The organism is Nocardia camponoti, from assembly GCF_014646135.1.
Lineage (GTDB): Bacteria > Actinomycetota > Actinomycetes > Mycobacteriales > Mycobacteriaceae > Nocardia > Nocardia camponoti.
Window position 1 is genome coordinate 170,473 of record NZ_BMMW01000004.1, and the last position, 57,671, is coordinate 228,143.

Annotated in this window: 57 protein-coding genes (2 of these 57 only partly in view); 32 read left to right on the forward strand and 25 right to left on the reverse strand. The window is 64.2% G+C overall.

The genetic code is table 11. From position 1 onward, the window contains the following. A protein-coding gene (locus IEX78_RS19350) for an MFS transporter (protein WP_188830442.1) crosses the window boundary here: on the forward strand, positions 1–151 show its end. 1,250 nt of this gene lie to the left of the window's left edge; only the last 151 of its 1,401 coding nucleotides appear in the window; the start codon falls outside the window, past its left edge; the stop codon is at positions 149–151. 1 nt (position 152) lies between these two features. Continuing rightward, positions 153–830, forward strand: coding sequence for an SGNH/GDSL hydrolase family protein (locus tag IEX78_RS19355; RefSeq protein WP_188830443.1), 678 nt, complete (start codon positions 153–155; stop codon positions 828–830). Here the strand turns inward: IEX78_RS19355 and IEX78_RS19360 are convergent. The 10 genes from IEX78_RS19360 to IEX78_RS19400 form a co-directional block, all read right to left on the reverse strand. Next, positions 827–1,615, reverse strand: coding sequence for an HAD family hydrolase (locus IEX78_RS19360; RefSeq protein WP_229684109.1), 789 nt, complete (start codon positions 1,613–1,615; stop codon positions 827–829). The genes IEX78_RS19355 and IEX78_RS19360 overlap by 4 nt on opposite strands. A 1,167-nt stretch (positions 1,616–2,782) precedes the next feature. Next, a complete protein-coding gene (locus tag IEX78_RS24555) occupies positions 2,783–5,101 on the reverse strand; it encodes an Hsp70 family protein (RefSeq protein ID WP_188830445.1) in 2,319 nt (772 codons plus the stop codon). Between the two features lie 532 nt (positions 5,102–5,633). Further along, entirely contained in the window at positions 5,634–7,223 is a 1,590-nt protein-coding gene (locus IEX78_RS19370; protein WP_188830446.1) for an FAD-dependent oxidoreductase, read from the reverse strand. A gap of 12 nt (positions 7,224–7,235) precedes the next feature. Further along, on the reverse strand, positions 7,236–8,249 hold the full coding sequence (locus IEX78_RS19375) for an AurF N-oxygenase family protein (RefSeq protein WP_373291628.1): 1,014 nt from the start codon (positions 8,247–8,249) through the stop codon (positions 7,236–7,238). Positions 8,250–8,495: 246 nt separating this feature from the next. After that, the gene (locus tag IEX78_RS19380; protein WP_188830447.1) at positions 8,496–9,491 is read right to left on the reverse strand and encodes a sulfate/molybdate ABC transporter ATP-binding protein; all 996 of its coding nucleotides are present in this window, start codon (positions 9,489–9,491) and stop codon (positions 8,496–8,498) included. Further along, positions 9,488–10,294 (reverse strand): sulfate ABC transporter permease subunit CysW, encoded by an 807-nt coding sequence (gene cysW, locus IEX78_RS19385; protein ID WP_188830448.1) that lies wholly within the window; start codon positions 10,292–10,294, stop codon positions 9,488–9,490. Before cysW ends, IEX78_RS19380 begins: the two co-directional genes overlap by 4 nt. Then, positions 10,291–11,091 carry a sulfate ABC transporter permease subunit CysT gene (gene cysT, locus IEX78_RS19390; RefSeq protein ID WP_229684174.1) on the reverse strand — a complete coding sequence of 267 codons (801 nt, stop codon included), beginning with the start codon at positions 11,089–11,091 and terminating at the stop codon, positions 10,291–10,293. Before cysT ends, cysW begins: the two co-directional genes overlap by 4 nt. 122 nt (positions 11,092–11,213) lie before the next feature. Further along, entirely contained in the window at positions 11,214–12,266 is a 1,053-nt protein-coding gene (locus IEX78_RS19395) for a sulfate ABC transporter substrate-binding protein (protein ID WP_188830450.1), read from the reverse strand. Positions 12,267–12,452: 186 nt separating this feature from the next. Continuing rightward, positions 12,453–12,542 carry an Ms4533A family Cys-rich leader peptide gene (locus tag IEX78_RS24795; protein ID WP_373291629.1) on the reverse strand — a complete coding sequence of 30 codons (90 nt, stop codon included), beginning with the start codon at positions 12,540–12,542 and terminating at the stop codon, positions 12,453–12,455. Between the two features lie 153 nt (positions 12,543–12,695). Next, a complete protein-coding gene (locus tag IEX78_RS19400) occupies positions 12,696–12,944 on the reverse strand; it encodes a hypothetical protein (protein ID WP_188830451.1) in 249 nt (82 codons plus the stop codon). 76 nt (positions 12,945–13,020) lie between these two features. Here IEX78_RS19400 and IEX78_RS19405 point away from each other — a divergent pair, with 76 nt between their 5' ends. Continuing rightward, the gene (locus tag IEX78_RS19405; RefSeq protein ID WP_188830452.1) at positions 13,021–14,982 is read left to right on the forward strand and encodes a glycoside hydrolase family 15 protein; all 1,962 of its coding nucleotides are present in this window, start codon (positions 13,021–13,023) and stop codon (positions 14,980–14,982) included. A 7-nt stretch (positions 14,983–14,989) separates the two neighbouring features. On the opposite strand, the gene IEX78_RS19410 is transcribed toward IEX78_RS19405, so the two are convergent. Both IEX78_RS19410 and IEX78_RS19415 read right to left on the reverse strand, forming a co-directional pair. Further along, the gene (locus IEX78_RS19410; protein ID WP_229684110.1) at positions 14,990–16,795 is read right to left on the reverse strand and encodes a dynamin family protein; all 1,806 of its coding nucleotides are present in this window, start codon (positions 16,793–16,795) and stop codon (positions 14,990–14,992) included. 30 nt (positions 16,796–16,825) lie between these two features. Next, positions 16,826–18,730, reverse strand: coding sequence for a hypothetical protein (locus IEX78_RS19415; RefSeq protein ID WP_188830453.1), 1,905 nt, complete (start codon positions 18,728–18,730; stop codon positions 16,826–16,828). Between the two features lie 200 nt (positions 18,731–18,930). Between IEX78_RS19415 and IEX78_RS19420 the strand changes: the two genes are divergently transcribed. Genes IEX78_RS19420 through IEX78_RS19430 form a run of 3 tightly spaced genes read left to right on the forward strand, consistent with a single transcriptional unit; the run spans position 18,931 to position 21,433 of the window. After that, entirely contained in the window at positions 18,931–19,338 is a 408-nt protein-coding gene (locus tag IEX78_RS19420) for a hypothetical protein (protein ID WP_188830454.1), read from the forward strand. A gap of 35 nt (positions 19,339–19,373) precedes the next feature. Beyond that, positions 19,374–20,066: a response regulator transcription factor gene (locus tag IEX78_RS19425; protein WP_188830455.1), complete on the forward strand. Its 693-nt coding sequence runs from the start codon at positions 19,374–19,376 to the stop codon at positions 20,064–20,066. Then, a complete protein-coding gene (locus IEX78_RS19430) occupies positions 20,063–21,433 on the forward strand; it encodes a sensor histidine kinase (RefSeq protein ID WP_188830456.1) in 1,371 nt (456 codons plus the stop codon). The genes IEX78_RS19425 and IEX78_RS19430 overlap by 4 nt, the downstream gene beginning before the upstream one ends. A gap of 8 nt (positions 21,434–21,441) precedes the next feature. Here IEX78_RS19430 and lepA read toward each other — a convergent pair whose 3' ends face one another. The 5 genes from lepA to IEX78_RS19455 all read right to left on the reverse strand — a co-directional run bounded on the left by lepA (position 21,442) and on the right by IEX78_RS19455 (position 25,862). Beyond that, positions 21,442–23,292 carry a translation elongation factor 4 gene (gene lepA, locus IEX78_RS19435; protein WP_373291630.1) on the reverse strand — a complete coding sequence of 617 codons (1,851 nt, stop codon included), beginning with the start codon at positions 23,290–23,292 and terminating at the stop codon, positions 21,442–21,444. A gap of 35 nt (positions 23,293–23,327) precedes the next feature. After that, positions 23,328–24,545, reverse strand: coding sequence for a tyrosine-type recombinase/integrase (locus IEX78_RS19440; protein ID WP_188830458.1), 1,218 nt, complete (start codon positions 24,543–24,545; stop codon positions 23,328–23,330). A gap of 205 nt (positions 24,546–24,750) precedes the next feature. After that, complete coding sequence (locus tag IEX78_RS19445; protein ID WP_308426568.1) at positions 24,751–24,987, reverse strand: helix-turn-helix domain-containing protein; 237 nt, start codon at positions 24,985–24,987, stop codon at positions 24,751–24,753. Beyond that, positions 24,951–25,325 carry a hypothetical protein gene (locus IEX78_RS19450; protein WP_188830460.1) on the reverse strand — a complete coding sequence of 125 codons (375 nt, stop codon included), beginning with the start codon at positions 25,323–25,325 and terminating at the stop codon, positions 24,951–24,953. The genes IEX78_RS19445 and IEX78_RS19450 overlap by 37 nt, the downstream gene beginning before the upstream one ends. Positions 25,326–25,625: 300 nt before the next feature. Further along, positions 25,626–25,862 (reverse strand): helix-turn-helix transcriptional regulator, encoded by a 237-nt coding sequence (locus IEX78_RS19455; protein ID WP_188830461.1) that lies wholly within the window; start codon positions 25,860–25,862, stop codon positions 25,626–25,628. A 332-nt stretch (positions 25,863–26,194) separates the two neighbouring features. Here IEX78_RS19455 and IEX78_RS19460 point away from each other — a divergent pair, with 332 nt between their 5' ends. Continuing rightward, the gene (locus tag IEX78_RS19460; protein WP_229684111.1) at positions 26,195–26,866 is read left to right on the forward strand and encodes a helix-turn-helix domain-containing protein; all 672 of its coding nucleotides are present in this window, start codon (positions 26,195–26,197) and stop codon (positions 26,864–26,866) included. A gap of 41 nt (positions 26,867–26,907) precedes the next feature. Beyond that, entirely contained in the window at positions 26,908–27,267 is a 360-nt protein-coding gene (locus tag IEX78_RS19465; RefSeq protein ID WP_229684112.1) for a hypothetical protein, read from the forward strand. Between the two features lie 17 nt (positions 27,268–27,284). On the opposite strand, the gene IEX78_RS19470 is transcribed toward IEX78_RS19465, so the two are convergent. From IEX78_RS19470 to IEX78_RS19480, 3 genes are read right to left on the reverse strand one after another with little or no spacing between them, the layout of a single operon-like run. Then, positions 27,285–28,643 (reverse strand): cytochrome P450, encoded by a 1,359-nt coding sequence (locus IEX78_RS19470; RefSeq protein ID WP_188830464.1) that lies wholly within the window; start codon positions 28,641–28,643, stop codon positions 27,285–27,287. A 2-nt stretch (positions 28,644–28,645) separates the two neighbouring features. After that, positions 28,646–29,806 carry a DUF6545 domain-containing protein gene (locus tag IEX78_RS19475; protein ID WP_308426575.1) on the reverse strand — a complete coding sequence of 387 codons (1,161 nt, stop codon included), beginning with the start codon at positions 29,804–29,806 and terminating at the stop codon, positions 28,646–28,648. After that, positions 29,803–30,159: an ImmA/IrrE family metallo-endopeptidase gene (locus IEX78_RS19480; protein WP_188830466.1), complete on the reverse strand. Its 357-nt coding sequence runs from the start codon at positions 30,157–30,159 to the stop codon at positions 29,803–29,805. The genes IEX78_RS19475 and IEX78_RS19480 overlap by 4 nt, the downstream gene beginning before the upstream one ends. 865 nt (positions 30,160–31,024) lie before the next feature. Between IEX78_RS19480 and IEX78_RS19485 the strand changes: the two genes are divergently transcribed. The 16 genes from IEX78_RS19485 (at position 31,025) to IEX78_RS19560 (ending at position 46,489) form a co-directional block, all read left to right on the forward strand. After that, positions 31,025–31,195 carry a hypothetical protein gene (locus IEX78_RS19485; RefSeq protein WP_188830467.1) on the forward strand — a complete coding sequence of 57 codons (171 nt, stop codon included), beginning with the start codon at positions 31,025–31,027 and terminating at the stop codon, positions 31,193–31,195. After that, positions 31,192–32,598 (forward strand): hypothetical protein, encoded by a 1,407-nt coding sequence (locus tag IEX78_RS19490; protein WP_188830468.1) that lies wholly within the window; start codon positions 31,192–31,194, stop codon positions 32,596–32,598. Before IEX78_RS19485 ends, IEX78_RS19490 begins: the two co-directional genes overlap by 4 nt. A gap of 53 nt (positions 32,599–32,651) precedes the next feature. Further along, positions 32,652–33,872 carry a cutinase family protein gene (locus IEX78_RS19495; RefSeq protein ID WP_229684113.1) on the forward strand — a complete coding sequence of 407 codons (1,221 nt, stop codon included), beginning with the start codon at positions 32,652–32,654 and terminating at the stop codon, positions 33,870–33,872. 167 nt (positions 33,873–34,039) lie between these two features. Next, positions 34,040–35,113 carry a C40 family peptidase gene (locus tag IEX78_RS19500; RefSeq protein ID WP_188830470.1) on the forward strand — a complete coding sequence of 358 codons (1,074 nt, stop codon included), beginning with the start codon at positions 34,040–34,042 and terminating at the stop codon, positions 35,111–35,113. Next, positions 35,113–35,745, forward strand: coding sequence for a hypothetical protein (locus tag IEX78_RS19505; protein WP_229684114.1), 633 nt, complete (start codon positions 35,113–35,115; stop codon positions 35,743–35,745). The genes IEX78_RS19500 and IEX78_RS19505 overlap by 1 nt, the downstream gene beginning before the upstream one ends. Then, positions 35,742–36,281 (forward strand): hypothetical protein, encoded by a 540-nt coding sequence (locus tag IEX78_RS19510; RefSeq protein ID WP_188830472.1) that lies wholly within the window; start codon positions 35,742–35,744, stop codon positions 36,279–36,281. The genes IEX78_RS19505 and IEX78_RS19510 overlap by 4 nt, the downstream gene beginning before the upstream one ends. A 23-nt stretch (positions 36,282–36,304) precedes the next feature. Beyond that, positions 36,305–36,592, forward strand: coding sequence for a hypothetical protein (locus IEX78_RS19515; protein WP_188830473.1), 288 nt, complete (start codon positions 36,305–36,307; stop codon positions 36,590–36,592). Continuing rightward, complete coding sequence (locus IEX78_RS19520; RefSeq protein ID WP_188830474.1) at positions 36,589–37,035, forward strand: hypothetical protein; 447 nt, start codon at positions 36,589–36,591, stop codon at positions 37,033–37,035. The genes IEX78_RS19515 and IEX78_RS19520 overlap by 4 nt, the downstream gene beginning before the upstream one ends. 16 nt (positions 37,036–37,051) lie before the next feature. Next, a complete protein-coding gene (locus IEX78_RS19525) occupies positions 37,052–37,804 on the forward strand; it encodes a DUF8175 domain-containg protein (protein ID WP_188830475.1) in 753 nt (250 codons plus the stop codon). An 80-nt stretch (positions 37,805–37,884) separates the two neighbouring features. Beyond that, the gene (locus IEX78_RS19530) at positions 37,885–38,508 is read left to right on the forward strand and encodes a DUF8175 domain-containg protein (protein WP_229684177.1); all 624 of its coding nucleotides are present in this window, start codon (positions 37,885–37,887) and stop codon (positions 38,506–38,508) included. Continuing rightward, positions 38,505–40,163: a hypothetical protein gene (locus tag IEX78_RS19535; RefSeq protein WP_188830477.1), complete on the forward strand. Its 1,659-nt coding sequence runs from the start codon at positions 38,505–38,507 to the stop codon at positions 40,161–40,163. The genes IEX78_RS19530 and IEX78_RS19535 overlap by 4 nt, the downstream gene beginning before the upstream one ends. A 73-nt stretch (positions 40,164–40,236) precedes the next feature. Beyond that, entirely contained in the window at positions 40,237–41,730 is a 1,494-nt protein-coding gene (locus tag IEX78_RS19540; protein ID WP_188830478.1) for an SCO6880 family protein, read from the forward strand. After that, positions 41,727–43,358 (forward strand): hypothetical protein, encoded by a 1,632-nt coding sequence (locus IEX78_RS19545; protein ID WP_229684115.1) that lies wholly within the window; start codon positions 41,727–41,729, stop codon positions 43,356–43,358. The genes IEX78_RS19540 and IEX78_RS19545 overlap by 4 nt, the downstream gene beginning before the upstream one ends. A 25-nt stretch (positions 43,359–43,383) precedes the next feature. Continuing rightward, positions 43,384–44,121 carry a hypothetical protein gene (locus tag IEX78_RS19550; RefSeq protein ID WP_229684116.1) on the forward strand — a complete coding sequence of 246 codons (738 nt, stop codon included), beginning with the start codon at positions 43,384–43,386 and terminating at the stop codon, positions 44,119–44,121. Next, the gene (locus IEX78_RS19555; RefSeq protein WP_229684117.1) at positions 44,121–45,845 is read left to right on the forward strand and encodes a type IV secretory system conjugative DNA transfer family protein; all 1,725 of its coding nucleotides are present in this window, start codon (positions 44,121–44,123) and stop codon (positions 45,843–45,845) included. The genes IEX78_RS19550 and IEX78_RS19555 overlap by 1 nt, the downstream gene beginning before the upstream one ends. Continuing rightward, a complete protein-coding gene (locus IEX78_RS19560; protein ID WP_188830480.1) occupies positions 45,842–46,489 on the forward strand; it encodes a DUF4913 domain-containing protein in 648 nt (215 codons plus the stop codon). The genes IEX78_RS19555 and IEX78_RS19560 overlap by 4 nt, the downstream gene beginning before the upstream one ends. A gap of 249 nt (positions 46,490–46,738) precedes the next feature. On the opposite strand, the gene IEX78_RS19565 is transcribed toward IEX78_RS19560, so the two are convergent. Then, complete coding sequence (locus tag IEX78_RS19565) at positions 46,739–48,196, reverse strand: hypothetical protein (RefSeq protein WP_188830481.1); 1,458 nt, start codon at positions 48,194–48,196, stop codon at positions 46,739–46,741. Between the two features lie 132 nt (positions 48,197–48,328). Here IEX78_RS19565 and IEX78_RS19570 point away from each other — a divergent pair, with 132 nt between their 5' ends. After that, positions 48,329–48,640 carry a hypothetical protein gene (locus tag IEX78_RS19570; RefSeq protein ID WP_188830482.1) on the forward strand — a complete coding sequence of 104 codons (312 nt, stop codon included), beginning with the start codon at positions 48,329–48,331 and terminating at the stop codon, positions 48,638–48,640. A gap of 249 nt (positions 48,641–48,889) precedes the next feature. Here the strand turns inward: IEX78_RS19570 and IEX78_RS19575 are convergent, their stop codons facing one another. Continuing rightward, positions 48,890–49,507: a hypothetical protein gene (locus IEX78_RS19575; protein ID WP_188830483.1), complete on the reverse strand. Its 618-nt coding sequence runs from the start codon at positions 49,505–49,507 to the stop codon at positions 48,890–48,892. A 121-nt stretch (positions 49,508–49,628) separates the two neighbouring features. Between IEX78_RS19575 and IEX78_RS19580 the strand changes: the two genes are divergently transcribed. From IEX78_RS19580 to IEX78_RS19610, 7 genes are all read left to right on the forward strand, one after another. Beyond that, complete coding sequence (locus IEX78_RS19580) at positions 49,629–49,934, forward strand: hypothetical protein (protein ID WP_188830484.1); 306 nt, start codon at positions 49,629–49,631, stop codon at positions 49,932–49,934. Beyond that, on the forward strand, positions 49,931–51,799 hold the full coding sequence (locus tag IEX78_RS19585; protein WP_188830485.1) for an alpha/beta hydrolase: 1,869 nt from the start codon (positions 49,931–49,933) through the stop codon (positions 51,797–51,799). Before IEX78_RS19580 ends, IEX78_RS19585 begins: the two co-directional genes overlap by 4 nt. Before the next feature lie 87 nt (positions 51,800–51,886). Continuing rightward, positions 51,887–52,279 (forward strand): hypothetical protein, encoded by a 393-nt coding sequence (locus IEX78_RS19590; RefSeq protein WP_188830486.1) that lies wholly within the window; start codon positions 51,887–51,889, stop codon positions 52,277–52,279. A 65-nt stretch (positions 52,280–52,344) separates the two neighbouring features. Beyond that, positions 52,345–52,905: a DUF3558 family protein gene (locus IEX78_RS24800; protein WP_373291635.1), complete on the forward strand. Its 561-nt coding sequence runs from the start codon at positions 52,345–52,347 to the stop codon at positions 52,903–52,905. Then, positions 52,906–53,319 carry a hypothetical protein gene (locus IEX78_RS19600; RefSeq protein WP_188830488.1) on the forward strand — a complete coding sequence of 138 codons (414 nt, stop codon included), beginning with the start codon at positions 52,906–52,908 and terminating at the stop codon, positions 53,317–53,319. Next, complete coding sequence (locus IEX78_RS19605; RefSeq protein WP_188830489.1) at positions 53,316–54,494, forward strand: hypothetical protein; 1,179 nt, start codon at positions 53,316–53,318, stop codon at positions 54,492–54,494. Before IEX78_RS19600 ends, IEX78_RS19605 begins: the two co-directional genes overlap by 4 nt. Continuing rightward, complete coding sequence (locus tag IEX78_RS19610; protein WP_188830490.1) at positions 54,491–55,264, forward strand: ESX secretion-associated protein EspG; 774 nt, start codon at positions 54,491–54,493, stop codon at positions 55,262–55,264. The genes IEX78_RS19605 and IEX78_RS19610 overlap by 4 nt, the downstream gene beginning before the upstream one ends. Before the next feature lie 86 nt (positions 55,265–55,350). On the opposite strand, the gene IEX78_RS19615 is transcribed toward IEX78_RS19610, so the two are convergent. From IEX78_RS19615 to IEX78_RS19625, 3 genes are all read right to left on the reverse strand, one after another. Further along, a complete protein-coding gene (locus IEX78_RS19615) occupies positions 55,351–55,884 on the reverse strand; it encodes a hypothetical protein (protein WP_188830491.1) in 534 nt (177 codons plus the stop codon). Positions 55,885–55,997: 113 nt separating this feature from the next. Next, a complete protein-coding gene (locus IEX78_RS19620) occupies positions 55,998–57,509 on the reverse strand; it encodes a hypothetical protein (protein WP_188830492.1) in 1,512 nt (503 codons plus the stop codon). 138 nt (positions 57,510–57,647) lie between these two features. Then, positions 57,648–57,671, reverse strand: the final stretch of a protein-coding gene (locus IEX78_RS19625) for a hypothetical protein (protein WP_188830493.1). 228 nt of this gene lie beyond the right edge of the window; 24 of the gene's 252 nt are visible here — the last part of the coding sequence; its start codon lies off the right edge, out of view; it ends in the stop codon at positions 57,648–57,650.

Consider the following 57,671-nt stretch of genomic DNA (forward strand, 5'->3'; position numbering starts at 1 on the left):
GCTCGGCATTGCCATCGTCGCGGCGACCTTGGCCGCTTATCCCGGCGAACCGTTGCGTGCCTTCCACCTCCTTTTCGCCATCGGGGCGGTGATCGGCATCGCTGTCGCGGTTGTCGTCGCGCTGCCCACTCGCTCAGCTGAGGAGAACTGAGATGACTGCCACGCACGAAGTTCATGAACTGTCGGACCCGCTTGTATTGCCGGACACGGAAATTCGCTCGCTGCTGTTTGGGGCACCGTGGCGGCGTTTCGCGGTGATGGGCGACTCCATCGCGCTCGGAACCGGCGACCCAAGTCCCGGCTACGCGCACAAGGGGTGGGCGGATCGCGTCGCGGACGCGCTGGGTGAAGCGAATCCTGGTGTCGCGTACCTGAATACCGGGCGGGTTGGGGCGACGAGCGGACAGGTGATCGAAGAACAACTGTCGCGTGTCATCGCGTTTCAACCCGACTTAGTGCATGTGAATTGCGGGGCGAACGACCTGTTCACGGCCGGGGGCAACCCCGACGAAGTACGCCGCAACCTCACCGCCTTGTTCACCGCGCTGACCGACGCGGGCGCGACTATTTCCTGCTTCGCGCTCGCCGACGTGTGGGAAATCGATCGGATGGCACCAATGCGACCGATGCGAGCTCGCATGGCTGAACTCAACACCATTGTGAAAGATGTTGCGCTTCAACATGATGCGGTCTTTGGCGACTTCTGGACGCATCCGGTGCGATTGCGACCGGAAACGATGAGCGCGGATCTCATCCATTTCACCGCGAGTGGGCACGCGGTGGTGGCAAGCGAGATCGTGCGACTGCTCGGTGCGCGGATCGTGCGCTAGAACCAGCGTTCGAGGACGGTCGCGACGCCGTCCTCGGTGACGCCGCCGGTTACCTCGTCGGCCAAACTGAGGATTTCCGACGGTGACGTTGCCATCGCGACGGAATGTGCTGCCCAGCGCAACATTTCGCGGTCGTTGTAGCCGTCGCCTATCGCTAGCGTCGCTGAGGGGTCAATCGCCAGCGACCGGCGCAGCTGCTCCAACGCCCAGCCCTTCGAAACGCCGCGCGGGTGCACGGTGAGCCACGGCCCAAACTCGCCGTGCACCCACGACGCGTCCGGCACGTTGAGTGCTTTGAGCCTGGCGATCAACTGCTCGGTTGTCCCCTCGGGCCACCAACCGTTGAGTCGCGGGGTTGGGGCGCTCGTGAGGATGTGATGGTCGACCAGTTCGAAGTCGCCGACGGAGAACTCGCCTGGGCCGTGGCCGGTCGCCCAGGTGCCGATGCCGACGCGTTCCGCCGCGAAAATCATGCCGGGGAACAGGGTAGTTAGCGCGGAAACGGCTGGTCCCGGGTCGAATTCGTGGATGGTGACGGGTTCGCCGCGCGCGACGTCGATGTGGACGGCACCGTTCGAGCAGAGGGCATGGCCGTCTTTGAGGCCCAGTTCGGCGAGGACGGGGCGGGTGGTGAGGACGGTGCGGCCGGTGGTGATGACGACGTGAGCGCCAGCTTTGATGGCGGCGCGGACGGCGGCGGTGACGCGGGCGGTGATGGGGGTGCCGGAGTTGAGCAGGGTGCCGTCGATGTCTAGCGCGATTAGCTTTGGTTGTTCCCCGCTCACGTGTTGATTATGCGCTGGGGGTGGGAGGGGTTGTGGGGGAAAGGGTTTGGATTTTTGTGCTGGCTTGGTGGGAGTTGCGCCGTGTTGTGGTTGTTGTGGTGTCGTGGTCGGGTGTTGGGCGGCGAAGGGGTGAGCCTTCGGATCGTTGGGGCGTCGTGGTCGGATGGTGGGCGGCGAAGGGGCGAGCTTTCGGATTGTCGGGGTGCCTGGTGGGCTCGTTGGGAGACAGGGCCCGCCGACATCCGTTTGGATTTGCGCGGGAGTTTGTTGGGTGGTTGGGTCTCTCATCAGGGCACCAGTTAGAAGAAAGCGCACGTCAACTGTGTTTTTGGCGCGCTGGCGCGCGCGTGTCGCGGCCCTGAGGTCCGTCCGTTCAGGCACCGTTGCTTGCTCCTTCGTCGCCTACGCAACGGCACCTGAACGGACGGACGGCCGCGACCGGCCCCTGCGGGGCCGCCGCTCCTCAAGGTCGCGGGTGCGTGGCTGAGTTTCCGCGAACGTGTCGATTGCAGGAGCGCTTCCCTCGCTTCGCATCGGGAACTGCGCGCAACCGTCAAGATTCGAATGCTCGACCGTGCACATTCGAATGCCGCAGACCTTCGTGCTGCCGCATTTTCGCGAAGGCGTCGTGGCGGTGTCGTTGGGAGAAAGGCCCGCCGACATCCGTCTTGGAGTTATACGCCGGATTGGTAAGTGGCGGGGTCTCTCATCAGGGCACCAGTTAGAAGAAAGCGCACGTCGACTGTGTTTTTGGCGCGCTGGCGCGCGCGTGTCGCGGCCCTGAGGTCCGTCCGTTCAGGCACCGTTGCTTGCTCCTTCGTCGCCTACGCAACGGCACCTGAACGGACGGACGGCCGCGACCGGCCCCCGCGGGGCCGCCGCTCCTCAAGGTCGCGGGTGGTTGGCTGAGTTTCCGCGAACGTGTCGATTGCAGGGGCGCGTCCCTCGCTACGCATCGGGAACCGCGCGCAACCGCCAAGATTCGAATGCTCGACCATGCACATTCCAATGCCGCAAACGTTCGTGCTGGGCGCGTTCCCGCAAACGTATCGATCGCAGGGCACGTCCCTCGCTGCGCATCGGGCCTGCGCGCAGCGTCCAAGTCCGATACTGGCATGGGTGCGCTTGGTCGCAGCGCGGCCTTACTGTCGCCCAGCACCTTCGCGGTTAGCGGCGTGAACCGCCGCCACCACCTCCGCCCGCTCCCCCTCCGCCGCCAGCGCCGCTCTTGCCGCCGCCTGCGCTGCTACTGCTCTTTCCCCCGCCGCTCGACGCTCCTCCGCCTCCCGTCGATGCGCCGCCGCCTGAAGTGCCGCCGGTTGATGTGCTGCCGCCTCCGCTCGGGGCTCCGCCGGTGTTGGCGTCTGAGCGGCCGCCGCCTGCGGTTTCTGTTGCGCTGTTTCCGCTTCCGCCAGCGGAGGCACCTCCGCCCTGCGAGCCGCCTATCGCTCCGCTCGTGTCGCTGTCGGACGCGCCCGGACCTGCGAGAGCGCCGCCGTTGGCTGCGGATTCCCCGGTCGCGCCCGTATCGCGGCCACCGCCCGCTCCCCCGCCGCTGTCGTGGCCACCGCTCGCACCGCCGTCATGACCGCCACTCGCGCCACTGTCGTGGCCGCCGCCTGCGCCGCTGTCCGATCCGCCGCCGCCGGGCGCACCAGCGGAATCGCCTGTGCCGCCGTCTGTTCCGCTACCACCTGCCCCACCGGGCGCGGGCGCGCCCACTCCACCGCCAGCCGGGGTGCCGCCTCCACCAACCGGCGACGTGCCGCCGCCAGCGGGCGCACTTCCAACGCCGCCTGGGTCAGCCGGGGCGGGAGCGGTTCCGCCTGGCGCTGGTTGGCTAGCGGGAACGCCCGACGTCGCGTCCGGGCCCGGCGCACTCGTACCAGGAGCGGGCGCGGGCGCACCCGGCTGACCTGCTGCGGGGGCTCCCTCTGGCGGCTGACCTGCCGTTGGCTGCCCAGCGGTCGGGGTGTCGCCCGGTGCAGGCTGAGGAACGCTTCCCGGTGTACCAGGGACGGCAGGTGCGCCCGGCACCGTCGGGTTCGTTCCCGGCACAGACGTTCCCGGCACAGGCAACGTTCCCGGCGCGGCGATCGGACCAGCACTCGGGACTCCACCTGGTACCGCGGGAATGGCCGGCGACACGTCCAACGTGAACGGCAACGGGTTGACGAAACGCGCCGGGTCGCCATACAAACTCCGCGCGAACTGCGCGACGTCCATGCAATCGCTGCCCGTCCCGCGCGAGGCTCCCCGCTCGCCGCCGACGAAGCCCTTCGACGCCACATTGGCCCCAACTGGCGTAATAAACTTCTCGTAAGCACTCCCCGCCGCCGCACGCACCGCACGCAATTGCGCTTGCACGACGTCGATTTCGCGCCCAAATCCTTCCGCGCGCGCGGAAACAAGGTCGGTGCCAACGTCGTACAGCAGCGCGTCACCGGGCACACCGAAGGCCGGGAACTGGCCGAGTGCGGGGATGACCCCCGCGTGAAACGGCCCGCCGCCAAACACCGTCATCGCCGACATCGCCAATGCGGAAACGACTGCGGCGCTGGAGAATACCGCCACGTGCGGCGACGCACCCGACTTCACTTCCTCCGGCGCGAACGTACGCGCGGCCAGTCCGGCCGCACCCGCAGCGACAACCTGGGCCGGATCAGCCGACGTCTCCAACGGCACCCCGAGTTCGGCGAGCGTTCGCATGACCTCAGGCGCGCGAGAAGCGCCACCAATCACCAGCATTCGAGACAGATCGGCCAAGCGCAGTCCCGCCGCCGCGACCGTGCGACTCACCAGCGGGAACGTGTCCCGAATGTGTTCGGCGCGAAGCGCTTCGGTGTCGACAAGCGACGTGAGCAGCGACTTACCGCCGCCAGCGCCCGCATACTTCGCGACCATCTCGCCCAGCGGCCGACCACCGAAATCGGTTGACCGCACCGGGGTGCCGATCATCGGGTGATGCGGCCAGTCCGGGCCGACGCGGAGAACCGTGAGGTCGAGGCTGTTCGCACCTAGGTCGTAAACCAACACGAAACCCGGTGTGAGCGGACCCTTTTCGATCTCCAACCACTCGGCGGCGACCACGGGTTCGGGTGCGAGAAGCACCTGCCCCGCACCCGCGAGGTGCAGCGACTGACCGAGCAGCGCCACCTGCCTATCGGTATAAACCGCTGGGTAGGCGAGCACAACGCCCGCCGCCGGATCGGCGAGCTCGACGAGCCCGGTGACCACCTCGGCAATGAGATTGGCAGGCGAGTAGAACCGACCGCCGATCACCATCGGTTCGGGATCGCGGCTCAGGTCCGCGAATCCCGTTATCGCCGAAGCGAACTCGTTGATTGCTCCGATACGGGCGCGACCCGCTTCGTCGAATGTCAATGCGGTACGTCGCGTACGTACCGCCGGTTTGGCCGGATCGTCGGCGACTACCGCCGAAATCGCATTGACCGCACCGATGCTTAAACCCAGACCTCTGGTCATGTATTTGCTATCCCGTCAACGCACCGTGACCACGTCCAGCACGCGAGCGCACCATGTGGCCGCGGTCGTTTTCCAAACAGCTCGCTCAGACTATCTACGGGGTAAGACGAATTGCTACGCGATTGATGCGAAAAGGCAACGCGAAACGTGCTTTTAGGGGATTTCCGCTGGCAGATGGGATTTCGATCGAATGTCCAGTCCCCTGAACGGTGCGAATGAGCCTCGCAGACTGCGAGATACAGCTACTGCCGAGTAATTACCTGACAGATCGGGAATTAACCTTCACAAGGTTGGTAATGTCCGAATTATCGAATACCTACCGTCTAGTAATTCAGTTAATTCCACGGAGCGAATGGGTTAATCGCCCATTATTTGCTCATTGGTTGCTCGCGTGAATTGAGTACACCGCAAAAAGGGTGACACGTCAATACTTTCGACTTAATTAGCCTAAAAACTACCCTAGAAAATAGAAAAGGACCGCGACATCTTCTGAAAGATGTCGCGGTCCTTGTCTAAATGCAGTGTGCGGAAACTACCCGCGCGAAAGCAGCTGACGGAACCCGCCGCGCGTGCGTGGCGCGGCAGCACCAACCGCATGCACCTGCGGACGACGCAGTCGAACAAGCTGGTCGAACTCAGCCGCGGTACGCACCGGCTTGCGCAGCACACCGTTATTGAAATCGTCAGCGAGCTGCTGCACCGTCTCCTGCGCGCACGACTTGTTCGTACCGATGAAGCCGTTCGGCCCACGCTTGATCCAGCCGGTCACGTACGTGCCGGGGAAAACAGCGCCACCGGCGGACTCAAGCACGCGGCCCTTGTCGTTGGGGATCACGCCACGCGTGTCATCGAACGGCAGGCCCGGCGTCGGGACGCCACGGTAACCAACAGAAGCCAGCACAACGCCGGTTTCCAGCAGTTCGGTTTCGCCCGTCGCGACCGCGCTGGTGTTGCCATCAGCATCGGTAACCAGCTCGTTGCGCTCGACACGCACCCCGGTGACCGCGTCGCTGCCGACGATCTCGACCGGCGACGAAAGGTAACGGAACACGATGCGCTTGCGCTCACCGAACGGGCGCGAAGCGACGCTGTGCAGCAAGCGCAGCTTCTGCTCGACCTTGAACGGCAGCTCCGGTGTGACCGCCGGCAGTTCGCCTTCGATCGCGATGTCGATATCGGAAGCGAGCAGACCAACGAATTCCGGCACGGTGAAAGCGGATTCGGCGGGACCACGGCGACCGAGGATGACAACTTCCTCAATCTTGCTCTCGCGCAACGCCTTCAACGCGTACGGCGCGATATCGGTGGCCGACAGCGTTGCCGGGTCGATGGTGAGGATGCGCGCCACGTCGAGCGCGACGTTGCCGTTGCCGACGATGACGACGCGCTTCTGGTTCAGATCGAACGTGTCGTCGGCGTGGTCGGGGTGGCCGTTGTACCAGGCGACGAAGTCGGTTGCCGACACGCTGCCCGGGGTGCCTTCGCCCGGAATCCCGAGCTTGCGGTCTGACGACGCGCCGACGGCGTAGATGACGCCATCGAAGTGGTCGAGCAGCTCGGAGTGGCTGACGTGCTTGCCAACTTCGATGTCGAGGTAGCTACCGAAGTCGTCCTGCGACGACATGACGTCGAACAGGTTCGCGACCTTGCGGGTGTGGGTGTGGTCGGGCGCGACGCCCAACCGAGCCAAACCGTAAGCCTGCGGCAGCTTTTCGAGCATCGTCACAGTGACGCCAGGCTGGGTAAGCAGCTCATCGGCGGCGTACATGGCCGACGGGCCCGAACCGACAACAGCAACGCGCAGCGGCGCGACCTTGGTGTCGATCGCGGGCGGCATCACCGGGCGAGCGAGAGTGGGTCGGTCGCGCTGGACGCGGTAGAAGTCGGCGTTGATCTCGATGAAGGGCAACTGCTCTTCGGTGAGCTTCTTCGACGACGTGATCGCGTCGACCGGGCAGGCGGTGGCACAGGCACCGCAATCCACACAGGCCGACGGGTCGACGTAAAGCATTTCCGCGGTGCGGAAGTCAGGCTCGTCGGGCGTGGGGTGAATACAGTTCACCGGGCATGCGTAGACGCACGAGGCGTCACTACAGCATGACTGGGTAACGACGTATGGCATTTGGCTATCGTCTCAGGCGGCGCGCTTGGCCGAGCGCTTGGGCTCGGAACGGAATCGGCTCGACGGGCCGTCGATGCCAAGGAGTTTCCACACCTTGCGGGCGACCGGGTTCATGAGCCCGATCTCCTCGGCGAGGGCACGAACGTCGATGTAGTAGTCGGCGAAGACTTGCTTGGCTTCCTTCGACCCGTAGAACAGTTCCTTGCGTACCTCGGCGGGCACGTTGAACTGCTTGAAGAAGCTCTTCGGCGGGGTCGCGATCGAGCGGCCGAGCACGAACATGATGATCGGCATCGCGATCGACAGCACAGCCTTGTTGAGCGCGGGCTGCGCGGGCACGTTCTTCTTGAGGAACTCGTGCGCGAACGAGATGTGGCGCGCTTCCTCGGCGACGTGAATCGACATCACACCACGCATGATGGGGTGAATGTCGTCAGTCGAACGGAGGATGTCCTTCTGGATGTGGTCGATGGGCTCTTCGCCAGCGAGCACGGCCATGAAGAAGAAGTTCGGCAGGAACGCACCGGCCGGGCTGGCAAGGTGGCGCAACTGGCGAACCAGCGGGCCCATGCCCGGCACGTCGGCGACCCGGTTGACCATCTCCTGGAACATCAGGGTGTGGTTGTGCTCTTCGATCATCTCGTGCGAGCAGTACCGGAACTCAGGATCGTTGTTCTTGAGGTTGAAGATGTGCTGCATCATCCCGACGATCAGGATGGCCTCGAACTGCAGACCGACCTTGGCGACGTTGGCCTGACGGACCTTGCCGATCTCGATCTTGGTCTCCAGCGGCAGCGCCTGGTACCACGGGTGGCGACCAATCGGGTCAGCCGAGGTGACGAGCACCCACCGCTCAGGCTTGTAGTTCGGGTCGAACTCTGGGTTATCCCAGTCAATGTCCTCGAACGGATCGAAGTGACGGTCGACCGACGCCTGCGACAGCATCAGCAACTTCTCGGCGTATGCCTGAGCCTCCGCGACTACCGGATCGACGTCAGGGGTGGTGGGCGCAGACATCGTCGTCACTGCCTCTCCTCAAAGGACGTTTACTGTTTCCAATAGTTACACCTACACGGCGTTACGTCAACTCTGCTGACGTCATTATTTCGAACTTACGGTCGCGAAAATCTACCGAAAACAAGCTACTCACCAGTAGAAATGCGACTACCTGCGACACTGCGTCATGCACAGTCCGCCGCCGCCCGCGGTGAGGTCGGGAAAAGAGTTTGGGCCCCGCGATCGAGATGATCGCGGGGCCCGTCCGTGCGGTGCTTACGCTTCCGGCAACTCCGGGATTCGGGTCGCGCGGGCGTACACGGTTTCGCCCTCGGTTAGCCGCAACGCCGCCGCATCGCCACGAGTGACCTGCGCGGCGAACTGGTCGCCAGTCGCCGCGTTGCGCAATTCCAAGCGAACCTCGAAGCCGAGGCGGACAATGCGCTCGACCGTCGCGCGGGTGACGCCAGCCGACTCCGCGGTGCCCTCGTGTTCAGCCAGCGCCATGCTCGGATCGCGCCCGACGCGGATGTCGTGCGGCCGGACGAGATGCCCGTTAAGCCGCGCGACCGCGCCGAGGAACGACATCACGAATTCGTTCGCGGGCCGGTCGTAGACGTCTTCCGGCGAGCCGACCTGTTCGATGCGGCCCTTGTTCATCACCGCGATCCGGTCGGCGACGTCGAGCGCCTCCTCCTGGTCGTGCGTGACGAGCACGGTGGTGACGTGCACTTCCTCGTGGAGTCGACGCAGCCACGTGCGCAGATCGGTGCGCACCTTGGCGTCGAGCGCGCCAAACGGCTCGTCAAGCAGCAACACCTGCGGGTCGACGGCGAGCGCGCGCGCCAACGCCATGCGCTGACGCTGACCGCCCGACAGCTGCGCCGGGTAGCGATGCTGGAAACCGTCGAGGCCAACAATGCCGAGCAGTTCGTCGACACGCTTGTTGATCTCGTTCTTCGGCCGCTTGCGAATCGTGAGACCGAAGGCGACGTTGTCGCGCACGGTCATGTGCTTGAACGCCGCGTAATGCTGGAAAACGAAGCCGATGTCGCGCTTCTGCGGCGACACATGCGTCACGTCGTTGCCCGCGATCGACACGATGCCCGAGTCAAGCGACTCAAGCCCCGCGATCGAGCGCAGCAGCGTCGACTTGCCTGAGCCCGACGGCCCGAGCAGCGCGGTGAGCTGGCCCGCCGGGATTTCGATGGAGACATCGTCTAGCGCGGCGAAGGAACCGTAGTTCTTTCGCGCGTTGGTCACGGTGATCATTCGGAGCCCCGCTTGCGTTCGAGAAGAGTCATAAGGAGGAGGACGACAAGGGCCATCCCCATGAGCAGGGTCGCCGCACAGTACGCACCAAAGGTGTTGTGGTCGTTGATATAGCGACCGTGCACCAACAGGGTGAGCGTCTGCGACTTGCCGGGCAGCGCGGTCGACACCATGATGACCGCGCCGAATTCGCCGAGCGCGCGAGCGACGGTGAGCACGATGCCGTAGGTGAGACCCCAGCGAATCGCGGGCAGCGTGATGCGCCAGAACGTCTGCCACCGTGACGCGCCAAGGGTCGCCGCAGCCTGTTCCTGATCGTCGCCGATTTCGTGAAGCACCGGTTCGACTTCACGAACGACGAACGGCAACGTCACGAAAATCGTCGCGATCACCATGCCGGGCAGCGCGAAGATCACCTTGAATCCGGTGTCTTCTATCGCGCCGAACCAGCCGCCAGCGCCCCACAGCAGAATCAGCGAAACACCGACAACAACCGGCGAGACCGCGAACGGCAGGTCGACGATGCCCTGGACAAAATTGCGGCCAGGGAACTTACTGCGCACGAGCGCCAGCGCCGTGATCACGCCGAAAACCACATTCAGCGGCACCACGATGGCCACGATGATCATCGAAAGTTGGAACGCCGAAATCGCGGCGGGCGTCGTGATTGACGTGAAAAACGCGCCGATTCCCCGCTCGAACGTTCGATACAGAATCACGACGAGCGGCAGGACAAGCAGAATAAGCAGGTAGCCGAGCGCGACTGTGCGCAGCGACAATCGCGTTGCCAACGACAGTTTCATCGCGCTGCCTCTTCTCGTCGCGCGCTGCGTTCGGCGAGCACGCGCAGCACGAGCAGGCTCACGAACGAGATCGCGAGCAACGCGACCGAGACCGCGGCCGCGTTAACCGGCCGGTCGACCTCGATCTGCTGCTGGATGTACTGCGACGTCATCTGGGTTTCGCGCGGAATGTTGCCGCCGATCAGCACGACCGAGCCGTATTCGCCGATCGCCCGCGCGAACGCGAGCCCGCCGCCGGAAATAATGGCGGGGGTCAAAATCGGCAAAACAACGCGACGGAACGTGACCCAGTTGCTCGCGCCGAGCGAAAGCGACGCCTGCTCAACTTCACGGTCGACTTCCATCAGCACCGGCTGCACCGAACGCACAACGAACGGCAACGTCACGAACGCGAGCGCGACAACAAGGCCGGGCTGCGTCGCGTTCAGGTGGATGTCGATCGGACTGTTTGGCCCGTACAGCGCAAGCAGCACGATCGAAGCGACAATCGTCGGCAAGGCGAACGGCAAGTCGATCAGCGCGTTGACGATGCTCTTGCCAGGGAATTCGTCACGGACGAGCACCCAGGCGATGAGCGTGCCCATGACAACGTTGAGGAACGCGACGATCACCGAAACCGAGATCGTCACCTTGAGCGAGTCGAGCGCGCTCGGTGCGGTAACCGCCGACCAGAAGCCCGACCAACCGTCGTCAAACGAGCTGACGGTCAGCGCGGCGAGTGGCAGCAGCACGATGATGCTGAGCCACAGCACCGCGGTCGCGATGCCGAGCGGACCGACCGAACCGGTCACCCTCAGCCACGACCAGCGGGGTTTTGGTGGTTTAACGGCAACGCCGGGAACGGAGGTGTCTCCGCTCCCGGCGTGCCCACTGCTGTCAGTCACAGTTGTCCAGTATCGCGTGTGCGCTGGGTCACGTACTACTTGGTCGCCTGGTCGTAGATCACGGCGACCTTGCCGGTACCCTGCGCGAACAGGTCCTTGTCGACGGCCTTCCAGCCACCGAGGTCAGCGATGGTCCACAACTTGGTCGGCTGCGGGAAGTCCTTGGCGAACTCAGCGGCGACCTTCGGGTCGACCGGACGGAAGCCGGCCTGAGCCCACGCCTTCTGGCCTTCGGGGGTGTAGAGGAAGTCGCGCAGCGCCTCAGCCTTGGGCAGGTTGGCCGCGTTCTTCAGGACAGCGACCGGGTTTTCGATCTTGAAGGTGACCGGCGGGTTGATGTGCTCGATCGGGTCGCCGTTGCGCTCGGAGAAGATGGCCTCGTTCTCGTAGCTGAGCAGCACGTCGCCGGTGCCCTGCAGGAACGTTTCGGTGGCTTCGCGGCCCGACTTCGGCTGCACCTTCACGTGCGCGGGCGAGATGAGCTGCGACAGGTAGTCGAGCCCGGCCTGCTGGTTCTTGCCGCCGTCGCTCTTCGCCGCGTACGGCGCGAGCAGGTTCCACTTGGCCGAACCCGAACTGAACGGGTTGGGGGTCACGACCTCGACGCCCGGCTTGAGCAGGTCGTCCCAATCCTTGATGCCCTTGGGGTTGCCCTTGCGGACAACGATGGTGACGACCGAGCCAAATGGGATGCCCTTGGTCGCGCCCTGGTTCCAGTTGGCGTCGACGAGGCCCGCGTCAACGAGGCGGGTGATGTCGGGTTCGACCGAGAAGTTCACGATGTCGGCGGCGGCGCCGTCCTTCACCTTGCGCGACTGGTCGCCCGAAGCACCGTAGGAGCCCTGCACCGCGACACCCTTGCCAGCGGCGGTCTTGTTGAACTCGGGAACGACCTTGTCGAAGCCCGGCTTCGGCACCGCATAGGCGTACAGGTTGACGGTGCCGCCGCTGCCGTCGGCTACCTTCGCGTCGCCGTCGGTCGAGTCGCTTGCGCCACCGCCGCAAGCGGTCAGCGCGACCGCCGCGACGGAGGTGAGCGCGATCGCTGCGGCGCGACGCCGCGAACCGAACCAGGTGTTGCGAGACATGAGGGTGAACCTTTCGGAAAAGACCTGCCGGTCAACGACTTTCGTTGCGGCGGGGAACTCTTGGTCGACATGGTGCGACTCGGGCCTATTCGGCCCGCCGGGGGGTTACGGAATACGTCTGCGAAAAAAGGAGGAAGCGCGCACCAGTCTAGTGAGGGAAAGCGCGCAGACGCGTCCGGTGGCAGATCATCGACAGAGGATGTCTGCGACCGCGAGGTTGCCGACAGCGATCAACGCCAATTCATGGCGGATCTGCGGAGCGACACTCGTGGACACGGGCCAAACTGTAGCAGATAAGTATCTGGCGATTCGAATCAACGAGAAAGCCGGCGGGCGAAGCTGTTTGCCCAGGCTAACGAGTGAAAAACCAGGCGACGATGACCAGGACGAGCAGGGCGATAAGGGCAAGTTGAACGCGTGAGCGTGGCATCAACGGACTCCGCTTCCAACGGTCGGGCGAACCGGCCCAACGAGTTCTTCGACAGTAAGTTCAGCGGGCGCGGCATCGTCGCCACGACCGAGCAGGCGAAACGCCGCTCGCAGCGCGCGGTCGAGCAGATACGCGAGCGCGAAGCTGACCGGCACCATCCCGAGTAGCACTACGAGAAACTGCGGGATAAACGGCAAACCCGCTACCCACAATTCGAACCCGTCCCACCAACTCGCGATGTTCGCCACGCCATCACCTTAGCCGCTGGATGTGAACCTTCCATCGCGGCAGTGCGGCAGCCCGAACGGGCAGGCATCATTGGGTATGGCATCTTCTGGTCTGGATGGTTTGCCGATCTTGCGTCCCGTCTCTTCAGGCGGGCGTCCCGGGGCTTTTCCGCCCATCGACGACTACGCGTTCCTGTCCGATTGCGAGACCAACTGCCTCATCGCGAGCAGCGGATCGGTCGAGTGGATGTGCGTGCCACGCCCGGACTCACCAAGTGTTTTCGGTTCGATACTCGATCGCAGCGCAGGCCATTTTCGTATCGGTCCTTACGGAAAGACCGTGCCTGCCGCACGGCGCTACCTGCCCGGCGGCATGATCGTCGAGACCACATGGCAGACCGAAACCGGCTGGTTGATCGTGCGCGACGCGCTTGTGCTCGGCCGTTGGCACAACAACATGGAACGCTCGAAAACCCATAGGCGCACGCCGATGGATTGGGATGCCGAGCACATGTTGTTGCGCACGGTGAAATGCGTGAGCGGCACGGTCGAGTTCGAGATGAGCTGCGAACCCGCTTTCGACTATTACCGCAAGCCGGTGCATTGGGAGTACACCGGCAGGGTTTACGAACAGGCGACGGCCACGTGTAAGGGCGACCCCGACCTTGGTCCGACGCTCACCCTCACCACCGATCTGCGGATTGGTTTGGAAGGGCGCGAAGCGCGGGCCCGCACACGTATGCGCGACGGCGATCGCGTATTCGTCGCGCTCACGTGGTCGGAATTGCCACCGCCAACGACCTACGACGAGGCCGCGCAAAAGATGGATACCACCATCGACTGCTGGCGGCAGTGGATCACCCTCGGCGACTTCCCCGACCACCCTTGGCGCAATTACTTGCAACGCAGCGCACTCACGCTCAAGGGCCTCACCTACGCCCCGACGGGCGCGCTCCTTGCCGCACCGACCACGTCCCTTCCGGAAACCCTTGGCGGAGAACGCAATTGGGATTATCGCTACACGTGGGTGCGTGACTCAAGCTTCGCGCTGTGGGGTCTTTACACCCTCGGTCTCGACCGTGAAGCCAACGATTTCTTCGCCTTCCTCGACGACGCGACCACCGGTGCGAACGGCGACGCGCTCCCCCTTCAAGTGCTCTACGGAATCGGCGGCGAGCGGCGGATCACCGAGGAAATCCTGCACAACCTCACCGGCTACGACGATTCGCGACCGGTCCGCATCGGTAACGACGCCTACGACCAAGATCAACACGACATCTGGGGCACCATGCTCGACACGGTGTATCTGCATGTGAAATCGCGTCAGCAAGTACCCGAATCGCTGTGGCCAATGCTCGAACGCACCGTGCAGGCCGCCATCAAACATTGGCGCGAACCCGATCGCGGCATTTGGGAAGTGCGCGGTGAACCGCAACAGTTCACCGCGTCGAAGGTGATGTGCTGGGTCGCGCTCGACCGCGGCGCTCGCCTCGCGCAGCTCAACGGCAAGCGCGGCCAAGCCGCCGAGTGGTTCAAAATCGCCGACGAAATTCGCGACAACGTGCTCGAACATGGTGTCGACGCGAACGGCGTTTTCACCCAGGTTTATGGCGGCGATTCCCTCGACGCGTCGCTGCTGCTGATTGTGCTCACCCGTTTTCTGCCGCCCGACGACCCACGCGTGATTCGCACGGTGCTCGCCATCGCCGACAACCTCACCGTCAACGGGCTCGTCCTGCGCTACGACACGTCAACAACCGACGACGGATTGCACGGCGAAGAAGGCACGTTCACGATCTGTTCGTTCTGGCTCGTTTCCTGCTTGGTGGAAATTGGCGAACTCGAACGCGCGACACACCTGTGCGAACGGTTGCTCGGCTTGGCGAGTCCGCTGCGGCTCTATGCCGAGGAAATCGATCCGCGCACCGGCCGCCACCTCGGTAACTTCCCGCAGGCATTCACCCACCTTGCGCTGATCAACGCCGTCACGCACGTGATCAGGGCCGAAGATTCACGCGAGGCAGGCCAGTTCCAACCCGCGCATGGAAACGGGCGTTAAAAAAAAACTACAGCGCGTCGGCGCGTTGGCGAATCGACCGTAGCCGGGTGAGGTTCGCGTCGAGTTCGGCTAGTCGGTGCTCGCGGCCTTGGCCGTAGCGCAGCCCGGCGGTCTCGGCGGCGCGCAACGCGTCGTCGGCCGTGCGCACTACTTCCGTCGCGATATCGGTGTAGTGATCGCGCAGAACACGCTGCAAAGTGCGCAGTCGGTTCCGCGATTCCTTGCCGATTTGGAAAACCACGTCGTCGACCAATCGTGCGACGGCCATCTTCGCTTCAGCCTGTCTACGCTGTTTGCGGGCACGTCGATCGTCAAAGAGCGCGTTGAGGCCAAGCAACAAACCAGCGCCCGCTGAATACCAGTTCACCAGCGACATCCCAAGCAGACTTGTTGCCAAGCCAACCATCAGAATGCCGCCATAGGAACCACGCAATGCCGACAGCGCCTGCTGGCCAATGCTTGCCTTCGCGCTTTCCAACGGTTCGAGCGGTTGCACCGGCGCGAGCACCGCGTCTGGATCGGTGACGCGCAGTTCGGGCAGGGTGGGAACGCGATGGTTGGGCGGGAATTTCGCGGCAACCTGTTCGGCCAGTTCTTCGGCCCGGTGGTGGGCGATGACGAAGTTTTCCTCGATCGCGCCGCAAATGCGCGCGTCGAGGTCAGCGCCGAATTCCGCCCACTTCGGCGCGGGGTCGGCCGAGGTGATCTCGGCTTCCGCTTCGCGTACCAGCGTGCGTAGTCGGTGGCGAAGGTCGTGTTCGATGTCGGCACCCAACTCGGCGGCCCCGTCAACGAGGGTCACCTGCCAGGACGCCGTGCGCTGTCGCAACGCCTCGGCTTCGGCGCGGGTCGCGGCGAGTCGCCGGGTGATCTCCGCGCGACTGCGCGGGTCGCGTAGCGCGTCGGACTCCGCGCGCATGGTCGCCCCGAGTTGGTCGGTGATCAGCGCGATGTCGCGGGCTGCCGCACTAATCGCGACCGCGTCGGCGCGCGTGATCACGTAGTCGTTGAGATGCTCAAGTAGCTGCGGAACGCCAGAATCGCGGTCACGTTGCGGATCGCCCAGTTCGGTTGCTTGGCGGTGCAACAGCGCTGACACCGGCGCCACGGCGAAATTCAGTCCGCTCGCTTCCAACAACGCGCGGTCACGACCCAGCGTGAGCGACCAGTTCGGATTGCGGTCGATTTTGCTGAGCACACAGATAACCGACGGACACATCTGCTCGACGCGCCGCAAATAGTCGAGTTGGCGTTCGGAAAGTTCACTCGCCGCGTCGACAACGTACAAAACAACGTCGGCGGCGGCGATCATCGACCACGCGACATTGTCGTGGACCGCCGACCCCGGCGCGTCCATCACAACGAGGCCGCCGTGCAACAACGGGCTCGGTTCGGCGAATTCGGCGCGGACAACACCGGGGACGGCGAGCGCGGGTCCGGGGTGGCGCGGGTCGATGGCTTGGCGCTCAACTCCGCCCGCTGCCTTCTTCACTGCGGTAGCGGCTGGCGCGACACCGTATTCGACAATGACCGGCACACTCGGCCGACCATCGGTGGGGCTGACCGTCACGCCGACCAGGCTGTTGACCAGCGTGCTCATCCCCGACTGCGGTTCACCGACGACAACAAGTCGAACGCGTGGGTCGCCAAGCTTGGCCGCGACCATGCCGAGCCTGCTGTCGAGGTCATCGCGACCGGCCGCGCGGGCGAGGTCACGCAGATCGTCGACAACGCCGATGACGCCAGCCAACGCTTCCGGGTGTTTCACCGTCGCGGCCTGCAATCCGGCTGCGGCAGACAACTCGTTCCTCACTCTCGTCGGCTGCCCGGCCAGCTGCGCGGGCTAGGCGATGTCGTACCCGTGGTGATCGGCGACAAACGCCTGCGCGTGCGGGTCAAAGGTGGACGACCAGCCGTTGTTGAACAGGCCGGTTGTCACGCCATGGTAACTGTCGTTGTAGGAACCGTGGTCGGCAATCGGCTTCACTTCGAGTGGTTTGACCTGGACCGGAGTCGGTTGCACCGGCGCGACCGGCGTCGGCACCGTCACCGTTGGCGGGTGCGCGTCGACCGTCGGGGCTGGCTTCACCGTGGGCTGCTGCGTTGGCACCGTCACCGTTGGCTGCGGCACCGTTTGGGTTGGGAGGTCAACCGTCGGCGTTGGGTGCGGCGTGGTCGGGACGCTTGGCGTGGTGATCCCGCCGGTCGGATCCGGTTCTACCGGAAGCGGTTTCACGGGGGCGACCGTGATCGGTGCCTTCGTGATGTCAGGGATCGTTGGTGCCACGGTTGCCTTAGGCAGATCCGGCAGTTTCACCGGGGTCTGGTCGGCGGTCGGCAGCGTTGACGGTGGCGTCACGACGGGCGCGACAGTGGGCGTGGTGACCGTCGGTAGTGAATACTCCTGCGGCACAACGGATTTCGTTGGCGGAGGCGGAGTGAAGATCGCGGGAACCGCTGCGGCGGGTGCTGTGAGCGCGCCCGAACCCTGTGTTCCGCCAAGAACGTTGGCGATCGGGGTCGATGCCGCGTCGGGCTGGATCGTTGTTTGCAACGGGGTCGCGGTCACCGGGCTCGGTGCCGCAGGGGCTACCGGCGCGGCAGGCGCGATCGGCGCGGGTGCGACAACGGCTGGCGCGGGAGTCGGCGCGGTCAGGGCGGGCGACGTACCCAACGTGGGCGAGACCGGGACGGTTGGCGCGGCGGTACCGCCCGGCAGCCCACTCGACGCGCCCGGAGCAGCTCCGGTTGACGACGGCAAGCCAGTGCCGTTCGTGTTTTCCGTGCCGGGCTTGCCACTCGCGCTCAGCGGCTGTTGCGTCGTGCTGCCAAGCGACTGCTTGTCAGCATCGATTTGGCTGCCGACCTTGCTCGCGTCGGTAGACCCGTCGAGCTGGATGTCGCCTTTGGCCGACGACGCGACCCACACACCGTCAGCGCCCGCGTGCAGCCCGACATGGACCTCGCCGGTGATTTCCACGCCGAGCCCTTCGAAGCTCACATAGAAGTCGCCGATGCCGTTGAAACCATCGAGTTCGCCGAACTCGTCGATGCCCTTGAGTCCATCGAGACCGTCAAGGAAGTCATCGCCGAGGAAGTCGTCCCCCAGGAAGTTATCGCCTAGGAAGTCGTTGCCTAGGAAATTGTCACCGAGAAAACCGTCGCCGACACCGTCGTTAAAGCCGGGGACTTCGATGGGACCGACGTTATTGCCACCACCGACTCCAGGAGCGGGGAAGCTAGGCGCGCCCGGAGCAACGGGAGTGCCGACGGCGTTCCCGGGCGGGCCAGGGAAACCGATGCCATCGAAACCGCCACCGGATTCAACACCGGGAAACGCGCCCCCACCGACTGGCTCGCCCTCGATCGGCGGCACCGCTGGATACGGCGAGGCGTGCCCGCTCACGTCGCCGAGCGCGCCGTCGAGATACGTTGGGCGCGAAGCACTTTCGAGCGCACCGTTAACCGTCAGCGGATCCGTCGGATGACCAGGTGCCCCAACCCATCTGGGTGCGGCAGTCAGATCGGGGAAGGTCACCACTGGGCTCGGGCCGCTCGGGCCGGGGTCGGCCTTCGCAGGCTCGGTTGCCCACCCGACATAGCGACTGTCATCGTTGCTTGTGGTGTGTTCGTCTGCTCCGTTGGCCGCCACTAGGGCGCCGCCGGTGACATAAGCACTGGCCCGCGCCACTCGGGCGACGCCGTTAGCCACGCGATAGGCCAGGTCCGCATCGTCTGCGCGCGTCATGCAAACTCCAAGATTTCACTTTTCGATCATCAAACACCATGCGCCGACATCGGGCCACTCTTTCGGGCAAGAAGAGCACCCGCCCAGCCACTGCAAGAGAACTCTAATGATTGCTCAACGGCGACTGAAGATCGCGGCCATAGCGTCGGGATCACCGACCAAGCAGTGTCGGTGTGACCCAAGCTCAGGAGGCCAATCCCATGACCAAAACCCGCACTCGCCGCCACCTTCGCGCTACCGCGTTGCTCGGCGGGCTCGTCCTGATTACCGCGCCGCTTGTCGGGTTTGCGAGCGCTGACCAGGGCGGCAACGACGAACACGTCACCATCACGTGTACGGCTCCCCCCGGTACACCGCTCCCCGAGTTTGAGCATTCGGTCCCCGCGTCATTGGCCGACGGCACCGAACTCGTCCCCGCACCGGCCGGTTCGGCCTTCGACCACACGATCGAAGCCCCGTCGCCCGCGACGCCTCTTGACGGGACCAAGTTCGTCCCCGCTCCCCCGGGCTCAGGTTTCGACAACACGATCGAAGCGCGACCAGCACCCGGTGCGCACTTCGACGGCGAACTCACGTGCGGGCCGAAGCTGCCCACGCCCCCGCGCTGACCTCGATAAATGTGCCGAGCAACTAGGGTAAAGCGATGACCGGACACCAGATCTTGGTCGTTGACGACGAGGTCAGGGTGCTCGCGTCACTGCGGCGTGGCCTTGAACTCGCTGGCTTCGACGTCATCACCGCGAGCGATGGTGCCCGCGCGCTCACGCTTGTTGGTTCGGCAGCGCCGGACGCGATGGTGCTCGATGTGAACATGCCTGAACTCGACGGCGTCGGCGTCGTGACCGCACTGCGCGCGATGGGCAACGACATCCCCATCTGCGTCCTCTCCGCGCGCAGTGCGGTCACCGATCGCATCGCGACACTTGAGCGCGGCGCTGACGACTACCTCACCAAACCGTTCGACTTGGGCGAATTGGTCGCGCGACTACGTTCGCTGCTGCGACGCAGCGCGGCGGCGAGCCCGCAGGGTGCACACACCGTGCAGGTCGGCGAGGTGGTTGTCGATCGCGCTGGGCATCGCGTGCACGCGGGCGGACAGCCGGTTGAGTTGACCAAGCGCGAATTCGAACTGCTCGCAATGCTCGCCGACAACGCTGGCATGGTGGTGAGTCGCGAACAGATTCTGTCGAAGGTGTGGGGCTACGACTTCGTCACCGAGACCAATGTCGTCGACGTTTTCGTTTCCTATCTTCGACGGAAATTGGAGGCCAATGGCGTGCCTCGGGTGGTGCACACCGTGCGCGGCGTTGGCTTCGTGCTGCGGGACCGGCCGTGAGGTCGCTGTCGCTGCGGACGCGAGTCGCTGTCGTTTCCGGGCTCGTTGCCGCGCTGGTCGCGGTGACCTTGGGCATTGCCTACGCGGCGCTGCTTGAGGTCGCCGGGACCAGGCAACTCGACGAGACGATTTCGACCCTGCACGTCGAAGTCGCCGACGGCGCGCTGTCGCCCGCGACGCCAGCGCCGCTGAGCCCTCCTCCCGCGCCAAACACCGATCCGCACAGCACATCGTCGGCCGCACCTGATGGACAGAGCGCATCGCCCCGCACCCCAGCCGCCGAACCAAATCCTGACTCGCGAGCTCCTGCCGAGGTTCGTGATCCCGCCGATCCCGCCCTGGGTCCCGGCGGTCCTTTCGCCGTAGTCGCGCAGGTAGAAGGCGCACCGGGCATGTTGGTGCAGCTCAATCCTGATCGCGCGTCGGTCAATTCGGCCGTCACCCGCAGTCAGCTCATCGGGCTCGGCATTGGCATCGCTGGTGTGGTCCTCGCGGCTGGCCTCGGGTGGCTGTTGGCGGGCGTAGTCGCTAGACCGCTGCGTCGATTGGCGACAGCGACGCGCGAAATCGACACTCTCGACGCACTGCCGCCGCTGTCCGGTCGCGGCGCACGCGAAGCGGAAGAACTGTCCGACGCCATCACCCGCATGCTCGCCCGCCTCGAAACCGCCCATGCCGAAACTCGTGCCGCGCTGGCCAGTGCCCGCGATTTCGCCGCCGTCTGTGCCCATGAACTCCGGACCCCGCTCACGGCGATCCGCACGGATCTGCAAGTTCTCGCTGGCGACGACCTACCAGCCGACCAACGTCCGCTTGTTCTCGCCGACGTGCTCGCCGCCGAAAGCCAGATCGAACACACCCTCGCCGACCTCGAACGGCTTGCCGTTGGCGAACTGACTACCAACACCGCGTTCGAGTCGTTCGACCTGTGCGATGTTGTTGATCGCGCGGTGCACGATGCCGCGCGGGCCTATCCGGGCGTCGAGGTGACGCTGAGCGGCTGCGATCCGGTCGAGTTGACCGGGCTGCCTGGCGGAATCCTGCTTGTGATCACGAATGCCGTCGCCAACGCCGTCCATCATGGTGAAGCGACGCGCGTTGTGGTCGCGGCGACCGCCGACGACAACGAAGTTGAGTTGATCATTGACGACAACGGAACGGGCATCGCGAAGTCGGTGGCACCCAACGCTTTTGACCGGTTTGTGAAGCGGCCAGGTTCGCCCGGTTCAGGGCTCGGCTTGGCGCTAGTGCGACAGCAGGCTGAATTGCACGGTGGCACAGCGGAATTGGGGCCCAGTCCGCTCGGCGGGGGACGACTACGCATCCGCCTACCGCGCGTGCAGGCGCCGGTTCGTACCGACGCCTGAACTACGACCTACTTCTTTGGCTTGTCTGAATCCGACGACAGCGCGGCGACGAACGCTTCCTGCGGAACCTCAACGCGCCCAATCGTCTTCATCCGCTTCTTGCCTTCCTTCTGCTTTTCCAGCAGCTTGCGCTTACGGCTGATGTCGCCGCCGTAGCACTTGGCAAGCACGTCCTTGCGGATCGCGCGGATGTTTTCGCGGGCGATGATCTTCGCCCCGATCGCCGCCTGAATCGGCACCTCGAACTGCTGACGCGGGATCAGTTCGCGCAGCTTGGTCGTCATTTTGTGCCCGTACGCCTGGGCCGCGTCCTTATGCACGATGGCACTGAACGCGTCGACCGCCTCGCCCTGCAGGAGGATGTCGACCTTCACCAACGCGGCTTCCTGCTCGCCCGCCTCTTCGTAATCGAGCGACGCGTAACCGCGCGTGCGCGACTTCAGCGAGTCGAAGAAGTCGAAAATAATCTCGGCCATCGGCAGCGTGTAGCGCATTTCCACGCGCGTTTCCGACAGGTAATCCATGCCGAGCAATTCGCCGCGACGCGCCTGGCACAGTTCCATGATCGTGCCAACGAACTCACTTGGCGCGATCACCGTGCACTTGGTGATGGGCTCGTAAATCTCGCGTGCCTTGCCTTCTGGCCAGAACGACGGGTTCGTGACCACGTGTTCAGTGCCGTCTTCCATGACAACGCGATAGATCACGTTCGGCGCGGTGGAAATGAGGTCGAGGCCGAATTCGCGCTGCAGCCGTTCGCGCGTGATTTCCATGTGGAGCAGTCCGAGGAAGCCACAGCGGAAACCGAACCCAAGCGCGACGGAGGTTTCCGGCACGTAGGTGAGCGCGGCGTCGTTGAGCTGCAGTTTGTCGAGCGCGTCGCGCAGCACCGGGTAGTCAGAACCGTCGACCGGGTACAGGCCGGAGTAGACCATTGGGCGCGGCTCGTGATAGCCAGCGAGCGCCTGGACGGCACCGTCGCGCGCGGAGGTGACGGTATCGCCGACCTTCGACTGACGAACGTCCTTCACACCGGTGATCAGGTACCCAACCTCGCCGACGCCGAGACCCTGCGTTGGCTTCGGTTCGGGCGAAACGATGCCGATTTCCAGCAGCTCATGGGTGGCGCCGGTCGACATCATCTTGATCTTCTGCCGTGGCATGAGCTTGCCGTCAACCACGCGGACGTAGGTGACGACGCCACGGTAGGTGTCATAAACCGAGTCGAAAATGAGGGCGCGCGGCGGTGCGTCGGAGTCGCCGACCGGGGCCGGGATCTCGGCGATCACCTTGTCGAGCAGCTCGGTCACACCGACGCCGGTTTTGCCCGACACGCGCAGCACGTCCTCGGGTTCACACCCGACAATGTGAGCGATCTCGGCGGCGTAGCGATCGGGATCGGCGGCAGGCAGATCGATCTTGTTGAGGACCGGGATGATCGTGAGGTCGCGTTCCATCGCCAGATACAGGTTGGCGAGCGTCTGCGCTTCAATGCCCTGAGCGGCGTCAACCAGCAGGATCGCGCCTTCACACGCCTCAAGCGCACGCGACACTTCATAGGTGAAGTCGACGTGGCCCGGAGTGTCGATCAGGTGCAGGACGTAGTCGGTGCCATCGACCTGCCACGGCAGACGCACGTTCTGCGCCTTGATCGTGATGCCGCGCTCGCGTTCGATGTCCATGCGGTCCAGGTACTGGGCGCGCATGGACCGGTCGTCGACCACACCGGTCAGCTGCAACATCCGATCGGCCAGGGTCGACTTGCCGTGGTCGATGTGGGCGATGATGCAGAAGTTCCGGATCCGGGACGGATCGGTGAACGTCGTGTCGACAAAGCTAGGCACGGGTCTCCTGGTCACAAGTGGGATTCGGCGTTGTCCATGATCCCACGAGGCTAGGCAGCCTCGGCCCGCAGGTCCGATCCCATCCCATTCTCATCCCATCGCTGCGCAGTAATGTCTTGGAGCGCTTCGTCCATGTCTTCTCTCAGAGCGTCTTCCTGGCCGGGCCACAGGTGGACGTAAACCTTCCATGTCATATTCGGAGTGGAGTGTCCTAGAAGTTCGCTGACCGTCTTTACATCACGTCCCTTGAAGATTAGCCGCGACGCGAAGTAGTGACGCAGGTCGTGCCATGACCACTCCGTCCCGAGCCCCGCTTTCTCACACGCTCGGCGGAAGTTGCCACCGAGCAAAGTGGCATACCAGCGTCCACCACGCGGCGCGGCGAAGATCAGGTCGCCGGGACCACGGCTGTGGGCATCGTCGGCCAGATAGGCGGCGAGGGTCGCCACAGCCGACTTGGACAACGGAATGGTGCGGCGCGAAGACTTGGTCTTGGGCGTGATCGGTTCCTTTTTGGGGCTGCGTGCGGCCTGCTGGACCACGTTGAGTTCTCGCCGCACGAAGTTCACGTCCTGGACGCGGAGGCCAGCGACTTCGCTGACCCGCAGGCCAGTCAGCGCGCTCAGCAGGATCATGATGGAGACGGTCTCGGAGGCGTGTTCCCGAACGCGACTGATGAGCTGTGGCGTGAGGAGCTCTGTGGCAGTCGGGCCTTTCAGGCCCTCTTCGTAGTCGTCTCCATCGAGCCTGAACTTCCTGGCCGCGTTCTTGACAATCAGCTCATCGTCAACAGCAATTTGGAGAAGAGTCGTCAGGTGCTGGAGGTACAACGATGCCGTCGAGAGCTGGATTGCCTTTCCCTTACACCACGGTCGCCCAGTGAGGAGCAAGTCAGTCCAGTCACGGATATCACTGCGTTGAATCTGCGCCAGGCTGAGCTTTGCCAGCGGCCCCAGGTTGTTGATGAATTGCTGCCGAGCCTTGAAGGTTCCATCTTTGCGGGCACGGTCCCGCCATTTCTCGGCATACGACTTAACATTCTGCTTGCCGAGGTCAGGGTTGACGTATTCACCGTCACGGAGCTTGGCTTCTATTTTGCTCTTGAAGTATTCAGCCGTGTCGGGAATATCGTAGCGACCTCGTTTGTCGAATGTTTTCGAGTCCGGTATTCCATTCTGATCCTCCCAGCGAACGATGTACCGCTTCACCTTCTTCTTTGGGCCGCCCCGCGGGCCCATCATGATTTCACGAACCTGGATACTTGCCATCTCCACACTCTCTGGATCGAATTATCTTGCGCGCCCCCTTAGATCGAGGCGCTAGCAAACTATTGATTGCCAACCGAACATCCGTCTACCGAGAAAAGTTAGCCGACGGATAGCTGAGCCGCGCCCTACGTACGCGATCCGACCCCCCGCAGACCTATCGTCATTGGAGGGTCGGAGATTCCGGTCTCAGCCGAGAACGCGTGCCTTATGCAGCTCGCCGAGTGCGGCTGGTTTTTAGGAGATCCCGCTCCCACTCTTCTATGTCGATCAGCCGATATCGCCGGTACCGGCCGACCTTTATGTAGCGAGGACCTTTTCCGGCTGATGCCCATACGGATATCGTCTTCACTGGGACCTGAAAGCGCCTGGCCAGATCTTCGGAGGTGAGCCATACCTCATCGGCGGTCACAAAACCGCTTCCTTCGCGATTCGATTCGCCCACATATCGCCGTCACGCCACCTGACGGACGCCGTCGTCGGACCAGCGGCCGTGACTACTGATCGACCGGATGCGATAACCGCACGACGGGCCGTCTCGCTCGGTCCGATTGCGACAAGAACGGCAGGCCGGTCTACCGCGATCCAGTTGGCGTCAAGCTCATAACCCGGCGGGAGTGAGGTGATGTCGCGCTTACCGAGGTTCAAGCCTGACGAGAATTGGAAACCTAGCGCTCCGCGATACGACCGCCGGAGGGTTTTGATGTACCAATTTTCTACGTGCGATGGCTCGCCAGGATCTCCCAGGTGGACAAGCTCATCGGGGTCGAGTGCCTGAATCATGTGCACTGCTGCAAACAGAGCATCCGGGTGATGGTGAGGCATCTCCAGCGTCGGCACGACGAGGACGAGCCTGCTTGCGGCGGCGCCGAGCGGTCTCGACCTCCGCCGACTGGGATCGAAGATCGAAACATTGCTGTCGGGGTGAGTGTTCATTTCATACCTGAGCTGCGTAGATGATGGCGACGATTGCGCGGGAGATCCCGAGTAGCGCTTGTGCGCCATTTGCGAGGACGCGTCAGCGAGACTCCTGGGGGGGGTCGTATCAGGCAAGCCTCTGCTGATGCCTCAGCCTGGAAGCGATCAGGCGACGTGACGACGGACGTTGGCCTGGGCGATTTGCCGTCGAAGTTTCGCTTCGGCTCGTAGTCGGTTCTCCCACGCGATGATGTCGGCCAGGGCATAGCGGCGGATACGTCCCGGCTTGATGAAGTCGGGGCCGGTGCCGGTGTAGGCCCAGTTGTCCAGCGTGCAGACCTCGACCTTGAGCCGTAACGCGACTTCCTTGCTCGTCAGCCAGATGTCGTTGGTGTTGTCCATTGCCTGTTTCCTTAGTTGAAGCGGTAGCCGGGTGACGCCTGTGAGCTAGCTCGGTACTGAGCAGGCTCCACTACACGGGCGTCACATCAGGGGCCTGACATGTGGCTACCTGTCGCTGCAGCGCCATAGTACGCAGTTTGGTGCACAGTTTCAACCAGTTAAGTACACACGTTCGGCACTACGGCTATGTAGTTAGCTGTTCCTGCGCCTGGATATGACGCAGGTAACTACGGAAATCCCGACTAGGAAGTACCGACTCAGGTCATGTAGTATCGACAGCAATGTGGGTACAGCAGCCCGTTCTGCGAGCCCTTCTACACAGAGTCGAGGCGATGACTACACGACACCCCGAGTACCTAGGCCAGGTAGTGCAGGCACGGCGCGAAGAGCTGGGCTTGTCCAAGCAGGCGGTTCATGCGGCCGTCGGGCTGAACCCAAGGACGATCGACAAGATCGAAAGCGGCCAGGCCGGGCGAATCCGCAACGACACACTGCCCAGGCTGGACACGGTGCTGCAATGGAAGGACGGCTCCGCATTGGACGCCTTCACCAAGCACCTACCCCCGCGAGTCACCGCTGCCGCCGACGTGCCCCAGCCGACGTCAAAGGTGCTCTACATTCCGATCCCGGCCAACTTGTTCCAGGACACTGTGGCGATGGCGCAGAGGGTGACCGAGGTTGCGGGCGATGATGAACGTCTCGCGCCGCTGGTCGAAGGCATGAACACGATCGCTGACCGCATGCTGAGGGCGTGGACTATCGCCGATATCGAGCATCAGCGCTTCGACGGGACACTGAGCGCGGCCACCATCGAGATGCTGTTGGGCCACTATCTGCGCCGCGCGCCGCAGGCACCCACGGCCGACGATCACACGGAGTTGTTGTATCTGCGCTGGCTACTGGAGCGGCTGCCGGAATCGGAGTCCGAGCGCGCCGAGGAGTTCGCGCAGCGGTGGTCACAGATGCAGCAGACACTTTCGGCAACCCGACGGATCAACCGGTGAGGACTCTCATGGCACTGCCGTTAGCTGGGAAGATCGACCGCATGATCGCCTATTCGCACCGATGGGACGAACCGGCGATGAACAACGAGCAGATCGCCGCCGCGCTGACCGAGGCGCTGGGGCGCGCGGTGGCTCCCGGGGACATCGCGGCTCTGCGCACCGGTGCAGTCCTGGAGGTCACGCGCGAGGTCGCGGACGCGCTGTGTGCACTATGCGGTGTCACCGATGTGGCCTATCTGCTGCCGGTCGGCGACGAGGATGTGGATATCGATTTGCGGCTACAGCTGTGGACCCTGGCGCGTGATCGCGGGGTGCAGCACGTTGCGGCGCGAGCGTTGACACGGGACAAGCTCAGGGAGCTGATCGCCGATCTGCGAGCACTTCCTGCCCGCACACGGTAATTCAGCCCCTGCCCTGGTCATTCGATGCGGCGGAACCCGACCTTCAGGTTCGCCGGGCGTAGCGTCAGATTCTCCTCGACATCGAGTACGCCGTGTGCGGTGAGTTCGTAATCGCGCACCAACGAGGCGATCAGCAGTTTCGCTTCGTGTAGCGCGAACGCCTGGCCGATGCACGCGCGCGGGCCGGTGCCGAACGGTCGATATGCCCAGGGTTTCGGCCGGAATCCACCCAGCCAGCGATCGGGGCGGAACTCGTTCGCGTCGCTCCCCCACACGGCCGGATCGCGCTGCACCGCCAACAGCAGCACGAACACCCATTCGCCCGCGGCGATGGGGTATCCGCCGAGCGTGGTGTCCTGACGCGCTTCGCGGAAGAATCCCGGCGCGATGGGCCACAGCCGTAGCGCTTCGGCGATCACCGCATCGGTGACCTCGAGCTTGGCCACGTCCTCGTAGGCGATGCGGCCGTTGGTGGTCAGCGCGGTGGCCTCGGCGCGTACCCGCGCGGCCAGCTCTGGATCATTGGCCAGAAAGTGCGTCACGAAGGCCAATAGGTTGCCCGTGGTCTCGTGCCCTGCGACGAAAAGCGTCAACACCTGCTCGACGAGGTTGTCATCGGGCAGGGCCGGGCCGTCGACGGGGTACATCATGCGGTCGAGCAGATCCGGGTACCGCTGGCCGGACTGTCGCCGCGCTTCGATCACCTCGGACACCACGCCCTTCATGAACGCGACATCCCGGTCGTTCTGGCGGGCACGCTTGCCGCCGGTCAGCTTGCCCACCAATGGGATTGCCGATTCCTGGGCGTAGGCGAAGACCCGCGTCAGCGCGTCGGCGAACGGGTTGCGACCGTTCCCGCGGTCGGCGAACGCGCCGACTGAGTAACCGAACCCAGCCAGCCCGATCGCCTCCAGCGCAGCATCGCCCATCATCGCGGCAGTGTCATCGACGGTGCAGCCCTGTCCGAGCCACTGCGCGGTCTGCTCCGCCACGTGGACGAAGGCATCGTGGTAATCAGCAAGCGCGGCGGGCACGAATCCCTGAATCAGCGCCTCGTGCCCACGTTTCCACTCCATCGAATCATTCGAAGCGGTGAAAAGACCGTTCCCGGCGATGGCGCGTAGCTTCTCGTACGGGCGGGCGAAATGGCGCTGCCACGACTTCTCATCGATGACCTCGCGCATGAGTTCCGAAGACCCGGCGAAGGTCAGATGGATTCCGCCGACGAACGTGCGCCGATACAACGGCCCCAGCTGGCTGAACTGCCACAGCGTCTTCTGGTTCGGGCGTTTGCGATCCATACCCAGCACGTCGCCCAGGATCGGCACCCGCTTTGGCGGATGCGGAATGCTCTGCGCCGCAGTAGTTTTCGTCATGGTCATACGGTTACCTCTCCGGGATGCGGTTCTGTGGCCTGGTCAGGGCCGGGACGGGTCCTGCTCCATTGGCGGGCGATCTTGAGTACGAACGCTTCGTTTCCCACCCACTCCGGCGCGGTCGCGTCCTGGTAGTGGTGGCCCTCTTCGCCCGCGTCCAGGGCGGCGCGCAGCGCCTGGCACACCTGGGTCGGGTCCGGGCGCGGGCCCAGACTGGCGAGATAGGGAGCGGCCGAGATCATCGTGTCTTCGATCTCGATGCGCATGCGATGTTCGGTCACCTGGGGCAGCGTTTTGCGCGCTTTGACGTGCAGACGCATTTCTGGGCGAGCATCCATCATGTCCGCCCACATCGGCTCGAGAACCGCGATATTGCGCGAGGCGGGATCGCAGCGCAGCCGGATCGCCAGGGACGTGGCGATCGAGGGCAAAGCCAGCAGCATCAGCAGCGCGACCGGGGCCAGGAACAGCAGATCATTGGTGCCCGCCCGATCGACGGTGAGGTCGTCCTGTACTCCTGCGGTGATCAACCAACCGGTAAGGATTCGAGTCCAGGCGTCGATCTGGGAGACCGCGATACAGACGATGAGGACACCCGCGAACACCGCGCGGGCGAGGCTCTGGCGCCAATGCCACACCAAACTGACGGCGGTGACCAAAATCATCAGCTCGGCGAGCGCGGTGGGCAGGGAATAGGTCGTCAGGTAGACCCCGGGCCGCCAGCCCGAAAGCTCCTCGACCGCGATATTGGCCGTACGCGCAGGGGCCGAGATCCACGCGAGCGCGACGACGAGCACCGCGACGCCGACCCAGATCAGCACTATGGTGCTGTCGCGCACGGGTTTTCGCGCGTGCCACAACAGTCCGATCCACACGAGAGCGCCAGCCGCGCACAGTGCAGCCGCGTGGGTGGCAAGGCGAATATCAGCGAGTGCGATCCAACGTGTCAGCACCGATTGAACGGCGCGGTCCCGCAGCAGCGCGGTAAACCAGAACGACATCGCCAGCGTCGCCAATGCCCAGTCCAGGCTCAGGCGTTCGATGAGCACCGTCATGCGGGCCACGACCACGACTGCGATCCAGATCAGCAGCGCGGTCGCGACCGGTTCGGACAGCGAGGACGTGGCTTCGGCGACGAGTAGGGGGCTTGGGTGGGGACTCATCGCCACATCAGTTCGATGACAGATGCCGCGCGGTGGCGCGCGCCGCTGATGTCATCGGGCCGGCCACGGCTCATCCCTGCAAGATGGGTTCCCAGCCATTCGGCTTCGCGCTCCGCAGTGGAGTCGAAGTGGCTCCGGTGCATGATCTCGCGAACTCGTAGCGGGTCCAGGCCATCGGCCAGCGACGAGTCGGTCACCTCGAATTGGTCGTCACCCCTGTGTTCGAGCAGGACGTGACCGACCTCGTGCATGATCTCCTGCCGCTGCCCGCGAGGTGATCTCGAGGGGTCGTACTTGACGACGAGCTCCTGCTGAGTGACCCACAGGGCGCCGCATCGCGACACCGACGGCACATGTACCCGCCATGGGTCCAAGACGATCCGCTTGCCGAGACGCCCGGACAGGTACCTCGCGAACTCCCCGACCGTCCAAGGCGGCGTTAGAGGGATTCCGTCCAAGATGCTCTGTAACCGGCTCTCATCCACCGCAGTCCCGACCTCCAGGTTCTGTACACGATCTCCATCTGTGCACCCAACAGCGCACGCTTATAGAAGCGACCGTTCAACTAATAGCTCCCCAACATAATAGCTGGTACATAGCTGACACGCTCTGGCGATGCCTACAGCAGAAGCCCGGCCATAGAGCAGGCCGACGAGCTGACGCGACCACGGCACCGCAGTGATGACCTGGCAATCTCCGCCAGAGAGCCGCGACGACGACCAGTGAATCGGCGTGCGAGATATCACACGGTCGGTCGTGGTTTCGATACCGCAGAACGGCAGGCGCTGGCCGCCCCCTGGGCTGATTTCGGTTCCGACACCCCTGACGTGTGATCTATATCACTCAATTGAATGTGATCGAGCTTGATCGAAGTTGGTCGTAGTAGCCCGTGCCGGATAGTTGCCGTTACTTCGATTTACCCACCTGAGCTGCACATTGTCCGTTTGCCCAAGGCCATTTACCTTCATTTCGCGGCCGGAAATCGGTCGCTGAACTGCAAGTGAGGGAGAAGTGCCGATGCGGGAGCGACCTGGTCGACAGGCTGCCGACTAGGCAGTCGCCCGCATGCTGCCGCGCGGCGCAACCAGCCGTCGGCGATAGCGATTCCGCGCGGTCACGGGATGACCCGCAGCACCAATTCAGCGCACATCCAGACCTGGAATCGCCATGCCCACTTGCCTTTTGAAATGGAGCATCAACATGTCCACAATCCCGACAATGACCGTGCACGTGGAATTTCCCGGCGGCGCGCGATTTTTCTACGATTTGCCCGCCGTTGAAATCGAGGAGTTCGTGACAGCGGCACGCCGAGTCGGCGCATCCGCGAGCATCGTGGGCAAATCGTCCCAGCGCGTCCTGTCGAGTGTGCCCGAGCAGGCCGCCGCATGACCGCGAACGATGTCGAACCCGATGCCAACCGCACTGCACCGATCTGGGATTGCGCCGTCGCGCACGGGGGGAAGAACGCCCGGATGACGGGAATGCTCGGACCGGGCACCGGCCTTGCGCGGGTCGCGATGACCTCGGCGGTAGCAGCGGCGATTGTCCTGGCCGCGAACTCGGCGTTGGCCCAAGCCGCGCCGACGCAGCAGCCCGGACTTGCTGGTCCCGCAACAACGCAACCTGGTTTCGAGACCCGACCGACCGCTCCGGTCCATCCTCCTACCGAGCAGTCTCCGTTGGGCAGGGTGATTCCCGCGCCCGCGCTGCCGAGCGATCCGAGTCAGTATCGCGACCCGAGTCCGTCCACCGATCAGGGAACTGGCCCTGTGCTACCTCAGCAGCAGTCGACCCCGCAGCGACTACACCAAGCCGCGCCAGAATCGGACCTGCCGGTCGTGGTGGAGCCCGCGCCGATCCCAGCCGGGCCGCCGAAGGTGATCACTCCTCCTGCCCCGGAAAAGCTCGGGCTCGGCGATCTGACCATCGACCGCCCGGATTGGGTGCCCGCCGATGTGGCGTGGAAGGTCAACGGCCACGTGGCCCTCGCCCAGCGCGACACCAACGCCGCCCTTCAATCGGCGGGGATCAGCGCCTCCCGCGCCGACGTCATGTCAACCGCGATGGTCCTGGGCGGTGCGAGCGGACTCGGCATCGGCGCAATCACTGTGGGAGTTCCCGCTGCGGCGATCGGAGCGGTCGGCGGCGGTCTCGTCGGAGCGGCGATCGGCGGTGCTGCTGGTGCTGCGGCAGGCACGCTGGTCCCGGTGCCCATCGTCGGTGTCGTTCCCTCCGCGATGGCGGGAACCGTGCTGGGCGCGGCGACCGGCGCGGCGGTCGGCGCGGCGGTTCTCGGCGTCCCCGCCGCGGTTGCCGGTGGTGTGGCCGGCGGGGCAGTTGGCGCTCTTGTCGGCGGAGTCGCGACGGCGGGCGACGGCTCAGATTTCGTCGCTCCGCCGGAAGAAGTCCCCGGTCCCGGTGCGCCTGACCTGTCGCTGCACGATCAGCTGCGCGCGGGCGCCGATACCGCACGATCCGCGAGCGAGTCGGCGGTGGACTGGGTCCAGGCCCAACCCGGCGGGGTCGAGGCTGTCCACACGGTCGCCTCCGCGCTCGAAAGTGGCGTGCAGGCGTGGCAAAACGAGCCGAGGGCCGCACCGGTCGATGCCGCGTTCGCCGAGGTGGCCTCTGATGCCCTCTCCGCTGCCCGTTCGACGCCGGGAACCTCGGGCGTCGCCGACGCGGTCACCTCGACGATCGGCGAGCAAGCTCCGTTCGAGTCCGACCAGCTCGGTCCGCTGACCGAAGCGGCCAACGGTGCCCTCACCGCTGTGCAGGGACTGGTGCGGTGATGTCGGCCGCGACGATCGGGCGGCGATCCGCGTGCACAGTGATGCTGGCGGTGGTGCTGACATCGGCTGCCTCGGTGCCCGCCTGGGCTGATCCCGAACCGGCACCGACGGCGACCGACTGCTCGGATGTGATCACGTTGGCGGTCCCCGGCACCTGGGAGACCAGTGCCGACGCCGACCGGAACGTCGTACCGGGCATGCTCGGCCAGATCACCGGGCCGCTCCTGGCGGCCTTGAATTCCACACCGCCCACTGCGGCGGAGACGGTGCCGAAACAGGTGGCCGGGTCCTCGTTGACCCGGAGCACCGCGACGTCTGTGCGCGCCGAACAGGTGCCGTATGTGGCGCAGGTGGGCGGTCCGATCGCTGGCATCGCGACGGGAAATCCGTTGACACTCAGTCAGTCTCGCGCCAACGGCAAGTCAGCGCTCGAGGCGCGGGCCACGGAGTTGGCGCAAGCGTGCCCGTTGTCGAAGTTCGTGATCCTGGGCTACAGCCAGGGTGCGCTGATCGCGGGCGACTTCCTGTCCGAGGTCGGCAACCGCCGGGGCGTGGTCGACCCCTCGCGCATCCTGGCCGGTGGGTTGTTGTCGGACCCGAAACGTTCGGCGTCGACTGTCTCGTCCGGTTCCGAGAGCGCTCCGTCGACGCACTCGGTGAACACGAAGTCGTCGTCGGTGGCTGAAACGTTGGTCGGTGCCGACCCGGGCGGTGAGGGTGTCCTCGGTCAGCGCGACGGCGGGATGGGCGTGCTCGCAGAGCGGGTGACCACGATGTGCGCGCCCAACGACACGATTTGCTCGCTCTCGGATAAGTCCAAGGTTGTCGCCGCGGTGGTGCCGCTGCTCAACATCACGCCCGAGGATCTGCCGAACTATGCGATCGGTCGCGGCCTGGAGCTGGTCAAGAACGTCGCCGAGGCCGATCCGCAGGTCATCGCGAAGGCCGCGAGTTCTGTGATCACCGAGCTGACGAAACTCGGTGTGGTCGCGGCGACTTCACCGTACTCGCTGCCGCTCACCCTGGCGGAGATGGTGTTTTCCTCGACGATGCTCGATGACGTCGCCCAGGTCATCAATATGCCGGAGTTCGATGCGCTGGTCAGCCTGACCAAACCTGACGAACTCGTTCAGCAAGCATCGCAGGCCGTGTCCTATCTCCTACTGGACGCGCACCGGTCCTATGCGAGCAACTACACGGTCAATGACAGTGGTGACACCGCCGCGCAATGGATCGTGAAATGGCTGACCGCGAAGATTCAGGCCGGTCTCTGAATCGGTGATCGCCTTTCCGCTTACGCCCGGCATCAGCGCGCCGGGCGTAAGCGGAAGAACGTAGCGACCGAAATTCTCGCGGCACTCGATGCCGAAGAAATACCACTTCACCGCATTCCCAGTGAATACAGACTTTCACGAAACATGCCCAAAGGAGGTGTATCGCGATGAAATCAGTATCGAAATTGGTAGCGCTCTTGATGGCGCTCGTCATGGTTCCGGTTCTGGTTGTCGCGATTTTCATCGACAGCGACCGGGAAAATCCGAGTTTCGCTCAAGGAAAACTTGCGACCGGCACTGTTCCACCCGAATTCGAGGCGTGGGTCATCCGGGCGGGCACTCTGTGCGAGGAGATCTCGGCCCCGCTCATCGCCGCCCAGATCGAGCAGGAATCGGGTTGGAACCCCGATGCGGTCTCCCCGGCCGGCGCGCAGGGCCTGTCGCAGTTCATGCCCTACACCTGGCCGTCCTATGGCGTCGATGCCGACGGCAACGGCGTGATCTCCCCCTTCGATCCGGCCGACGCGATCATGGCGCAGGCGAAGTTCGACTGCGACACCGTCGCGCAGGCCAAGCAGGACCTGGCCAGCGGACGGATCAAGGGCGACCTGATCGACATCGTGCTCGCCGCCTACAACTGCGGATACGGCTGTGTGATATCCGCTGGCGGGCCCCAGATCGTCAACGGGGAGACCGAGGGATACGCGCCTGGGGTCAAAGCCAAGATGGCCAAATACACCCAGCTCGGCACCGTCGAACTCACCCATTGCAGCCAGTTCCGCCCCGGCGCAACATTCGGCACGAACGTGGCCGCAGCGGCACTGTGCTGGCAGGGAACGCCGTATGCGTGGGGCGGCGGCACTCTCGACGGGCCGTCACAGGGAATTCGTGACGGCGGTGTCGCCGATTCCTTCGGCGACTACGAGAAAGTCGGCTTCGACTGCTCGGGACTTGTTCTGTACGCCGTGGGGCAGGCGAGCGGCAAATCTATTCAACTTCCCCACTACACCACCTCCATCCTCAATGACACACGCGGTCACCCTGTGAAGGAGGACGACATCCAGCCGGGAGACATCGTTTTCCCGAGCGGCGGAAATCCGCAACATGTCGCCATCGCCCTCGGCGGCGGACAAATGGTCGAAGCCCCCCAATCAGGTGATCAGGTGAAAATCTCCCCCTTATCGAATTTGGGGCCAGGAATCGAAATCAGGCGATTCGGAGCAGGAATCCAAAGACAATGATGCCGAAAACTACTTGGACGATGCACGCGGTCGCGTTGGCCGGGGCGGCGCTGGCAGTGGCGGCATGCTCCACGGGCCAGGCGAACCACAACGCGCCGACAACCACCCCGATACCGACGACTCCGGTCGCGACCCCGACCGAAACCACTTCGCGAGTTCCGGTGACACCGCCCTCGACACCGCTGGCGGTTCCGACCTCACTGCCCGTCGAGGTCGGACCGGTCGAAGGCTCTGACGTCGACGCGGTCGCGGTCGCCGTGGCGCGGATCTGGTACGGGTGGGACACCACCCGCGATCTGTCCCCGCACGACGCCAAGCTGCGCGCGGCCCCGTTGCTCGAACCCCGGCTCACACAGCTTCTGCGCGACTATCCACCGATATCTGGCCCGGGAGCGGACTGGCTCGACCTGACCGCACGTTCAGCGGTACTGAGCGTGTCCGCTGGCGGCGTGCGCCCCGGCGCGGAGGCCGGCGCTCCCGCCGACACCGCGAACTCCGCGACGCGATTACTCGAGGTCACCCAGAGGGTGAGCACGGCGAACGGGCCCCTGCCCGAGCGTCACTTGGTGGTCGGGCTAGCGCTGGTCAAGGTCGGCGCCGGTTGGCGCGTCGCCCAGGTGGGCGCGCGATGAGCGCGCGACCGCGGCGACCGGTGATCGGCGGAATCGCCGGTGGCGTCGGCACGACCACGGTGGCGCATCTGCTCGACGGCATCGACGTCGGCGTCATCGAAGCCAACGGCACCCAGGCAGTCGACGTCCTGGTGACCCGCGCGACCGCCGTCGCGGTCAGTTGGGCCATCGCCACCGCCCAGCAGATGCCCACGCGCCCGGTCCTGGTCGTCGTCGCCGACAGCGAGGCGCGCTGGCCCTCCGTTGTCCAGCGCCGACTGAAGATGGCCGCCACCAACCTCGATACCCCGGTGCTGCGGCTCGGCTGGTTCTCACCGCTGGCCGCCAGCGACAACCCCTGGGACCTGCTGTCCACCGGCGTCTTCGACGCCGACCGCAAGACCCATCGGTGGGCCGAACCCGCCCGCAAGGTCCGCGAGGAGCTGGCTCAGGCGGTGCGCACCGCCATTGATCGCGAAACCCCCACCACCACCACATCCGAGCCGGAACCCATCGACGAGGACGAGCACGAGCGTCCCGTCCTGCGGGTGACTTGACCGATCACGAGAAGGAAATCCCCATGTCCACATTGCTAATGGCCGCCGACTGGTTGGCGCAAGTCCCCAATCCTCCCGCGAAGGAACTGCCCGGCGAATTGGGCAATCGCGTCAACGACACGCTCGGCTACGCCAAATCCCTCTGCTACGCACTGGCTTTCGCTGGACTGCTTGCGGTGGCCGGAATGTTATTCGTCGGCCTGCGCGGTCGCAGCGACGCCGCCAAGAACGCTCTCGGGCACCTGCCGATGGTCATCCTCGGAATCGTCATCACCGGCGGCGCGGGCGGAATCATCGAGGCGTTTCAGTGAAACGGGCGCTCTGGGCGTTCGCGCTCACCGCGACCCTGATCACTGTGGGTGCCGGAGTCCTACACGCTCAGCCGCCGACGACCACACCGGCCCCGCCGACCAGTCAGCAGCTCAGTCCCCAGAGTCCGGGTGGCGGCGGCACCGGAGAGCAAATTCCCATCCGCGACCCCACCACCGGCGGCGTGCGATGGGACCGGTTCGGTGGAGATCCCGCCGACGCTCCCGAGGACCTGGATTCCTTCATCGCCGACTCGCTCGGCTGGATGCGCACCCTCGCGCTCGCGTGCGCGGTCGGCGGCGTGCTGATCACCGCCGCCGTGCTGATGGTGGGGATTCGCGGGCGCTCCGAGCAAGCCAAGAAGGCCCTGCACTCGCTGCCGGTTGTGCTCGTCGCCACCGTGCTGTCCGGGTCGGGCTACACCGTTATCACCGCATTTCTATGAAAGAGATTGAGCACCAATGTCATTGACTAATTCCGAATTCCGCGACACCGCCGGCTTGGCGAAAGCGCGCCGCGCGTACCTGATCGGGTCGGTCAGCGCGGCAGCACTCGCCGTTGTCGGCGCGCTCGCCCTTGTCGGCGTGGGCTTCCACGGAGAAGCCAATGTCCCAGGCGACGCAAGCGCAACAGCCGCGACGACCGTGGTGACAACCGCCGCGAAGGGATCGCTGGTCCCCCAGATCCCGCACACCCGCTCCCCTGCCGACCCGGACTGGCTGACCGCCGCGCCCCAGGCGCTGTCTTGGCAACGCGTCGACGGCGTTCCCCTGCCGTTCACCGGATCGGATGGGCCCTCCCGCATCGACGGGGCGGTCGCGACCGGTTACGCCCACACCCCACAAGGCGCGACCGTCGCGGCACTCCAGATCGGCATGCGACTGCTCTACTCCCCCGATTTCGCCCGCGTCCTCGACATCCAGACCGCGATCTCGCCCGCCGACCGTCACCAGATCCTCACCGCCCGAATCAGCCAGCCTCGGCTGGATCCGGCCGCCGTGCAGGCCAGCACCGTGCAGCCCGCCGGATTCAAGATCGGCGACTACACCGGCGACGCCGCAACGATCTACTACGCCTACCCCCGCACCTCCGGCTCCTACCGGATCACCCGTCAAGCGGTGCTGTGGCGCGACGGCGATTGGCGCTACAGCAGCGAGCTGAGCGCCCCGGCGCTGCCAGAAACGGCAGACCTGACCGGATTCACCCCGCTGTAGCAAGGAAAACCCTGATGTTCACCACCCGAGAATTCGCCGACCACCCCGCACCCCGCAACCCAAGCCCGCCGCGGCGCTGGATGCCAGTGGCCGTCACCGCCGTACTGGTCGCAGTCGCCTCCATCGTCGCGATCGTCGTGATACGCGACCAACCGCACGATTTCGCGACACCGCCGGCGCCTGGCGGGCTCACCACCACGGAACCACCGCGCGAGCTGGAATGGAAGTTGATCAACGGAATCCGCTTGCCGTTCAGCGAAGACGGGCCCGCCCAGGTCGATGGTCCGCGCGCGCACGGCTACACCCACACCCCGCAGGGCGCACTCGTCGCAGCGTGGCAGATCGCCACACGGGTTCTGACCGATGCCCGCTACGAGCAGCTGCTCGGTACCCAAGTGCGCGCCGATCTCGGCCAGCAGCAGCAGGTCCGCAACGCGGTCACCCAGGCCCGCAACCTGACCGCCGACGAGTTCGAAGTGGCCTTCCGTCAGCCGGTCGCCTTCCAATTCGCCACCTACACATCGATGTTCGCGCGAATCTACTTCGCAGTCCCATCTGTCAAGGGCGGCTACGACTTCGTGCGCCGCGCCGCGCTCTGGGACGGCACCGACTGGGTCTACCAGGTCGATTCCGGCCTGCCCGAACTACCGAACTCCACGGGCCTGACAGGATTCACGACCTTCCAGGACAGGGCAGGGCGATGAGCACGAACACCTGGTCGATCCTGCGGCCCCTAGCGCTCGTGGGAATGCTGCTGGCCCTGTTGGTGGGCCCGGTGGCACTGGTCTCGGCCGAGCCGCCGCCACCGGACATGCCACAAAAACTCTCCGAACTCAGCGCCGAGCAGAAGAGCTGGCGCGACAGCGACGGCGTGATCTGGTGCTCGCAGCACCCCCAGTTCCCTGGGTGCGGGAAAAAACCCGACACCGGCTATCTCTACCCGAACGACGACACCGCGTTCCGAGCTCAAATCAACAACGGTGCAACACAATCCACGATCGACCTGTACCCGGGCACAGTTGCCGACAACACGATCGGCAAGGCGGTCGACTCGGCCTTTGGCAAGGCCGCCGAATCCATCGGCAAATTCAGCGGTGACCTGCTGGTCGAGTCGATGACCTGGTGGATCGGCACCGACTCGATCAGCCTGTCCTATGCGGGCGTGATGGCGGACAAGGCGCCGGTCCAGAAGGTCGTGTTCTTCATCATGATGGCCGGAATCCTCACCGGCTCCATGGTGATGATGGTGACCCGCCGCACCGAGCCAGGCGCGCAGATCCTGCTCGGCGGAGTCAAATACATCGTTATCTCCTCGATGGCGCTGATCGTGCTCTCCGGCGCGATCCACGCCGGAGACGACTTCGCCCACCAGATGATCGACACCGACGCCAACCAGTTCGGCCAGCGAGTCCAAGCCATGCTGGGCACCTCCACCATCGGCAATCCTGGCGGCGTGCTGCTGTTGGGCATCGTCGCGTTCCTGCTCGGCGCGATCCAGTGGGTGATGGGCTTCATCCGCCAAGCCGGAATCGTCGTCTTGTACAACCTCATCCTCTTCGCGGCTGCTGGACAGCTCACCACCTGGGGGCGGCAGTGGTTCCCCCGCATCGCCGCGACCTGCGTGGCGCTGATCCTCTACAAACCCCTCGCCGCCTACATCTACTCGCTGGGCTTCGCGCTCATCGGCGAAGAACAGTCCCTGACCACCTTGGTCACCGGCCTCATGGTGGTCGCCCTCGCGGTGATCGCCCTGCCCGCGCTGCTGAAATTCTTCGACTTCATGGGCATGAATGTGAGCGGAGGTTCCGGTGCACTCGGCCTCGCGGTGGGCGGGCTGGCGGGTGGGGCGCTCGGTGCTGCCGCGGCCATGGGTGGGAACGGCTCGGGTTCTTCCTCGGGTGGGGATGGATTCGCCAGCTTTATGTCCGCGACCGGTCCCGGCGGAGGCGAACCCGACCCGTCACCGGGCAATGGGGGCACCTCGGCGCTGACTGCTGGTGGTGGACAGGCCCAGTTGGAATCCGGGTCTTCGCCCAAGGCCCTCGGCGCTGGCAGTTCCGGGCTCGAACTCGAAGCCGGCCCGAGCTCGCAGCCGGAGAATCCCGACGCCTCCGGCACACCCGCCGCACCCAATGGCAGCGGCGGAAGCGGCATCGACGTCGCCGGTGCCACCGATGCCGGTGGAGCCGTTGCGGCCGGGGGCGGTTCCTCCGCTGCCGCAGGAGCGGGCGCGGCTGCTACCGGCGGAGCCTCCTTGGCGATCCAAGCAGGGCTCTCAGCGGCGAGTTCGGCCGCTGAAGCCGCCGACGATGTCGGCTCGGAAATGACCGGCGACGACCTCGGACCGGAGCGGCCATGAGCACCAACACATCTCACCCGATCAGCACACATCAGCACACCGCACGACAGGCGGCACACGTTAGGGACACACAATGAACGACACACCCGGCTACAGCGGATTCCGCGAAGTCAAAGGCTTCGGGATGGGGCGTCTCGGAACCAGCGGCACGGCCATCATCCTGGCCACCGTGGTGGGACTCGCCTTCACCACGTTCATCGACCTGTTTCTGGCCTTCATCGGACTGTTCATCGCCATCCCCGTGCTGGCCCTGACGATCGTCCCTGTGGGCGACTCACAACGTACCGTCGTCGAGCACCTGACCTGGAACGTGCGGGCATGGTGGGGCAACCGGCACAACAGCGACGCCTACGCCGCCGACGTCCTCGAAGAGGTCCCGCGCGTGGAGAACCTGCCCGGCGTGCTGGCCCCGCTGATGCCGTTGACTGTCGAAGACGGTCGCGGCGGCACACAGTGCCTGATCTGGAACAGGCGCACCGGCATCCTGTCGGCGGTGTTGAAGGTGTCCCCGGTAGGTATCACCCTGGCCGACAGCGCCGACACCAACGCCTGGGTCCGCAATTTCGGCAGCTGGCTGGCCGATCTCGGGTTCACACCGATCATCTCCTCGGTGGTTTTCACCTCGGAGTCCTCCCCGACCGGCGGCGTCGACCAGCGCGCCTACACCTTGGCTCGCATGGAGCGTGACGGCAAGAACGCTCCCACGCTGTCCAAGAAGATCATGGAGAAGGCCGTCAGCCAGTCACGCTCGACCACCGCCGACGTTCAGATGCGAGTCACGGTGAATTTCGATCTGTCCAAGGCATCGCCGCAGCCCCAAACTCTCTCCGAAGGCGCGGCCGAGGTGGTGCGGTGGCTGCCCCGCATCGAATCCGCACTCGCCGCGGCCGGCGCGACGGTCACCGACCGCGCGTCCACCGAGTCAGTGATCCGCAACATCCGCGCCGCGTTCGACCCTGCTGTCCGGGTTTTCCTCTCCGACACCCCAGACGACGACGAACTGCTGACCTGGACCGACGGCAGCGCTCTGCGTACCGAAACCACCAAGGACGTCTACTACCACGACTCCGGCTATTCGGTGACCTGGGTGTTCAAGGGAATGCCCAGTAGCGTTGTGCGCCACCACATTCTGCTCAAGATGGTCAGCCCAGGAAAGTACTACCGGCGTTTCTCGATGGTCTACCGGCCCTACAGTGCCGCAGCAGCCTCCGACATCGTCGAGCGCGAGATTCAGGGCGGCAAGCTCCGCCAGGTCTGGAACACCAAGACGAAGAAAGACGAGACCCAGCGCGAATACGACGATCGTGTGCGCGCACGTAAGGCCGCGCAGGAGGAGTCGATGGGTGCGGGCCTCGGGCAGTTCACGATGTATGTCACGACCACCGTACGACGCGAGGAGACGCTGGCAGCTGCCTGCGCCGATGTCGAGGATCGAGTCAGCGCCACGAAACTGCGGTTCCGCCGGGCCCGCGGCGCCCAACCCGCCGCGTTCGCATCCTCGCTCGGTTACGGCATCGAGCCGACCTCGGGTCTCTCGCGCAGCGCCGCGCAGAGGTGGCTGGCGTGACCGGCACCGGCCCGGTCACCGAAGCCGACGCGCGGCTGCATCGGGCTGCGGCGCACGCGGGGTTGGCCGAGCGCTGGCTGGCGAAACTGGGAGTGATCCCGGCCTACCGCAAACAGGAACCGCACGATCCTGACGAACCCGGCCAGGAACCGTTCAATCCATTCGCCCCCTTCACGTCCTTGCCGCCGATTCCCGCTGCTCGCGGCGACTACCGGCCCTTCGGCGGGTACGCCCACAACGTCGACGCGGGGCGCCTGTTCGCGGGCACCACCAGTCAGGTCCAGGGCTTGTACCCCTTCCCGGCCGCCAGTGGTGCCAGAGTGCGAGGCGTCCCGTTCGGTCGCCATTTGCATACCGCAGAACCCATCGGGCTCGATCCCTCGCAGTGGCTGGTCGACGGTTTGGTCACCAACACCGGCTTGTGGGTGCAGGGACAGCCCGGCATCGGGAAGTCCACCGCGATCAAGCGTCTGCTCGTCGGCCTCGTCGCGTTCGGATTCGCCGCGGTGATCCCCGGCGACATCAAGGACGAATACACCGCGCTCGTGGAAGCGTTGGACGGCAAGGTGTTCCGCATCGGTCGCGGCCTGCACAGCCTCAATCCCCTCGACCTCGGGCCATTGCGCGGCGCGATCGACGCGGCGGTCGGCACCCAACGGGACCAGCTGGTCTCCCAAGCTCGCGGCCGTCGGCTGGACTTGCTCGAATCGCTGATCACAATTGTCGGGGGCCAGGATCTTACCGCCACGGAGCGGCTGCTGCTGGCGATGACCGTCGACCAGGCCGACGCCGCCAACCAACGCCACGGTTTGCCCGACCCGACGATCCCCGAGTTGGTGCAGATCCTCGATTCCGCCACCGAGCCGCTGCTGCGCGTCGTGGCAGCCCGCGACGAACACGAGTACCGCCGCGAGACCCGCGAGCTGCGCAACACACTGGTATTGCTGTGCGAAGGCCCGATCAAGGGCATGTTTGACCGGCCGTCGAGCTTCTCCCTCGACGCCGATCTGCCAGCGATCTCGCTGTCGCTGGGTGCTGTGGAGGACGACGGCGACGACGTGGTGGCCGCCGCGATGATGTGTGCGTGGGCGTGGTCGGCGGCCCTGATCGAGGGCAAGCAAGCCGCCGGGCAACGCCGCAACGTGTTCCAGCCCCAAGACGAGCTGTGGCGGGCACTGCGCGCGGCTCCCGGACTGGTCGAGAAATCCGACCGGATGACCCGACTCAACCGCAAACGCGGGGTCGTCTCGGCCCAGTCGACCCACACCATCACCGACCTCGAGGCGCTGCCCACAGCGTCCGACCGCGCCAAGGCCAAGGGCATGGTCGCCCGCAACGACATCAAGGTCATCGGTGGGCTCGATCACGCCGAAATGGAACGGCTGCACGAGATTTCGCCGTTCACCTCCGGCGAGAAGGAACTGGTGACGCGGTGGGCCGCGCCACCGACCTGGGTTCCCGGTCAGCGTCACCCCGGCAGAGGCAAGTACCTCATCAAATCCGGCGCGCGCATGGGGTTGCCGGTGCATGTCGACCTGACACCGGAAGAACTCGAGCTCTACAACACCGACGGTGCCTTCGCCGGGCTCAGCAGCTCCACTTCTGAACGGAGCAGCCGTGCAGCATGAACGACCGACTCGGGAAAGGATCGTGATGCGGGAAGTCATCTCCGCACCGGATTGGAACCGCGATCCCGGCAACACGACCACCGCCATGGTCGTGACGGTGACCGACCATGTGGCAGCACTGCCGCACCGCTGGTGGGGGCGCGCTCTGGTATGGAACCCCGAAATGCGTGGCCCGGCAACCACCTTCCGCTGGGATCTGCTGTCCGGCATCGCCGATGCGGCCGATGCTGACCGGATCGCCGAGGCACTGTTCTCCGTCGTTCGAGACGAAGCTGCGTTGTATTTCGTTCCAGAGGCATCGCTGCTGACGGCGAATCTGCTGCTGGCAGCCGTACGCGGAGGACGCACCCTCACCGACGTCCTCGATTGGATACACACCGGTGACCTGCGCGAACCCTATCGCCTGCTGGACATGAGCGGCGAGGACGGCCCGACCGCGGATCTGGACACCTTCCGCGAGGCACCAGCGGGGGAACAGGCCGCGATCTGGGCCGTGGCCCGCCAAGCCATGCTGCCACTCGATTACGGCCCGATCCTCGCCGCACTGGGCGCGCACGCAGGAGCAGGGTCGACGATCGAACAGCTTCCGGTCCTGGGAGCGGGTGCGCTCGCCGCGCACCGGGAGATCTTCGTCGTCGAGGTGCCGGGCACCCGCAGCGCGGGCGTGGCCGCCGCACTGCGGGCCGAGCTGCTGCTAGCGGCTCACGAGGCTGGCCTATCGACGCACGTAGTGAACATCGGCACCGAGCGAAGGAGTGCGTGATGCAGGATTCCGCGCTGGCCTGGGTGTGGATCGCGGCGTTCGCTGTCGCCGGAATCGGCTACGGCGTCTCCCGAATCCACGCGCAGGGAACGTCGTGGCTGGTGATCGGTCTGGTCACGGCAGTGCTGATCCTGATGTTGGCAGTCCTGGGCTGGGCGGTACACAAGGCGTGGCCGCGCGAGACGCCGGACAAGCTGCTGCGCGACAAGCGCCAGATCTCCGACATGCTCGCCAAGCACGCCGCCCAGCGCGGTGCGGGTCTGCGCGCCTCCATCGAATCCACTGCGGGTGTGTCCATGCGAGAGCTGGCTCCATTGATCGGTCGCCTTGTGGGCAAACTGGTCTACGCCTCCTGGGAGGACTTCACCATCGTGCTGATGGGACCGCGCAGCAACAAAACCTCCGCTGTCGCGGTCCCGCGCATCCTGTCCGCGCCCGGCGCGGTGATCGCCACCTCGAACAAGCCCGACCTGTGGATTCTCACCGCAGCCCTGCGCGAGGCCGTCGGACCGGTCTACGTCTTCGACCCCGGAAAGATCGCCTACGCTCCCCAAAAATGGTGGTGGAACATCCTTTCCGGCATCACGACGTTGCGCGAGGCCAAGATGATCGCCGAGCACTTCATCGAGGAGAACCGCGCCGGCGGCTCCGCACAGAGCGAAGACCCGTTCTTCGCGCCAACCGGAAAGAACTTGCTCGCCTGGGCACTACTGGCCGCCGCGCTGAGTGGGCGCACCATGCGCGATGTCTTGGACTGGATTGACACCTACTCCGACAAGCCGATCGACATCCTGCACCAGCACGGAAATCGCCGCGCGGGCAACGCCTTCGCCGCGGTGCTGGACCTGCCGCCCGAGACCCGAGGCGGTGTCTACGGTGAAGCCCAGACCGCGATGGCCTCGGTCCAGGACGAAGAAACCCTGCGCTGGATCACCCCGCCACGCACGTGGGAACAACAGACCACGGAAAAGATCACCGAACTCGACCTGTGGTCGCTGTTCGCCTTCGAAGACGGCAAGGCTCCAACCCTGTACCTGATGACTCAGGAAGGCTCGGGCAGCGCCGGCGCGGTGATCGCCGCCATGGTCGCCAAGATCTTCGAACTCGGTGACCTCGCCGCATCAGCTCATGGCGGACGCGTCGATCCACCTTTGACCCTAGTCCTCGACGAATGCGCCAACATCTGCCGAATCAAGCGCCTGCCGAAACTTGCTTCGCATCTGGGGTCGAAGTCGATGTGCGTCACCGCGATTTTCCAATCCGAAGCACAGATCATCTCCACCTGGGGCGCCGACGAAGCAGCTGCGTTGTGGGGCGCGTCGACCGTGCGCATTCTCGGCGCCGGATTGCAGGACGAACCGTTCCTGCGCAAGATCTCCGGTCTCGTTGGCCAGTACAAGCCCCGCGAGCGCCGCCGCTCGCACGGTCCCGGTGGCGTCACCACCTCCAACGACCGCGGATCACTCGAGCCGATCATGCCCGTCGAAGACATCGCCGCGATGAAGAAACACAACGCGTTACTGATCCGGCAGTCCTCGCGACCGGTACTGATCGACCTCATTCCCTGGTACACCGAGCCGGATAAGGGCGACATCGAACGGGTCCGGGACAAGGCCACCCAGGAGGTACAGAACGCCGCGATCGAGCATCTAGGTCCGGCCAACCCGGTCGCGAAGACACTGCAACGTCGGTTCTCCGACAAGGCGGCAGCGGGTGCGGCATGAGTACTGGCGAGTCCCCGGACACCGCCGTCGCCGAACTGCGTGATCAACTGGCGACACTGAGCGAAGCGCTCGTCGAGATGCGGAATCAGAACCGCTTGCTGTCCACGAAGATCGAGCGTGTCGACGCCACAGCCGCTCGATCGGCCCAGGGTCTCGATCAGTTCGAAACAGCCCTCGGGGTCCTCGCCGACCGAATGGCGGAGAACACAGGAGCCGCGACAGTCACTGACACGTCACCGAACACACCCGAACCGTCGGCAACCGCAGCGACCGCTCCCGGTGGCAGAGGCGTAGACCAGATCGACATGGAGGTGCTGTTGGACTGGGTGATTGCCAATATCGGCGAGTGGGCGCAACGCAAGTTGCCGCGCTCGGCGACAAGCACCGCCAACGGTGCCATCTGCTGGTGCTCACAATGGTACGAACACCCGGAGGCGGTCACTGTGCTGTGGTCACTACGCCGCGCATGGCTAGAAGCTGTCGTACAGCCAGGCGCCGCGATGGCCACGTACTTCCGCGACTATTTCTATCCCCTGTTCGGCACCCTCAGCAACTCAGCCGGACCGTTCTACGCCTGTACCCCCGAAACTCACGACCCTGACGCCAAGTTCATCCCGGTCGTCCCAGCAATTCTCATACCGTGATCCAAGTAGCCGCGAGGACGTGCCGTTCCGTCCGCGCTTTCTCGGCGCTGACCCTCGATTCCTCAGATGCCCGGTCGCCGGTGGACGAATAGGGCGAGATCGCCCGCTAGCGAGCGTTCTATTACTTCTCATGGGGGTAGGTCTCGGGGCACGCGCGTGACCAAGGTCGAGATACAAGCAGCCGACGTCTATTTTGCGCGCCCCAACGGCGAGGAATGGCAACCCGCCCCGTCGCCAACTTCGCATGCTTCAACGCAGATTCAGCCGGTCCGCGCTCGCGCAAATTACCGACATCGCCAGATATCGAATGATTCGAACATCCTCACCGACCAGTGCAGCTGCAGGTGAGTCGGGCAGCAAGCGCAGAGTTTCACCTTGCCTTGATTCTCCTCTGGAGTGGACGATCTGGCATCGAATCTGATGTACCCGGTCGGCAATCTGATCCAGTAGCTCTTGACCAACAGCTCGTGAAGCGATAATGGCAACGCCCGGAAGTCGATCCTTCCTGCGGAGGTGTTCAGTCAGGCCGGGTACGCTGTCCAAGAATTCTTTCAGAGCATCAGCATCGACTGCATGTGTAAGGACCGCCTTCAGCTGGTTCCGCTCAGCCGTGCGGTCCGGCAACTCATCGGACAAGGCCGTAAGCATCTTGACCAATTGGTCGTCGCTCCACACGTCGAAGGCCGGATTTTTGAGCGTCCGGCGCAACACATCGATCGAGGACCTCATTGCGAATCGTCGGAAGAAGTACTCAAGGACCTGATAATAGCCCAAAAATGCTGCAATCGGCACGGACTCGGAGCGCCGAGCATGATGGTAGTAGCTTGCAGCATCGGGGTCGTAGCAGTTCATCGTCATCGACAGCGGCTCATCCACAGAATCTTCCCGGAACTTACGGACGGCCTCCTGCACCGACGCCCCAAATTTCGGCGGTCGCCCGATTTTGAAGCCGATTCCGTTACGTGCTTCCAAGTCGAACGAAAAGGACAAGGCGACTTCGCTGACGAATCGCTCGAATTCGCCGATGTCCCTAACGCAAATACCGCTGATCTTCAGAGTTTGCGATGGGCTCGGATGCTCCCGCACGAAATCCTCGATAGACCGCGGGCGGCTTGAATGCAGCACGTTTATAAGTTCGCTCGCATCGGATATCTCAATGCGCAGGCCCGACTTCTCGTCGATGGCGGAAATGGAACCATGACCGAGACGCACAATCCGACTGCCGGGCGTTCGCTTAAATTCGGTTGGCGACGAGTGGTAGTAGCCTCCCCGACTTGGCGGGTGTCTCAGGTCCTCGATAACGATCTCAGCCCTTCCTTGTACCGGCCATGCTACCCCGTAGAAATGTGCGAGGACCTCAATATCCGACTCCAGGTCTGGAAGGAGATTTTCAATCTTGAAGGAGTTATTGACGCGTACCGTGAGGGACACTTCGCTTGAGCCTCTCTTGACATACAAGGAAAATATGTCGTCTTGCCACGCCTGCGGTTTCGGGATGTACTCGAATCTCAAGCCAGCCTTCTTAAACTGGTCCTCCAGCTGAGCTCTCGCTTGTTTCACCTCCTCCGGTGATTCGCCCGGTCTACGAAGAAAATTATTGCTGTCCGAGCGTGTCAGCTTTTTCGCCCGGCGCCGAGGAAACTTCGCCGTGTTCGCAGATTTACCGCTTTGCCCGGCTTCTGCGGCGTCGCTTTCGTTCAGAGACAAACCATTGCTCCCATCTACCCTGTGGCATCGGCGCCTTCTATACAACTGAGCGTGACTCTTCGCAGAGGCCGGTGTCGCTGCTCGTCGCAGCCGACACACCCTCGTGCGGCCAGCTCTACTCCATACGCTCAGATGTCATATCGCGCAGGGTATCTCCGCGAGTCGGAGACGTCGACCGAATTCGGATCATGTGCACCTCGAGAACAGCGACAGCGAATCCTGTTGCCGGTCGCGGTCGCCGCGGCGGGCGCGGACGGAAACGCCGTCATAGCGGTCTACACGATCGAACACACCCGCAACTTCGATCCCCTCCGAGCCGCGTTCACCACGCTGGGCGAAGCCGCCACACGCACCGGCGACGACTACCAACGCCTCATCACCGACCTACGCGCCGAGTTCTTCCCGAAACGCCTACCCGCTGACCGATACGAACGCTGGATCTGAGGATGCTCAATCAGCAGGATGATCCGCCATCCGACCTACTGCCTTGGAAGATTCACCGAATAGCCCAACTCCGCAGCTCCACCCAATCTCGTTGCAATGTCAAAGATTCCAGTATCGGCGTCGGGCCATTTTCCGGAAGCGAACGAAGGCCGCGCAGTCGCTTGGGATCGCGTAACAGCGCACCCGAGCGCGGTCGCAGTGGATGAACTCCTGGATTCGGATCAGCCGAAGGAACCCACCTCCGAGGGATCACCCGCGAGGGCGGTGGTCGTCGTGTTCGAACACGCTGAAATTCCGGTAGTACTCGTCTTCGTCACCGCGTTCGTCGGTTCGGCGTGCAGCAGGCGAAGAGGCGTTGCACGGCTGCTGTTCCCGATCAGTCGGCGAGCTGGGAACCGGTGCCGGCGGCGGACTCGTGACTGTTCGCTCCTGCACGCCGCGCTCCATCGGGACCGGCCACGGTGGCGGGTTGGTCGATTCGGGCGCAGTTTGCGAGACACCGAAGGGTCGGGAAGCCTCTACGGCAGCAACATTATTGGCGCTCACAACGTCCGCCGAAGGCACTGCGCGCGGATCGGCAGGCAAGTCCGAACTACCTGATTCCGACAGGCCCATGTCGCCTGACAGTGCGGCCTCGATCGCTTGCTGAGCCTGCGCCAACCCCGCCGTATGCAACGAAATGACCAGCTCAGCCACCATCGCCGCACCCATCCGATGACCGGCCTCGGACAACCGGATCGCCTTGATCGAGCCGTCGCCAGTCAACTCGACCGTGACCGAGTTCGTCGGATCGGTCATGATCGTGCGCTGCTCACTCAGCGCGAAGGTGAGTAGATCCACCTGATTCGCGTCTGAAGACATACTCATCCCCCGGTCTCCGACCTCATCCCCCGGTCTCCGACCCACCACTAGTGTGCGAACAGTATGGCAGAATCGCCCGCAAGCAGCCCGAATGGGAGACGGCTTGCTTCGTTGGAGGGGAATCACGGTGACGTCGTTCGAATTTGATCCTGACCAGGTGCGCACGCTCGGGCAGGGGTTTCATCAAGCTGCAAATGCCGTCGCGTTGGTCGATGTGGACGGCAGTGCCGACCTGCTCGGCGCCGCCCTTCCGGGCTCGTTGACAGCCGCGATGTGCACCACGGTCAATGAGATCGCCGCCAACGCCCAACGACTCGCAACCGCTGATGTGCGCTCGATCGGCCAGCTCAGCTTGGTCGCGGTCAGCGAGGTCACCGGCAAGGACGAAACCATCGCCGACGACATCGCCCAACAAGCGCAGGCCATCCAGTGAGCCCGAACACCGGCGCAGTCGCGCCCATAACGGTCTCACGAGCGCGCAGCTGGAACACTGAACCGCTCAGCCAGCACGCCGGGGCCTGGCTGGCAGCAGCCCAGAAGATCGAGAACGAGCGAATCATCGTCGTCTCCGACGCCGTGCAGTCCGACGCCTATTGGCAACGCGAATCCGGCGATGCCATGCGTACCCGCGCCCGCGGCTTCAGCACCGAAACCGCCAAACTCGTCAACGCGCTGAACACCGCAGCCACCGCGGCCGCCACTGCCGCACAAGACATTTCCGCCCACCGGTTCGTCGTGCTCAAGTACGCCGACGACGCCACCGCGAACAAGTTCGACGTCGCCGACGACGGCACGGTCACCCCCAGCAAGGCACTGTTCACGACCCTGGTCGCCCGCGTCGGCCCCGCTCTCGCTTACAAACACTGGGAGAAACTGGTCACAGCGGCCGCCGACCGCACCACAACCCTCAAACAAGCACTGGCAGACCTACTCGCCGCCGACCTGCGCGGCGAGTCAGCGATCCTCGAAGCGTTCCACGATGTCGCGCCGATACCCGGCAAGGGCGGGGCGATGACCAAACGGGACGCGCCACCAGCGAATGCGAGCGTGGAAACGAACCGTCATTGGTGGAATAGCCTCACCCCCGCGCAGCGGGAGGAGGTGATCGCCAAATACCCCGAGATGATCGGGAACCGTGATGGGGTGCCGGTCGAAGCACGCGACGCTGCGAATCGAAACCGATTGCCGGGCATGATCGTTGACGCCGAGACCCACCAGCAGACAGTGGCCGCGCAGTACGGCACCAACAGCGACCAGTACAAAGCCGCGACGCTCAAACTGGACGAACTGAAGAAGGTCGAAGAAGCAGCCAGGAACCCCGACGGCGTCAAACCTGATCAGAGGCGCTACCTGATGATGGTCGATACAACGACGGGCCGTCAGACCCGCGCGGCCGTTTCGGTCGGAAATCCCGACAAGTCCGATCACGTGTCGGTGACCACTCCCGGACGGACAACGACGGTAGGAAGCCTGCCGGGCATGGTGGGCGAGGCCGAGAATCTACAGTCAGAGGCCAGACGTCAGCTCGAACTACAGGGCAAAGACGACTCGGTAGCGGCGATTTCCTGGATCGGGTACGACCCGCCGCTCGACCCACAGGGAGACGGTATCGGCGACATCATCGACGCCGGTGTCGATACCGGCACCACCGACCGCGCCGCCGAAGGCGCGAAGACGCTCAACCAGTTCTACAACGGACTCGAAGCATCACACGAGGGCGTCCAAGCACCACACATCACCGCCGTCGGACATTCCTACGGGTCGCTGACTACCGGGCTCGCGCTCCAAGGCGGCGAGCATCCCGTCACCGACATGGTCGTCTACGGCTCGCCGGGCATCGGGGCGAACAGTCCCGCCGAACTCGGCTTGGACAATGGCCGCGCCTACGTCATGCGCGCCGACGACGACCCGATCAAATGGACCCAGGACGGGCCGAGGATCGCAGAGTGGGCACCCGCCGCCGCACCTTTGGCTTCGGCCGTACCGATACCGGGGTCGGGGACACTCGCAGGTGAACTGGTCGGCGTCGGTGTCGGCGTTGATTCCTGGCAGGACAACAACAACGGTGGATTCGGCAGCGATCCCGCCCGGAATCCGAGCTTCGTCCAACTCGACACCCGCGACCAGATCGCCACCGACGGCACCGGCCACTCACTACCCGGAGCGCACGGCCACAGCGACTATCCACGCGGAACGGACCGCTATGTCGACGGTGTCGAGATTCCTCGCGTCAGCACTTACAACACCGCAGCGGTTATCGCGGGCCTCCCGGAGAACGTGATCAGGGCGCCATCATGATCATTCGCCCGGTAGTCACGTCAGCAGTTGCCGCAGGCATGCTCGATCCGTGCCGTACGCGCAGCGAAGGCATGGAAGGACCGAGCGATGAATAGTTATGCGCCACGCGGAAACTCATCAGTTCAGCAGCCAGCACGGCAGGGACTGAGTGGATTGCAAATCACCGACATCGTCGTCTCGACAGCCATCATCACCATCGTCCCAATTGTCCTCGGATTGTTTACCTTGTGGATGCTTCCGTGGATGCTGGTTTCAAATGACACATGTCGCGCAGAGCCGCCCTGCAACGTCAATCCAGCACTGGGATGGACGATCATGCTCGGCGGTGGGGCGATCTCAGCCGCCCTTGCCATTGCTGTTGCCATCTTTCTAGGATTGCGCCGTTGGCCGATGTTCCCCGTAGCCATACTGGGGGCAGCCGGAATAGTTACAGCCTGGAAATACGGTCTACCAATGATCTCCGAACTTACGGGAAATTGACCATTCGCCGACACGATGAAGCACTCAGCAACAGGTAGGGAGAACACGGCAGCGTGCGAAACACGATGAACAGCACCCGAAGTGGCGTACGATCCGGACTCCTTCTCAGCTGCGCGTTAGCGCTGGTAACTGTCGGCTGCACCAACGATCCAGGTACTGAGCCACCTTCATCCAGCCCAACCGAGGCAACTTCGGTAAGCAAACCGGCGGATTTCGATCCCTGCACGGATATTCCGGATGCAGTGCTGACGTCTGAGCAGCTCAGGAAGACACGCCCCGAGGACAGCGACTCCGCAGGAGTAACAACTCACGGCTGCGGCTATTTCATGCTGCAAGGCTACGATGTGCGAATTGTCCGTACATCGGTATCACTTTCAGACATAAAGGCCAAATTCCCAGACTCTTATCGAGAACAGCAATTCGGATCCAGACAAGGCGCCTACTACACCCTGTTTCCACAGTATGGAGATCGGAGCTGCGTCATAAACGTGGCGATGAATACCGGGAGCCTAGAGTTTGACCTTCGCAATCCAGCCACAGCAAGCAAGACTGGCGATCTCGATACTTGCCAGCTCGCCACTGACCTGACAAACAAGATCGTCCCACTGATTCCCGAGAGTGCTTGAATGACATCATCTATCAAAGAACTCATCACTCAGGCCCAGGCCGGAAATCTTTCTCTTACCGCATCGCCGGATGCTTTCGTTTCCCTCGAAAAAGTACTGATCGATCGAATTGACCGCATCGTCACCATACAGCTAGATATCCGGGCGGTGGCGGAGCAGGAAGTTTGGGGACTCGGTGAAGCGTCCGCCGTTCTGACATCTGCACAAACGCTAGTGCGGCGGTTTCGAGAGAAGGCGGACGCGGGGCCGAACAATGCGGTTGCAGCCCTGCAAAGCCACCGAGACGCCGCCGACGACCTTCTCGTTCTCATCCGCACCATCCGCCAACGTTACGAGGAAACGGACGCCGCGTTCGCAGCGAAGTTCAAAGAACTCGCCACCGCGCAAGGTCTGGACACCGGGGGAAATCGATGACCAAGGAATACGACCCACCAGGGATTACGGACCCGGAGAACGTCGATGCCCTCACTCACCAGCAGATAATCGACGCTTTCAACTCCGTCGCGAACTCCACGAGCAGCATGATCAAAGTGTGGAAGCAGGGTCACGTGGACTTCCGTGAATCCACGGTCAGTCTGCTCGCCGGGGTACGAAAAGCGGTGGACGGCAACTGGACTGGTGCCGCAGCTGACGCCGCAGTGTCCACGATCGCCCAGTACTGCAACGACTCCACCGAGCTGGATGAGTTGTTCGACGAGGTATCCCAGGTCGTCGGCAACACAGCGATGACGGCTGTCATGTCGAAATCGTTCCTGCCGCCAGTGGTTCCGGTGACCGCAGACCAGAACTCCGACCCAGAGGGCTACGACCGGCAGACACGCGAAGCCGACACCGCGCAGGCCGAAGCCCGACGGATCATGCAGGAGCGCTACGTCGTCGGCTTCCAAGAGCATGATAAGAAGCTGCCCACCTTCCCGCAGGCAATGGCGATAGGCCCGGCCCCCGGCACCGACACCGGCGGATCGCCCGCAGGCCCGGCTACAACGGGAACGCCGAACCTGACAGCCGCGACGAATAATCCTGGGGAAACCGCTCAGCCAAGTGGCGAACCTGAGTCACCTGCCGAGAATCCCACGGATACGGAGTCCCCTACCGATACCGCGGGCAGCACTGCCGGACAAGACGACTCAGCATCGAATGGTTCGCAGGACTCGACACCAGGCGACTCGACCCAGGCCGCATCGACCTCGCCGAGCTCCGCGATCGACGCGCCCACCAGCCCGTCCCCGACATCGCCGGGCGGAAGCGACCCTGCCCGGCCAGGTTCACCACTTTCGGCCGGCTCCGGCGGTGGATCTGGTTCTCCTGGTGGGCAAGGGCTTTCGACCGGTTCGCCGACCCCAGCGCCTGGAGCGGCGCAACCCGGATCGAATGCCGGGTCCACGCCCGGTGCCCGAACCGCGATGCCCGCCGCCGCCCACGCGGCGGGAACTGGTATGCACGGCATGCCCGGTGGCGCCGGGCGCCCAGGCGGCAAGGGCGACGACCCGGAAAAGTCCGACAAAAAGGTCAACCTCGACCACGGCGACCACACGACCGAACTACTCGGTGTAATCAAGTCCGTACCCCCCGTGCTGGGTGACCGATGACGGCGTGGGTTTTCGACATCGAAGAGTTCGCCGCGCTCTGGTACGGCCCGGCCGCTGACCGGATGCTGTTTCCGCTGCATTATCTGAGCCGCTTCAGCCACATGAACGCACTCGAGCAGTACCGGTCGTCAGTACGGCGTGATTGGTCCGAGCAGGGGCGCTTGGACTGGGACTCAGCCGAACAGCTGGACCGCGCCTTCGCGGTCCTGACCGATCCCGAAGTGTGGACCGAGATCCACGGACGCGAAAAGCGCGGCCCACTACGCGCGGTCACTGCGCGTCACGACCAACACGCAGTGATCGCCGAGCAGTCGGCAGACGGTGCCAGGGTGCGCGTGACAATCGTTGCTGCCGAACGTCTTCCGAATGGAACCGCAGCAGTTCTCCCGGATACCCCGGCGGGGAAGCGACCGGCCGAACGGTTCGACGTCCACGATCTAGGCCCAGAAGACCGGACTGCCGTCACTATCATCGAGGGTCCGAACCCGCGTGAGCGTTACCGCCGATTCCGCGATGAGCCGTGCACGTCGGCCGGAGTGATCCAGGTCTTTCGCGGACCTCGCAATACCCAGGGAAAACCACCGCGCCGCGTAGCTGCAATCCAATGGCACGACCGCCCCGATGGCCGCTATCTCGAGACCGGAACCCGCGCTCGAACCATCGCCCCCGCGAACGCCGCGACGCTGGCTCGCCTCATTGCCCGCGAAGTCGGTAAGGCGCTGGAGGAATACCACGAGCACGTCGAGGACATGGGGCAGTTCGCTCCATGAACAGCCGTGCGCCACAAGGAAATCGACTACCCCCGACGCTGGTGCCGACACGAATGGGTTGGCTGCGGATCACCGATATCGTTGTCTCAAGTCGCGCGTAGCTCTCCAACGGACCGGGTCAGTTTTACCCGCTCGTTTAGAGTAATCAGTGGGAAGCAGACCTGAAAGGTATGCACGATGACGAGCAACCGGCTTGGTACTTCACGGTACTCGATCGGCATCGACCGAACCGTTCGCCGTTGGTCCACGTCGAATTCGCCTGCGACTATCCAGCGCACTACGCCGTCGGGGTCCGCACAACAGAAATCTCTCGCCTCGATCGAGAGCGGAGCGCCACCGGAATCAAGAACTTTGACTGCAAACGGTAAGCCAGCGATGTCGGCAACGGTGACCGGTTGCACGCACACTGGAGTGTCAAAACGAACACTGGTGTTGCACAGTTCGTCGAGGCCGTCGCTGGCCAGAATCCAATGCTGGCCCCTCGGTCTGCGGCCGAACGAACCCCTCTCAAGTTCATCGGGCATCGGGCATCGGGCATCGGGCATCGGAATACTCGACGCCTGTTCGACCAACCAGAGCTGCCTGGTTTGACCAAGGACCTTCTCCCGCGCTTCCGTCATGACTCGTCAGTACTGGCCGCAGCCCTCATCATGCAGCGGGTGCTTGCGTGAATTCCCGTTGGCTGCAACCACACTGGGCACTGAGCATGGCCGATTCGGTCCATTCGGTCCGGTCAGGACTTGCCGAGCGCGGCCAGCGCGCGTGAGGTGTGGAGGCGTCGGTTGAGCAGCCGGATTGCGACCACCAGGTTGCGATCGAGAGCACCGAGCTCTGCCACCCTGTTCTCCAGGTCCTTCTGGAACTCGAACGTCTGGTCCTCGACCCAGCGGCTGAATCGCGCATGGTCTTCCGGGTCGTCGGGATCGAGTTGCTGGTACTGGGCAACATCGGGGATCCGCTCCATACGTGCGCGCACGCGGTGAGGCGCCGGCGCTGCGCGTAGCGGACGTTCCTCGTCGCGTCGACCACGCTCATCGAACACACCAAGCAGGATGAACGCGGGACGCTCGGCCGCGGTAAGTCGGTCGCAGACGGTACCCAGCCCGGCTTGTCGGATCCGTTCGCAGACCTCAGCCACCTCGGCGAAGGCGCCTACGACATGGGCTGCTTCCTGTTCCCAGATTTTGGCGGGGTCGCCGAGCATCGTCGGCCGAGCATAGAGCGACGGTCGCAAAGGTGCGATGCCGCCGGTGATGACCGCGCTGTAGCGGTTGTCGGTGAGCCTGCGTACGAACTCATCGGTGAGTCGGAACCTCGCCGAATCCAGAACTTGGCGCCAGTCTGCGGTAGCCCGCCGGGCGGTGATCAAGCGCGCCAGGAGTTCGGCAAGCAGTTTGTTCGCATCCTTGGTCGCTTCGTCGCGGGCGCGCATGTTGTCCAGCGCCGAGTGCGAGCACACCACGGCCAGACCGATGACGATCATCACCGCGGGCAGCACCCGAGCTACGGTGCCACCGTCAAGCAGGGTCCACATGTCGTGCCACCGTGCGGTGATCCAATCCGAGAGCTCAGTGCTGGGGCGCACCCACAACACGATGGCGAGAGCGAGCACGAGCGCTGGCTTGCTGCCCAGCACCTGAACGCGCATCATCGCGAACTTGGCGCGGTATCGCTCGGCGTCGACATCGCGGCGGGCCCAGCGCCTCAACCGATCCCATTCCAGCTGCTTCTGCTGTTTCTGCGCGCGGGCGAACTGAAGCCGTCCGGTACCTTCGGGTCGGTCGGCTGCCGTGGCGAGATCGCTGCGAGCGGTCGGGCTTCCTGGCACGTATCGGTGTGCCAGTTCTGCGGCCTTCCGGTGGTGATTGTTGATCCTCGTGTCCGTCGATCTCACTGAGCACCGGATCCGCATCGCCGCGTGCCCTGCGGCGACGTTCAACCCCAATAGCGTCGCGCAGACCAGTGCCGTGCAGATGGCGTAGGACTGTACGGTTCCCGCTGGCAATCCCGTTGTCGTGTCGATCGTGCGGAAAATTGAGTCGAGCAATTCTCGTGCCTGGTTCAAGGTAGTCATCTCGGTGAGGGTAGGGAGGGCCTTCTCCGGTGCGCGGTAGGTGAATCGGGCCCCTGCAACTCCCCACCCGCGCAGGCATTTCTGCTCGTCGAAGGTGTAGTCGTGCCCGGCGGCATGGAACGGATGCCCACCGGTCACCGCGACGCGGACGGTCACTCCGACGGCGGACAAGTCAGCGGCTTAACAGGCCGCGCGACGAGTTGGTAGGGCGCTATGAATTCCGGTCTCGATATGGCCGACGCACCTGCCGGGTGCTGATCAGCCGACATCTCCTCTTGAGAGACTCATCGACTCCGGCCGGTGCCGGTCTTAGTTCGACCGGTCAGGCTGCGT

Coding starts and splice junctions, on each gene's coding strand:
- IEX78_RS19500 (WP_188830470.1), top strand. CDS start 34,040: ATGAAATCAGTATCGAAATTGGTAGCGCTCTTGATGGCGCTCGTCATG.
- IEX78_RS19380 (WP_188830447.1), bottom strand. CDS start 9,491: ATGATCACCGTGACCAACGCGCGAAAGAACTACGGTTCCTTCGCCGCG.
- IEX78_RS19530 (WP_229684177.1), top strand. CDS start 37,885: ATGCCAGTGGCCGTCACCGCCGTACTGGTCGCAGTCGCCTCCATCGTC.
- IEX78_RS19540 (WP_188830478.1), top strand. CDS start 40,237: ATGAACGACACACCCGGCTACAGCGGATTCCGCGAAGTCAAAGGCTTC.
- IEX78_RS19415 (WP_188830453.1), bottom strand. CDS start 18,730: ATGACGCGCGCAGACGATGCGGACCTGGCCTATCGCGTGGCTAACGGC.
- IEX78_RS24800 (WP_373291635.1), top strand. CDS start 52,345: ATGAACAGCACCCGAAGTGGCGTACGATCCGGACTCCTTCTCAGCTGC.
- IEX78_RS19485 (WP_188830467.1), top strand. CDS start 31,025: ATGACCGTGCACGTGGAATTTCCCGGCGGCGCGCGATTTTTCTACGAT.
- IEX78_RS19465 (WP_229684112.1), top strand. CDS start 26,908: ATGATCGCCTATTCGCACCGATGGGACGAACCGGCGATGAACAACGAG.
- IEX78_RS19605 (WP_188830489.1), top strand. CDS start 53,316: ATGACCAAGGAATACGACCCACCAGGGATTACGGACCCGGAGAACGTC.
- IEX78_RS19460 (WP_229684111.1), top strand. CDS start 26,195: ATGACTACACGACACCCCGAGTACCTAGGCCAGGTAGTGCAGGCACGG.
- IEX78_RS19615 (WP_188830491.1), bottom strand. CDS start 55,884: ATGACGGAAGCGCGGGAGAAGGTCCTTGGTCAAACCAGGCAGCTCTGG.
- IEX78_RS19405 (WP_188830452.1), top strand. CDS start 13,021: ATGGCATCTTCTGGTCTGGATGGTTTGCCGATCTTGCGTCCCGTCTCT.
- IEX78_RS19455 (WP_188830461.1), bottom strand. CDS start 25,862: ATGGACAACACCAACGACATCTGGCTGACGAGCAAGGAAGTCGCGTTA.
- IEX78_RS19555 (WP_229684117.1), top strand. CDS start 44,121: ATGCAGGATTCCGCGCTGGCCTGGGTGTGGATCGCGGCGTTCGCTGTC.
- IEX78_RS19550 (WP_229684116.1), top strand. CDS start 43,384: ATGCGGGAAGTCATCTCCGCACCGGATTGGAACCGCGATCCCGGCAAC.
- IEX78_RS19395 (WP_188830450.1), bottom strand. CDS start 12,266: ATGTCTCGCAACACCTGGTTCGGTTCGCGGCGTCGCGCCGCAGCGATC.
- IEX78_RS19440 (WP_188830458.1), bottom strand. CDS start 24,545: ATGGCAAGTATCCAGGTTCGTGAAATCATGATGGGCCCGCGGGGCGGC.
- IEX78_RS19510 (WP_188830472.1), top strand. CDS start 35,742: ATGAGCGCGCGACCGCGGCGACCGGTGATCGGCGGAATCGCCGGTGGC.
- IEX78_RS19490 (WP_188830468.1), top strand. CDS start 31,192: ATGACCGCGAACGATGTCGAACCCGATGCCAACCGCACTGCACCGATC.
- IEX78_RS19570 (WP_188830482.1), top strand. CDS start 48,329: ATGTCATATCGCGCAGGGTATCTCCGCGAGTCGGAGACGTCGACCGAA.
- IEX78_RS19505 (WP_229684114.1), top strand. CDS start 35,113: ATGCCGAAAACTACTTGGACGATGCACGCGGTCGCGTTGGCCGGGGCG.
- IEX78_RS19610 (WP_188830490.1), top strand. CDS start 54,491: ATGACGGCGTGGGTTTTCGACATCGAAGAGTTCGCCGCGCTCTGGTAC.
- IEX78_RS19470 (WP_188830464.1), bottom strand. CDS start 28,643: ATGACGAAAACTACTGCGGCGCAGAGCATTCCGCATCCGCCAAAGCGG.
- IEX78_RS19590 (WP_188830486.1), top strand. CDS start 51,887: ATGAATAGTTATGCGCCACGCGGAAACTCATCAGTTCAGCAGCCAGCA.
- IEX78_RS19425 (WP_188830455.1), top strand. CDS start 19,374: ATGACCGGACACCAGATCTTGGTCGTTGACGACGAGGTCAGGGTGCTC.
- IEX78_RS19450 (WP_188830460.1), bottom strand. CDS start 25,325: ATGATTCAGGCACTCGACCCCGATGAGCTTGTCCACCTGGGAGATCCT.
- IEX78_RS19370 (WP_188830446.1), bottom strand. CDS start 7,223: ATGCCATACGTCGTTACCCAGTCATGCTGTAGTGACGCCTCGTGCGTC.
- IEX78_RS19525 (WP_188830475.1), top strand. CDS start 37,052: ATGTCATTGACTAATTCCGAATTCCGCGACACCGCCGGCTTGGCGAAA.
- IEX78_RS24555 (WP_188830445.1), bottom strand. CDS start 5,101: ATGACCAGAGGTCTGGGTTTAAGCATCGGTGCGGTCAATGCGATTTCG.
- cysW (WP_188830448.1), bottom strand. CDS start 10,294: ATGAAACTGTCGTTGGCAACGCGATTGTCGCTGCGCACAGTCGCGCTC.
- IEX78_RS19515 (WP_188830473.1), top strand. CDS start 36,305: ATGTCCACATTGCTAATGGCCGCCGACTGGTTGGCGCAAGTCCCCAAT.
- IEX78_RS19475 (WP_308426575.1), bottom strand. CDS start 29,806: ATGAGTCCCCACCCAAGCCCCCTACTCGTCGCCGAAGCCACGTCCTCG.
- IEX78_RS19535 (WP_188830477.1), top strand. CDS start 38,505: ATGAGCACGAACACCTGGTCGATCCTGCGGCCCCTAGCGCTCGTGGGA.
- IEX78_RS19600 (WP_188830488.1), top strand. CDS start 52,906: ATGACATCATCTATCAAAGAACTCATCACTCAGGCCCAGGCCGGAAAT.
- IEX78_RS19420 (WP_188830454.1), top strand. CDS start 18,931: ATGACCAAAACCCGCACTCGCCGCCACCTTCGCGCTACCGCGTTGCTC.
- IEX78_RS19575 (WP_188830483.1), bottom strand. CDS start 49,507: ATGAGTATGTCTTCAGACGCGAATCAGGTGGATCTACTCACCTTCGCG.
- IEX78_RS19560 (WP_188830480.1), top strand. CDS start 45,842: ATGAGTACTGGCGAGTCCCCGGACACCGCCGTCGCCGAACTGCGTGAT.
- IEX78_RS19355 (WP_188830443.1), top strand. CDS start 153: ATGACTGCCACGCACGAAGTTCATGAACTGTCGGACCCGCTTGTATTG.